Annotated in this window: 54 protein-coding genes, 2 pseudogenes and 1 other annotated feature; of the genes and pseudogenes, 11 read left to right on the forward strand and 45 right to left on the reverse strand. The window is 41.3% G+C overall.

Going from position 1 to position 48,790, the window contains the following annotated elements; all coding sequences use genetic code 11:
• Positions 1-203: 203 nt before the first annotated feature.
• Positions 204-719, forward strand: coding sequence for a hypothetical protein (locus tag ACEQ1T_RS17075; protein ID WP_206845051.1), 516 nt, complete (start codon positions 204-206; stop codon positions 717-719).
• 295 nt (positions 720-1,014) lie between these two features.
• On the opposite strand, the gene ACEQ1T_RS17080 is transcribed toward ACEQ1T_RS17075, so the two are convergent.
• The 17 genes from ACEQ1T_RS17080 to ACEQ1T_RS17160 form a co-directional block, all read right to left on the reverse strand.
• Positions 1,015-1,944 (reverse strand): GNAT family N-acetyltransferase, encoded by a 930-nt coding sequence (locus tag ACEQ1T_RS17080; RefSeq protein WP_370223952.1) that lies wholly within the window; start codon positions 1,942-1,944, stop codon positions 1,015-1,017.
• A 166-nt stretch (positions 1,945-2,110) separates the two neighbouring features.
• Positions 2,111-2,320: a hypothetical protein gene (locus tag ACEQ1T_RS17085; protein WP_206845053.1), complete on the reverse strand. Its 210-nt coding sequence runs from the start codon at positions 2,318-2,320 to the stop codon at positions 2,111-2,113.
• A 122-nt stretch (positions 2,321-2,442) separates the two neighbouring features.
• Complete coding sequence (locus ACEQ1T_RS17090) at positions 2,443-3,222, reverse strand: PhzF family phenazine biosynthesis protein (RefSeq protein ID WP_206845057.1); 780 nt, start codon at positions 3,220-3,222, stop codon at positions 2,443-2,445.
• 113 nt (positions 3,223-3,335) lie between these two features.
• Entirely contained in the window at positions 3,336-4,043 is a 708-nt protein-coding gene (locus ACEQ1T_RS17095; protein ID WP_370223896.1) for a DNA alkylation repair protein, read from the reverse strand.
• A gap of 54 nt (positions 4,044-4,097) precedes the next feature.
• On the reverse strand, positions 4,098-4,793 hold the full coding sequence (locus ACEQ1T_RS17100) for a Type 1 glutamine amidotransferase-like domain-containing protein (protein WP_370223897.1): 696 nt from the start codon (positions 4,791-4,793) through the stop codon (positions 4,098-4,100).
• A gap of 132 nt (positions 4,794-4,925) precedes the next feature.
• Positions 4,926-5,588 carry an HAD family hydrolase gene (locus ACEQ1T_RS17105; RefSeq protein WP_370223898.1) on the reverse strand — a complete coding sequence of 221 codons (663 nt, stop codon included), beginning with the start codon at positions 5,586-5,588 and terminating at the stop codon, positions 4,926-4,928.
• A 155-nt stretch (positions 5,589-5,743) separates the two neighbouring features.
• Positions 5,744-6,988 carry an MFS transporter gene (locus ACEQ1T_RS17110; protein ID WP_370223899.1) on the reverse strand — a complete coding sequence of 415 codons (1,245 nt, stop codon included), beginning with the start codon at positions 6,986-6,988 and terminating at the stop codon, positions 5,744-5,746.
• A 386-nt stretch (positions 6,989-7,374) separates the two neighbouring features.
• Positions 7,375-8,478, reverse strand: coding sequence for a D-xylose ABC transporter substrate-binding protein (gene xylF, locus ACEQ1T_RS17115; RefSeq protein WP_370223900.1), 1,104 nt, complete (start codon positions 8,476-8,478; stop codon positions 7,375-7,377).
• The gene (locus tag ACEQ1T_RS17120; protein ID WP_370223901.1) at positions 8,475-10,016 is read right to left on the reverse strand and encodes a response regulator; all 1,542 of its coding nucleotides are present in this window, start codon (positions 10,014-10,016) and stop codon (positions 8,475-8,477) included. Before ACEQ1T_RS17120 ends, xylF begins: the two co-directional genes overlap by 4 nt.
• Complete coding sequence (locus ACEQ1T_RS17125; protein WP_370223903.1) at positions 10,013-11,452, reverse strand: sensor histidine kinase; 1,440 nt, start codon at positions 11,450-11,452, stop codon at positions 10,013-10,015. Before ACEQ1T_RS17125 ends, ACEQ1T_RS17120 begins: the two co-directional genes overlap by 4 nt.
• The gene (locus tag ACEQ1T_RS17130) at positions 11,449-12,426 is read right to left on the reverse strand and encodes a sugar ABC transporter substrate-binding protein (protein WP_370223905.1); all 978 of its coding nucleotides are present in this window, start codon (positions 12,424-12,426) and stop codon (positions 11,449-11,451) included. Before ACEQ1T_RS17130 ends, ACEQ1T_RS17125 begins: the two co-directional genes overlap by 4 nt.
• Positions 12,427-12,636: 210 nt before the next feature.
• Complete coding sequence (locus ACEQ1T_RS17135; protein WP_370223906.1) at positions 12,637-13,812, reverse strand: sugar ABC transporter permease; 1,176 nt, start codon at positions 13,810-13,812, stop codon at positions 12,637-12,639.
• Between the two features lie 12 nt (positions 13,813-13,824).
• Positions 13,825-15,345, reverse strand: coding sequence for an ATP-binding cassette domain-containing protein (locus ACEQ1T_RS17140; RefSeq protein ID WP_370223907.1), 1,521 nt, complete (start codon positions 15,343-15,345; stop codon positions 13,825-13,827).
• 84 nt (positions 15,346-15,429) lie between these two features.
• Positions 15,430-16,536, reverse strand: a complete 1,107-nt coding sequence (locus tag ACEQ1T_RS17145; protein WP_370223908.1) for a sugar ABC transporter substrate-binding protein — start codon at positions 16,534-16,536, stop codon at positions 15,430-15,432.
• Positions 16,537-16,781: 245 nt separating this feature from the next.
• Positions 16,782-17,555 carry a TerC family protein gene (locus ACEQ1T_RS17150; protein WP_206845076.1) on the reverse strand — a complete coding sequence of 258 codons (774 nt, stop codon included), beginning with the start codon at positions 17,553-17,555 and terminating at the stop codon, positions 16,782-16,784.
• Positions 17,556-17,688: 133 nt separating this feature from the next.
• Positions 17,689-18,546 carry a manganese catalase family protein gene (locus ACEQ1T_RS17155; RefSeq protein ID WP_206845077.1) on the reverse strand — a complete coding sequence of 286 codons (858 nt, stop codon included), beginning with the start codon at positions 18,544-18,546 and terminating at the stop codon, positions 17,689-17,691.
• A 46-nt stretch (positions 18,547-18,592) separates the two neighbouring features.
• The gene (locus ACEQ1T_RS17160) at positions 18,593-19,801 is read right to left on the reverse strand and encodes an erythromycin esterase family protein (protein WP_370223910.1); all 1,209 of its coding nucleotides are present in this window, start codon (positions 19,799-19,801) and stop codon (positions 18,593-18,595) included.
• 173 nt (positions 19,802-19,974) lie between these two features.
• Here ACEQ1T_RS17160 and ACEQ1T_RS17165 point away from each other — a divergent pair, with 173 nt between their 5' ends.
• Both ACEQ1T_RS17165 and ACEQ1T_RS17170 read left to right on the forward strand, forming a co-directional pair.
• Positions 19,975-20,298, forward strand: a complete 324-nt coding sequence (locus ACEQ1T_RS17165; RefSeq protein ID WP_370223911.1) for a multidrug efflux SMR transporter — start codon at positions 19,975-19,977, stop codon at positions 20,296-20,298.
• Position 20,299: 1 nt separating this feature from the next.
• Entirely contained in the window at positions 20,300-20,647 is a 348-nt protein-coding gene (locus tag ACEQ1T_RS17170; RefSeq protein WP_370223912.1) for a multidrug efflux SMR transporter, read from the forward strand.
• Between the two features lie 58 nt (positions 20,648-20,705).
• Here ACEQ1T_RS17170 and ACEQ1T_RS17175 read toward each other — a convergent pair whose 3' ends face one another.
• From ACEQ1T_RS17175 to ACEQ1T_RS17200, 6 genes and pseudogenes are all read right to left on the reverse strand, one after another.
• Entirely contained in the window at positions 20,706-21,545 is an 840-nt protein-coding gene (locus tag ACEQ1T_RS17175; protein ID WP_370223913.1) for a MurR/RpiR family transcriptional regulator, read from the reverse strand.
• A gap of 164 nt (positions 21,546-21,709) precedes the next feature.
• Positions 21,710-22,402 (reverse strand): N-acetylmannosamine-6-phosphate 2-epimerase, encoded by a 693-nt coding sequence (locus ACEQ1T_RS17180; RefSeq protein ID WP_370223914.1) that lies wholly within the window; start codon positions 22,400-22,402, stop codon positions 21,710-21,712.
• A 24-nt stretch (positions 22,403-22,426) separates the two neighbouring features.
• Positions 22,427-23,959, reverse strand: coding sequence for a maltose/glucose-specific PTS transporter subunit IIC (locus ACEQ1T_RS17185; protein ID WP_206845083.1), 1,533 nt, complete (start codon positions 23,957-23,959; stop codon positions 22,427-22,429).
• A gap of 249 nt (positions 23,960-24,208) precedes the next feature.
• The gene (locus ACEQ1T_RS17190; RefSeq protein WP_206845237.1) at positions 24,209-24,751 is read right to left on the reverse strand and encodes a GNAT family N-acetyltransferase; all 543 of its coding nucleotides are present in this window, start codon (positions 24,749-24,751) and stop codon (positions 24,209-24,211) included.
• A gap of 191 nt (positions 24,752-24,942) precedes the next feature.
• A pseudogene (locus tag ACEQ1T_RS17195) lies at positions 24,943-25,486 on the reverse strand (TerD family protein).
• Positions 25,487-25,631: 145 nt separating this feature from the next.
• Positions 25,632-25,835, reverse strand: a complete 204-nt coding sequence (locus tag ACEQ1T_RS17200) for a hypothetical protein (protein WP_370223915.1) — start codon at positions 25,833-25,835, stop codon at positions 25,632-25,634.
• Positions 25,836-25,994: 159 nt separating this feature from the next.
• Here ACEQ1T_RS17200 and ACEQ1T_RS17205 point away from each other — a divergent pair, with 159 nt between their 5' ends.
• A complete protein-coding gene (locus ACEQ1T_RS17205; protein WP_370223917.1) occupies positions 25,995-26,465 on the forward strand; it encodes an SRPBCC domain-containing protein in 471 nt (156 codons plus the stop codon).
• A 47-nt stretch (positions 26,466-26,512) separates the two neighbouring features.
• Here ACEQ1T_RS17205 and ACEQ1T_RS17210 read toward each other — a convergent pair whose 3' ends face one another.
• The 4 genes and pseudogenes from ACEQ1T_RS17210 to ACEQ1T_RS17225 all read right to left on the reverse strand — a co-directional run.
• Complete coding sequence (locus ACEQ1T_RS17210) at positions 26,513-26,713, reverse strand: ChaB family protein (protein ID WP_206845090.1); 201 nt, start codon at positions 26,711-26,713, stop codon at positions 26,513-26,515.
• Between the two features lie 118 nt (positions 26,714-26,831).
• On the reverse strand, positions 26,832-27,155 hold the full coding sequence (locus ACEQ1T_RS17215) for a hypothetical protein (RefSeq protein WP_206845091.1): 324 nt from the start codon (positions 27,153-27,155) through the stop codon (positions 26,832-26,834).
• Positions 27,156-27,167: 12 nt separating this feature from the next.
• On the reverse strand, positions 27,168-28,016 hold the full coding sequence (locus ACEQ1T_RS17220; protein WP_370223918.1) for a hypothetical protein: 849 nt from the start codon (positions 28,014-28,016) through the stop codon (positions 27,168-27,170).
• 183 nt (positions 28,017-28,199) lie between these two features.
• Positions 28,200-28,496: pseudogene (locus ACEQ1T_RS17225) on the reverse strand (Lrp/AsnC family transcriptional regulator); the annotation flags it as partial.
• A gap of 113 nt (positions 28,497-28,609) precedes the next feature.
• Here ACEQ1T_RS17225 and ACEQ1T_RS17230 point away from each other — a divergent pair.
• Positions 28,610-29,539: a DMT family transporter gene (locus ACEQ1T_RS17230; protein WP_206845095.1), complete on the forward strand. Its 930-nt coding sequence runs from the start codon at positions 28,610-28,612 to the stop codon at positions 29,537-29,539.
• A gap of 669 nt (positions 29,540-30,208) precedes the next feature.
• Complete coding sequence (locus tag ACEQ1T_RS17235; RefSeq protein WP_009335446.1) at positions 30,209-30,646, forward strand: cell wall hydrolase; 438 nt, start codon at positions 30,209-30,211, stop codon at positions 30,644-30,646.
• Between the two features lie 69 nt (positions 30,647-30,715).
• On the opposite strand, the gene ACEQ1T_RS17240 is transcribed toward ACEQ1T_RS17235, so the two are convergent.
• The 5 genes from ACEQ1T_RS17240 to spxA form a co-directional block, all read right to left on the reverse strand.
• On the reverse strand, positions 30,716-31,309 hold the full coding sequence (locus ACEQ1T_RS17240) for a hypothetical protein (RefSeq protein ID WP_370223920.1): 594 nt from the start codon (positions 31,307-31,309) through the stop codon (positions 30,716-30,718).
• 329 nt (positions 31,310-31,638) lie between these two features.
• Entirely contained in the window at positions 31,639-32,124 is a 486-nt protein-coding gene (locus tag ACEQ1T_RS17245; protein WP_370223921.1) for a hypothetical protein, read from the reverse strand.
• A 417-nt stretch (positions 32,125-32,541) separates the two neighbouring features.
• Positions 32,542-32,871: an IDEAL domain-containing protein gene (locus tag ACEQ1T_RS17250; protein ID WP_370223923.1), complete on the reverse strand. Its 330-nt coding sequence runs from the start codon at positions 32,869-32,871 to the stop codon at positions 32,542-32,544.
• Positions 32,872-32,954: 83 nt separating this feature from the next.
• Entirely contained in the window at positions 32,955-33,368 is a 414-nt protein-coding gene (locus ACEQ1T_RS17255; protein WP_370223924.1) for an Rrf2 family transcriptional regulator, read from the reverse strand.
• A gap of 85 nt (positions 33,369-33,453) precedes the next feature.
• Positions 33,454-33,849 carry a transcriptional regulator SpxA gene (gene spxA, locus ACEQ1T_RS17260; RefSeq protein ID WP_370223926.1) on the reverse strand — a complete coding sequence of 132 codons (396 nt, stop codon included), beginning with the start codon at positions 33,847-33,849 and terminating at the stop codon, positions 33,454-33,456.
• A 226-nt stretch (positions 33,850-34,075) separates the two neighbouring features.
• On the opposite strand from spxA, the gene ACEQ1T_RS17265 reads away from it, so the two are divergent.
• Both ACEQ1T_RS17265 and ACEQ1T_RS17270 read left to right on the forward strand, forming a co-directional pair.
• A complete protein-coding gene (locus tag ACEQ1T_RS17265; RefSeq protein WP_370223927.1) occupies positions 34,076-35,509 on the forward strand; it encodes a PLP-dependent aminotransferase family protein in 1,434 nt (477 codons plus the stop codon).
• A gap of 180 nt (positions 35,510-35,689) precedes the next feature.
• Positions 35,690-36,343 carry a cupin domain-containing protein gene (locus ACEQ1T_RS17270; RefSeq protein WP_370223928.1) on the forward strand — a complete coding sequence of 218 codons (654 nt, stop codon included), beginning with the start codon at positions 35,690-35,692 and terminating at the stop codon, positions 36,341-36,343.
• A 76-nt stretch (positions 36,344-36,419) separates the two neighbouring features.
• Here the strand turns inward: ACEQ1T_RS17270 and ACEQ1T_RS17275 are convergent, their stop codons facing one another.
• The 8 genes from ACEQ1T_RS17275 to ACEQ1T_RS17310 all read right to left on the reverse strand — a co-directional run bounded on the left by ACEQ1T_RS17275 (position 36,420) and on the right by ACEQ1T_RS17310 (position 41,440).
• Positions 36,420-36,860 carry an N-acetyltransferase family protein gene (locus tag ACEQ1T_RS17275; protein ID WP_370223930.1) on the reverse strand — a complete coding sequence of 147 codons (441 nt, stop codon included), beginning with the start codon at positions 36,858-36,860 and terminating at the stop codon, positions 36,420-36,422.
• A gap of 107 nt (positions 36,861-36,967) precedes the next feature.
• The gene (locus tag ACEQ1T_RS17280; RefSeq protein ID WP_370223932.1) at positions 36,968-37,708 is read right to left on the reverse strand and encodes an ABC transporter permease; all 741 of its coding nucleotides are present in this window, start codon (positions 37,706-37,708) and stop codon (positions 36,968-36,970) included.
• On the reverse strand, positions 37,705-38,616 hold the full coding sequence (locus tag ACEQ1T_RS17285) for an ABC transporter ATP-binding protein (RefSeq protein ID WP_370223934.1): 912 nt from the start codon (positions 38,614-38,616) through the stop codon (positions 37,705-37,707). Before ACEQ1T_RS17285 ends, ACEQ1T_RS17280 begins: the two co-directional genes overlap by 4 nt.
• Positions 38,617-38,815: 199 nt before the next feature.
• Entirely contained in the window at positions 38,816-39,613 is a 798-nt protein-coding gene (locus ACEQ1T_RS17290) for a hypothetical protein (RefSeq protein ID WP_370223936.1), read from the reverse strand.
• A 123-nt stretch (positions 39,614-39,736) separates the two neighbouring features.
• Positions 39,737-40,150 (reverse strand): DUF3021 domain-containing protein, encoded by a 414-nt coding sequence (locus tag ACEQ1T_RS17295; protein ID WP_061791884.1) that lies wholly within the window; start codon positions 40,148-40,150, stop codon positions 39,737-39,739.
• Positions 40,147-40,605, reverse strand: coding sequence for a LytTR family DNA-binding domain-containing protein (locus ACEQ1T_RS17300; protein ID WP_370223938.1), 459 nt, complete (start codon positions 40,603-40,605; stop codon positions 40,147-40,149). Before ACEQ1T_RS17300 ends, ACEQ1T_RS17295 begins: the two co-directional genes overlap by 4 nt.
• A 183-nt stretch (positions 40,606-40,788) precedes the next feature.
• A complete protein-coding gene (locus ACEQ1T_RS17305) occupies positions 40,789-41,226 on the reverse strand; it encodes a YfmQ family protein (protein WP_370223940.1) in 438 nt (145 codons plus the stop codon).
• Between the two features lie 22 nt (positions 41,227-41,248).
• Entirely contained in the window at positions 41,249-41,440 is a 192-nt protein-coding gene (locus tag ACEQ1T_RS17310) for a hypothetical protein (protein WP_206845126.1), read from the reverse strand.
• Positions 41,441-41,740: 300 nt separating this feature from the next.
• Here ACEQ1T_RS17310 and ACEQ1T_RS17315 point away from each other — a divergent pair, with 300 nt between their 5' ends.
• Entirely contained in the window at positions 41,741-42,217 is a 477-nt protein-coding gene (locus ACEQ1T_RS17315) for a VanZ family protein (protein ID WP_370223942.1), read from the forward strand.
• A 37-nt stretch (positions 42,218-42,254) separates the two neighbouring features.
• On the opposite strand, the gene ACEQ1T_RS17320 is transcribed toward ACEQ1T_RS17315, so the two are convergent.
• On the reverse strand, positions 42,255-43,706 hold the full coding sequence (locus tag ACEQ1T_RS17320) for a serine hydrolase domain-containing protein (RefSeq protein WP_370223944.1): 1,452 nt from the start codon (positions 43,704-43,706) through the stop codon (positions 42,255-42,257).
• 475 nt (positions 43,707-44,181) lie between these two features.
• On the opposite strand from ACEQ1T_RS17320, the gene ACEQ1T_RS17325 reads away from it, so the two are divergent.
• Positions 44,182-44,793 (forward strand): cupin domain-containing protein, encoded by a 612-nt coding sequence (locus ACEQ1T_RS17325; RefSeq protein ID WP_370223946.1) that lies wholly within the window; start codon positions 44,182-44,184, stop codon positions 44,791-44,793.
• A 47-nt stretch (positions 44,794-44,840) separates the two neighbouring features.
• Here ACEQ1T_RS17325 and ACEQ1T_RS17330 read toward each other — a convergent pair whose 3' ends face one another.
• The 4 genes from ACEQ1T_RS17330 to ACEQ1T_RS17345 form a co-directional block, all read right to left on the reverse strand.
• Positions 44,841-45,548, reverse strand: coding sequence for a DNA alkylation repair protein (locus tag ACEQ1T_RS17330; RefSeq protein ID WP_370223948.1), 708 nt, complete (start codon positions 45,546-45,548; stop codon positions 44,841-44,843).
• A 212-nt stretch (positions 45,549-45,760) separates the two neighbouring features.
• A complete protein-coding gene (locus tag ACEQ1T_RS17335) occupies positions 45,761-46,360 on the reverse strand; it encodes a hypothetical protein (RefSeq protein ID WP_206845132.1) in 600 nt (199 codons plus the stop codon).
• 18 nt (positions 46,361-46,378) lie between these two features.
• Positions 46,379-47,341: a DUF2268 domain-containing putative Zn-dependent protease gene (locus ACEQ1T_RS17340; RefSeq protein ID WP_370223950.1), complete on the reverse strand. Its 963-nt coding sequence runs from the start codon at positions 47,339-47,341 to the stop codon at positions 46,379-46,381.
• Between the two features lie 325 nt (positions 47,342-47,666).
• A complete protein-coding gene (locus ACEQ1T_RS17345; RefSeq protein ID WP_370223951.1) occupies positions 47,667-47,870 on the reverse strand; it encodes a hypothetical protein in 204 nt (67 codons plus the stop codon).
• Between the two features lie 303 nt (positions 47,871-48,173).
• On the opposite strand from ACEQ1T_RS17345, the gene ACEQ1T_RS17350 reads away from it, so the two are divergent.
• On the forward strand, positions 48,174-48,428 hold the full coding sequence (locus ACEQ1T_RS17350) for a YiaA/YiaB family inner membrane protein (RefSeq protein ID WP_009335475.1): 255 nt from the start codon (positions 48,174-48,176) through the stop codon (positions 48,426-48,428).
• A gap of 100 nt (positions 48,429-48,528) precedes the next feature.
• Positions 48,529-48,736: a binding site (T-box leader), on the forward strand.
• The last annotated feature ends 54 nt before the right edge of the window (positions 48,737-48,790 follow it).

A 48,790-nucleotide genomic window follows, 5' to 3' on the forward strand; every position in this document is an offset into this window, starting at 1 on the left:
CCGAAAACAACCTTCCCTTTATCAGAGATGTATTGTTTCAGCAGGCTGTCTTTACAAGGTTCCTCATTTAACTTAAATACTAAATTTATTGTACGTTTCTAGGCTTCCCTGAGAATCAAGGAGCTCAGTTATTCCTTCCAATATATGACTCCCGACTATATAATAATACTAAGAACGAATCTATTAAAGGAGCAGATTCAGGCATGCAAAAACTTACACTGGCTGAAGCAGTAAAATTAAAAAGTGTTCTGGCTAAACGAATTCACGAGTTAGAAGAAGAAATGGACCGTGTAGCATTTGCCGATATTGAAAAAGGCAGCAAGCTTCCTGAAATGCCGCGCGCTCTCTCCATGGTGGAAAAAGAGATGGATGAAGTCCGCAAAGACATGAGACTGCTTGATAAGCTAGTATATAAAGCCAATATTGAAAATGACATCACCTTTAACAATGAATCATTGCCAATCGTAGAAGCAATTGAGCTTGCCACCCAATATCGGGCAAAGGCCCGCAAATTCAAGGAATATGGCACAGCAGCAAGGGAGGAATTCCTTTATACCTTGTCGGAAAACGTGTCGATGGTGAAAATGGCGCTTTTCGATCCCGAGCAGTACCGATTAAAGGGCCTGGAAGCCGAACGCCAGGCGAATCGTCTGTCCAACTTAATTAATAACAAGAACTATTTGATAGAATTAGAGTTTGACAGCGAAAAGTATTTCTAAACCTTGAAGCAGTGAGACTCTGCTTCAGGGCATAGAAGGAACATCCTCCTATTGTGTACAAAGGTACCTTGTAATGGAAATGGCCCAACCGATTATCCATGACCAATTACAACTTCACCTGTAACCAATAACCAACCATGGCACCGGAGGCCGACGGCCATTCATCCGTAATCCCGTTCCTTCTATGAGCCTCCATTCAATTTTGAGTGGAGGCTTTTGGTTAATCTATTAATCTGAGGGGCACATTTTCTCTGAAAAAACAGCAATAGGGACAGTGTACCTGTCCCCGTGTCCCTTAAAGCAGCAGTTCCCACGATTCGCCAACTAAATCGTGTCCAAAACTATGATGTTTTTCTTCATTAACAAGCTGAAATCCCTTTTTCTGATAGATATGCCGCGCTTCTTTAAGAACACTGTTTGTCCATAGAACGAGCTTTTTATATCCTGCTTGTCTGGAAAAGTTTATGCATTCCTCAACCAATTGTGAACCAAGGCCCAACCCTCTCGCCTTTGGATCTACTATTAATAGACGCAGTTTAGCCGTATCCTCACTTCCTTCAACAACAAAAATAGAACCCACTATTTCTCCGTTCATTTCGGCAATCCAGCAGCGTTCCCGCTTAGGATTATAGTTATTTATAAAATCTGCTGCAATTTGAGAGACAAGAGCTTCAAATCTCTCATCCCATCCATATTCTTGTGAATACAAAAGACCATGCTTGTGTACAACCCACCCCATATCACCAGGTTCATGCTGACGAAGAAAATATGGACCTGAAAATTTTAGGCTTTCATTCTTGCTGATCAGTCCTTCAACGGTTTGCATAGCGTTAATTAATTGCTGCTGTTCACTTTCCGGCAATTCCCCAAGAAGGTCCGCGATTTCATTGTATGAACGTTCATTTAGTTTAGAAAAAGCTTTTTCTCCCTCTGGCGTAAGCTTTAGTATGCGCTGCCTGGCATCTTTAGGAGAACGTTCTTTCTTTATAAGGCCTCTCTCTTCAAAACGGGCTAATATGCGACTTAAATAGCCTGCATCTAAACCCAGCTCTTGAATTAAATTTGATGCTGCAGGGTCCTCATTAGTGGCAATTTCATACAGGACTCTGGATTCTGTCAGTGAGTAGGGGCTATGCAGTAACCCCTCCCGCAAAGCCCCTATTTGTCTTGTCATAAAGCGATTAAAATGGCGAACAGCACTGATTCTTTCTTCAAACGAGATCATTGACAAAGAAATCACTCCTTAGAATATATTTGCCTTTGTCAAATATAATAATTATATTACTTGCTTAAGTCAACTTCTTTTCAGAACAAAGAGAAAGCTTGCTAAAAGAAAAAGCGCCCATTTCTTTAAATTGAAATCGGCACTTCGTTTATTTTCTGATATTCGATTAGCGTGAAGCTTTAGGCGGCTGGCACACATCACATTTGCGCTGGTGATTATTTTTAAATTTCGTAAATGTTTTTTCAAACTCACTGCCGCACGCACATTTAAAAAGCAGTTTCTGAGAAAAACCATGATATTCTGTCGTTAACAGCTTACTATCTGAATTTTTCTCAACAAATTCTTTAATTTTACTGATTGTCCACCGTTTATTCATTACTTAACACCTCCAAATTCAATCACTAGGCGGAGGCTTTTCTGGGCATCCGTTGCATTTTGAAATCATAATTCCTAAGTTCCTCATTATAACATGCGCTGGCACGCAAAGAAACAGATCGTCTAAACATGAATATATCCTTCCAAATATGCAACAGCCTCTCCAGATAGTTTCACCTTATCGCCTAATTCTTCACAATAAAGCATTCCGCCCCTTTCTGATAATTGCAGTGCCGTAAATTCACTCTTATTTAATACCTTTTTCCAGTATGGAACCAATGTGCAATGAGCTGATCCGGTAACAGGGTCTTCATCAACACCTGCCTTTGGAGCAAAAAATCTTGATGCGAAGTCAGATTCTTTACCTTTGGCAGTGGCGATAACACCGAAAGCATCCAGCTTTTTAAGTTCTTCCATATTTAATTCCAGGTCAAGTAAATCCTGTTCTGATTCAAAGACGGCCAGATAATCCCTTGATAGATAAGTCTCTATTGGTTCCTTGCCCAGTCCTCTAATGAGCGCCTCCGGAGCTTCACATTTTTCCCCTTCCCGGGCAGGGAACGTCATGGTTAATAGTTCACGGTCCCTGGATACTTCTAAAATTCCGCTTTTTGTATGGAATTTTACATTCATCTGGCTTTCATCGAGATAAGTAAAAATGACATAAGCAGCTGCCAATGTCGCGTGCCCGCATAAATCAATTTCTGCTTTTGGTGTGAACCATTTTAACTCATAATCCTTTCCCTTTTTCACAAAAAAGGCTGTTTCAGCCAGATTATTTTCGGCAGCAATGCTTTGCATCAGGTCATTATCAATCCATTTTTCCAATGGACATACCGCCGCAGGATTCCCTTTGAATTTCTCGTCTGTGAAAGCATCAATTTGATAGATAGGTATTCTCATTTGCAGCAGCTCCCTTTTTTATTTCGTCCAGTGTGCCGTTCTAAGAATGGAGACAACGGGGCAGGTCCCTGTCCCTCCAGCTCTGTATCAATATTCATTCATCACGCGAGGTTTTAACATCTTACATATCTCCTTTTAAAACCGAGCTTCCCTCTATCTACTTCCTTCTGGATATTTTCTGCGGCATGCAGGAAACTGCTTTTTTTATTGTCCCGCTTCATTTCTACCGGCCCGATGGCTTTTGCTGTTTCAACCGCTTTTTCATGGAGCGGCAAATATGATACACCTACTGTATAGACAAAATTATTCATGGCTGATTTCGTACGCTCCGGAGAATCGTGGATGGTATCTTTCACTTTATCAAGCATTTTGGCCAGCTTCTCCTCTGAAAATTCAGCGTCCGGACGATTCCCCAAAAGCCAGCAATAGCAGCTCCAGCCCCCTGACATCCGCAGCTCTTCCCCGCTTTCGATCCATTTATCGGCAACGTCCTGTGCAATATCTGCCTCAGCTAATGTAACGGCTACCACATAATCGGACAGCATATAAAAATAAGCGGCATCCATCCAGCGGTCAAAATCCTCTGCTGTCATGGCTTCTGGATCTGCAATGATGCCTGCAAAGTACATGGCATCGTAGTTCCCTGTAGCGTATAGCTCCTCTGCCAAAGGCTGATTTCTATTAATTTTTTTGGCGATTGGCTTCATTGCTCCTGTTGCAGCGCCAAAAAGCGGCTCGTGTGCACCGTTTGATATGTACATTTTCTTGGTCCGTTCCTTGCCGAGAGCCTCGAGCTCCTGCATAACCATCTGTAAATCCATCTTTAAGCACTTCCTTCTATTTTAATAAAGTTAACAGCAAAACACTGATTCGCCTCAAGAACCCAAATATTCGGTTTTCAGTTCAATCTCTTTTACTTCTTTATCGAAATAGACCTTATAGGCCCTGGCATTCGGTCTTGAGCTTACGATTCGGCTGACCTCCTCCTCAATGAAGTGGATAGCCACTCCATCATCCGCTGCAATTCCAGGCTTTATTTTATCAAAAGCCAAAAGCTCATGATAGGCAGGCCTTCTTTCCGCTTCCCCGTCATAATGAGGGCAATTGCTTCCTTGTAAAAAGCCGGGGCATGTTAAGGGCTCCAGTTTATCACCATAAGAATCCGTGACCCCTTCTTCAAACCAGCAAATGGAGCCCGCGCTGATGCCGGCTAATACGATCCCTTGGTTCCATGCTTTTCTTAAAATCTTATCTAATCCCCATTCTTTCCATAAAGCCAATAAATTCTTCGTATTTCCGCCTCCAACATAAATGATATCTTTATCCAGTATAAATCCCTCTATATCTCTTGCTGGCGGTTTAAATAAAGATAAATGGGAAGGCTGGCACTTCTGCTTTTCAAAAAAGTCATAAAACCATTTAATACAAATATCGGAATCTCCTGTTGCAGTAGGCACATAACAGACTTTAGGATTTTCTTTACCTGACTGACGTAAAATGTATTCATCTAATAATGGATTCTCCGGCTCCATGGAGAACCCGCCTCCTCCAAGTGCGATAATTTGCCTCATAACTTATTCCCCCTAAAAGAAATGCTAAATATTATTATTCTCCTTAAATTCCAGCTGTTCCTTGTTACTCAGACTTTATTCAAAAATTGATTATGCATAACAAAACGCTTAGGATTTAGCCTAAGCGTTTTGTTATTTAAAAATAAATTTATTAAATTCGTCTACTGTTTCAAAATAATACTTTGATTCTAATTTCATTTGTTCCTTGATTTCAGGGATGCTGTGAGACCATCCGGCAGCCGCAAAATCCACATTGCAGCTTCTGGCCATGTCCATTCCCGGCTTCATGTCATCCACCATTAATGCATCAGCCTCTTGAAGTTCATAGCGCCTTAATATTTCTTTAATTGGATATGGATGTGGTTTTCTTTGATGCTCAGGAAGGTCCCAGCCAAAGATGGCATCTGGCACAAATCCACAATGAATGGAATAATCTCTTTCAATTCGACTAGTCTCGGAATGCGAAACAACCGTCACAATTCCACCTTGCTTTTTAAATTCTTGAACGGTCTCAGCGAACAGCTCATAGAAGTCCGGTACAGTTGACTCGGTATACTTTTTCCATACCATCTGCTGGTGATTTTGTTCCTCATCTGTAAATTTAATAATATCCCTACATAATGCAGCAAATCCCGAATGATAACAATATCTGACGAAATCTTCAAAAGAAATAGGTTTATCATTTGGCCGCAAGTATTTAAGAGCCTCTGCAAATGATGGAAAGTGTATACCAGGTGTGCTTTTTACCCCTGTATCATCATGATCTAAGATTAAACATTTATATTTTAAACCCATAATAGCCTCCTGCTAACCTTTACTCCCTGTACATTAAAACATAATTAAAATCTAACATTCAAATAAAAATATATTAGCAAAAGCCCAATTCAATTTGCGAATTGGGCTTTACCTTAACTGCTGTTTTGTTTCTCTTAATTTAATTAGAAGGGTTTTTACGATTCACTCAGCGCAGGCTTCCCCGCTTCCAGAAGCACCTGATCACGGCCTAAAATGACCGCTAATAGAATAATGAATGCCCCAGTTCCCACAAGAAGCCATTCGATGGCAATAATGTCTGCGATTGGGCCAAATATCAGCATGCCAATCGGCATCATGGAGGTGGAGATCATTCCCATGACACCAAACACTCTGCCTAAATAATTCTCTTCAATTTTTTCCTGCAGCAATACTGTCGTCGGTGTATTGAATATTGGCATGGCAACCCCGAATAACGCCATGAACACTAAATAGATCCAGAAAACCGGTACGATGCCAAGAGCCAGGGTACAAATCCCCATGATGAGACTGGCAAGGGTCATGGTTTTAATTTTATTTGGATATCCTCCCCAGGAAGCAATGATTCCTCCCCCAGCCATCATACCGACTGAAAAAGCAATTTCAATCGCTGTCAGCTTCCACACATCCCCGCCAAAGGTGCGGGTAACCTGCAGGGGCGTCAAAAAGGCCGCAGGGGCCATCAGCACAAAGAAAACTGCAAAGAACAGGAAGAATTTCTTCAGGAAAGGAGTACTGTTTACATATTGCAGCCCTTGTTTAAAGTCACTGAAGTAGCTCGTTGTCTGTTTGGCTGCTGCTTTTTCGTGCACAGCGATTTTGACAAATGTCATCAGTGTAAAAATGGCAATCGCTGCTGTGATGACATCGATGAAGAAGATGACTTCAAGTGATGCCATTGCCAGCAGCGCGGCGCTGACCATTGGCGAGACAAACATAATAACCGCTTGTATGCTCCCGTTTGCTCCATTTACCTTTGTGAGCTTATCCTTAGGGACTATCTGCGGCAGAATCGCTCCGACGGCAGGAGTCTGAACCCCTGTTCCAAGGGCACGAATCGCCGCCATGACAAACAGCAGCCAGATGGATTCATATCCCATTAAAAAGAGGATAGCGAGAATCAGCGTTGAAAATGCGATAAGACCATCCGCTAAAATAATCAGCATTTTCCGATTGTACCGGTCTGCCCAAACACCGGCAACCGGTGATAAAAAGAAGGTTGGAATAAACCCGCAAATAATGTAGAGCGTCATCATCAAACCGGATTCTGTCGTTAACGTAATATGCCACATAATCGCATATTGAACGAGGGACGATCCAAAAAGCGAGATCGTCTGACTGCTTAAAAAGAGAATAATATTCTTTAGCCAATTCTCCTGCAGATTAGGATTTACTGTACTCATTGTCTAATCACTCATTTCTATATTTAATTAATTATAAAAACAAGCTTTGCCTATATTCAGTTGATCAATCCGCTCTGTACATTCTATATCTATAGACAGCAAAAAAGAGGCGAAATTCATCCCCTCTTTAAAAATAACCGTTAAATTTAGGTTTCCTTAAATAGACAGACCAATCCCGTTGCTCTGAACATAGGCAGAGCTTTCAAACGTATTCAATTAACGCTTGAAAAGCGGGTTTCTTAGTCTCATTGATGCAGTCAAAAGGAAAACCTCCATTTCATTATAATTACATTTATCATACCAGTGCAGACCCGTTCATGCAATAGGGACATAGGGACAGATTCCATGTCCCAGGCGGCGGGAGGTAGTGTGTATCTCTCTCGTCCCTACTTATAAACTTCTTCTCTGGAATGAAATCCATCTGCAATAATGGTACGATCCATATTGTGTTTATCGACAGCAATTGGCGAAAGAAGGACGGAAGGCACCTCTATTTTGCCATTGTTAATTTTTCGGTTCGCTTCTATCTGTTCTCCTTTTGCCATTCTGACCGCTAGTTCAGCAGCTTCTTTAGTGAGCGTGCCGATAGGTTTGTATACCGTCATCGTCTGCGTGCCTCTGATGATCCGCTGGGCAGCGGCAAGCTCGGCATCCTGCCCGGCTACAGGGATTTTCCCTGCCAGCCCTTGCACTGCCAGTGCCTGGATGGCGCCGCCTGCGGTTGCATCATTTGCTGCGATTACGGCATCAATTTGATTTTGATTAGCTTTAAGAGCCTCTTCCATATTCACAAATGCATTCGCCGGCGTCCAATCTCTGGACCACTGATCATATACAATCTGTATATCTCCTTTTTCAATTAAAGGCTGAAGCACGTTAAAGACTCCTCGTTTGAATAAATGGGCGTTATGGTCAGTGATGGCTCCGCCAATATACACATACTTCCCTTTAGGAACCAGTTTGGTGATAGCCCTTGCCTGCAGCTCGCCAACCTTTTCATTATCAAAGGATATGTATAAGTCGATATCAGCATTTTTCACAAGCCGGTCATATGAGATGACCTTAATGCCTGCCTCATGTGCCTTTTTGACGATCGAAGCGGTGGCTTCAGCATTATGGGGAACGACAACCAGAAGGTCAACTCTTTGTTTTATCAATGTTTCTGCCTGAGATATTTGAACCGCATCATCCCCATTCGCAGCCATGATCTTCACTTCGGCTCCAAGCTCTTCGACAGCCTCTTTGAACAGATCTCTATCCTTCAGCCAGCGCTCTTCCAATAAAGTATCCATTGAAAAGCCGATCTTAATGGGGTTCTCCCCACCCTCTTCTCCTTCCGCTTCGCCGGCAGCAGGAATTGGTTTCCCGGGATTTTTTTCGAATACTGTATTCGTTTGGCAGGCTGACAGGAGGCAAACCAGAATCAGCGCAGCCAGAATCAGCTTCATTTGAATTCTATCCATCTGTCTTGCCCCTTTTCCTTCCATCAATCCTTTTTGCCCAGAAGGGTTTTGCGGAAATCCGTCGGCGACTGGCCGCACATCTTTTTGAAAACCTTGCTGAAATAGTTCGGTTCATGATAGCCCACCTCAAAGGTAATTTCTTTCAGACTTTTTCCGTGATCCGCCATCAGCTTCTTTGCTTTTTCAATACGGCATTCAGTCAGGAAGTCGATATAGTTTATCCCTAGTTTCTCCTTAAACATTTTACTGATATAGATTGGGCTTAACCCCACTTTCCTTCCCAATGCTTCAAGGGAAATATCTTCATGGGAATGTTCGGTTATATATTGTTTCAGCTGGTGAATAGTATCAGCTTCCAGCCTGGCGTAATGCTCCATATACGATTTCTTCATTTGATTTAGCATTTGTACCGATTCAGTACGCAGCTGCCGGAAATCCTGGGCTGAATACGCAAAAAATGGCGCAGGGGCTTCTACCCCAATCTCACTCATTACACGTGAAGCAATCCAAAGCAGCTGCAGCACCCGCTGCTGCGCTTGAATCACCCCGGCCCTTTCCGTTTCACACCGCTGAATCATCTCCATTACACGCAACCTGATTTGCTTCCACTTGCCAAGCCTGACTTGATCGAAAAACTGCTTTTCCCGCTCTTTGGTCAGCTGTAAATCTTCCCCTGCGCTAAGCACTGGCACATCGGAATAAAATCGGTATTTAACGGGGAGAGTTGAATCCAGGGTGGCTATAAGAGATTCCTGATAAGATTGACGGATGGATTGCAGCGAACCGCAAGCGTTTCCAATCCCGACGAACCAGCCTTCTGATGAGCCTTTTTTTGCAAGGGAAAGAATTTCGCCGGCTATAGATATAGCCTGTGAACGGAATGAATGCTGCTTTTCCCGAAAAACGATGATGGGAAGCTGGCGGCCATATAGTGCACCTACCCATGCACTGCCTGCTTGCCTGACTTTCTCTTTGACTGAGGTATAGAGGTGTTCTTGTCCATCAGGAAGCAGGATGCTCATGACGAACTGTTCATCTGTTGAGCGAATATCGAGCATTTCAACCAGCATATCCAGATGAACTTCATGGACATGATCGAACAGCAGCTGTGTCACGACATCGGTCTCAATGACAGGAAGAGCCTTTTGCAGTGCATCCTGCTGAAGTTTCGTCATTTCACGGAACCTCCGCTCTTCCTCAATCTGTTCAAGCACCTTCCCAATTGTTGCTTCTATTTCCGTGATCTTGCTTGGCTTCAGTAAATAATCCTTGACCCCTAGCTTTATGGCCTGCCGTGCATAATCGAATGTATCGAATGCTGTAATCATAATAAATTTAATATGCGGATCAGCCTCACTGATTAGCTTAATAGCTTCCAGGCCATTCAGCCCTGGCATTTGAATGTCCATCAGGATTAAATCAGGGTTAAACTCTTTAGCCGCTTGAACGGCCATTTTCCCATTTTTCGCCTGGCTGATTTCAACACCAGGAAAGGCTTTCTGCAGAATCACTTCCAGCCCTTCCCGTTCAATTTGTTCATCATCCGCGATCAGGAGTTTTGTCATGCTGCCCCCCTCCTATCTTTCGGTATTGTCACCACTACTTTTGTGCCGGCAGCACTGCTCTCAATGTTCATGACATCTTCATAGCCGTAAAAAAGACGCAAACGCCTGACAACATTGGTAAACCCGATGCCTGTTGAATTTCCATCTTTCTGAATGAATTGCCCTTGAAGAATCTGTTTAATTTTAAATTCCTCAATACCTGGACCGTTGTCTTCCACTTCTATAATCACACAGTCATTTCCATCCTGAATGCGAAACCAGATGATCCCGCCATCTTCTCTTGGCTCCACTGCATAGTTGACGGCATTCTCGATGATCGGCTGCAGCGTAAGACCCGGAATGTCCACATTCAGACACGTTTCATCTATTGACATTTTCAAATGCAGGCGATCTGTAAATCTGGCTTTTTGGATATCCATGTATTGCTGCAGGACCATCACTTCTTCTCTAAGTGTTACAGGCCTATCAAGCCTTTTTAAGTTATAGCGCAGCAGGCCGGCAACACTTACTAGAAGGTCACTGGTTTCATGAGAACCTTCCAGATAGGCTTTCTTGGAAAGGGTATTTAATGTGTTAAATAAAAAATGAGGGTTAATCTGGCTTTGCAGGTTCAAGAGCTGGCTTTCCTTCAGCAATAACTTGCTTTCCTGCAGCTCATGCTCCAGCTGTGCCTTATGCTGGATTTCTGAAATCAGGTTATTGATATTAATCCGCATCCGGTCAAAGGTCTGGGCAAGAAAAGCAATTTCATCATTCGAATCAACCTTTATCGGCAAATGAAATCTCCCCCTTGATAAATCATTTGCTGCCTTGGTCAGCTTCTGTACAGGCTTCGTAATGCTTAAGGAAAATCCATAGGTCAAGAACATTAAGAGGCAGGTGATCATCAGCATCAGCCAAATCCCCAGTTTTTTGATTTCTTCGGACTGTTCAATGATCCCCCGGTAAAACCGTTCATACGTATTCAGTTCACTATCGATCAGCGTCAGCGTCATCTCGGAGATATACATGGAGATGCGCGTCGCTTCCGAGAATTCTTTCGCAGAATCCTCTGTTTCCTTTTCATTAAAGAAAAGAAGGGAGCGGTCCGTCGTCTCAACCAGGCTATCAATCAGATTCATATAATTTGTCAGTGCAAAATCATTTTCTGAATTTCGAAGATATGAAACATCCCTTTTAACCTTTATCATTTTTTCCTTGCTATTGTTCAATTTCTCCAGATTTTCCGGTATAGGAGTAATAAAGTAGTTATTCAAGTCTGCAATCATCTGCTGGCTTGTCCTTGTAACCTCATTCATCCGAAGATACCGCTGAAGGATGTCGTTATATTGATTCTGAGTTTTCTGATTATAATAGGTAAGTGTGATCCATATGGCTGCCATAATTAATAGAATGACAGTAGTGAGTGTCCAGATTTTCTTATGAATCTTGTTCATTGCTTTTCCATCGCCTTTAATATCCTGATATCGGTAAGATAGCCATCAGATTTCAGCGGCACTTCTTCATCCCTAAGCCATTTTAAAATCAGCTCTACACTGAGGCTTCCCATTTTCTCAGGAGATTGTTCAATGATTCCATCAAGTTTTCCCTGAGTAAGCAGAGATATTGAATCCGGACCATCGTCAAAAGAATAGATATAATAAGGTTTTACCTGTGATCGCCTGCCAATTTCCTGAATCATCGCTCCGGCTATATTCGCCTTGATAGCTATGAAACTGTCAGCATCCGGGTTTTGATTCAGCATATTCTGAGTGGCAGCGATAATTTCCTCCCTAACATCAGTTGTTTCCGCATAGACTGTCTGGATATTTGGATAATCCTTCAGTACTTCATGAATGCCATCGAGTCGCTGCTGCTGATAAAACTCTTTATGCTTGTCGCCCATGAGAATAACTTTTCCCTCATGGCCCATATCGTCAAGAAGCTGTTCTGCAATTAACCGCCCTGCCAGATATTGATCCGAGCCGACGTACGTTTTTCTCAAGCTTTCAGATTTGGGCACGTCATTGGCAATTGTAATAATTGGGATTCCATAAAAAGCAGCCTTAATCTTTGCTAAATCTTTGAATTCCTGTGTGTCCAGACCCTGAACAATGATGCCGTCCACTTTTGATTGAATGGCTACCTCCAATTTTTTTAAAAATTCCTCTTGAGTCTTCCCATAGCTTCCCCAGACTTCCAGGCTTGCCCCATCCTTCCGTGCTTGTTCCTGCGCAGCAATACCTGCCTTATCCCAGAAGGGGGTTTCTAATTCCTGCGTTATCAGGACCAGGCGATATTTCACTTCCTGGCCATCTGATCCAGCTGGGAGATCCCACTCGGATGTAAACGCTTTCTTTGATAGCGTAAATGTAAAATAGCCAAGGACGATACATGTAAGACAAAATACAAAAATACCCGTTTTACGCAAGGCTGTATCTCCGTTTCCTAAGTATGAATAGTTAAATAATTTTAATCATATCACCTTTTTACGGCTTATAGAAGAGTTAGAAAGAGAGAGGATTGTCTGTTGTTAGCAGGAGGATAATCGGTGATTTAAGGAATGCTGCCTATCTTCATCATAAGGGCACCCTCTTGCCGGATGCCCATTTCAAAACTGCTAATCCAGGAAACTGGTAATCTATCCTCTCTTCTTACGGGTCATGACATCAAAGATCACAGCACCCGCCAATACGCCTCCGCGGATCATATACTGGAGGGAAACCCCCACACCGAGCAGATTCATGCCGCTTGATAAAGAGGCCATGACTACTGCACCGATAATGGCACCAGTGATTTTGCCCACGCCCCCTGCAGAAGAAACCCCGCCTACATAAGCAGCTGCAATGGCATCGAGTTCAAATAATGTCCCAGCTGTAGTGGTCGCTGACTGAAGGCGCGAGGTGAATAATATGCCGGAAAGGGCTGCCAGCATCCCCATTGAACCGAATACTATATACGTAATTTTATTTACATTGATTCCGCTCAAATGTGCCGCTTCCGGATTGCTTCCGACAGCATATATATGTCTTCCAAGCACGGTTTTCGTTGTCAGGAAGTGATAGATGACAACCACTAAAAGCATAATGACAACCGTCCAGGAAAACCCGTTGTAGCCTGCCAGGATCCAGGTAATATAGGAAATGATAGCAGAAATAAAAACTAATTTAATAATAAAAATCCCTTTTGACACTACCTCGAATTGATAGTTCATCTTGTTTTTCCGCGTGGTAATTTCACTGTATACATACAGCAATATGGCCAGTACACCGAGAATCAGTGTAAGGAGATGCAGTCCATTCACTTGCATAATCGAAGGAATGAATCCGTTTCCGATTGCGTTAAATCCGTCATCCTTGATGATAATGGTCCCTGTTTTCTCTGTTACCTGAAGAAGTGCACCTCTAAAGATCAGCATTCCTGCTAGAGTAGCTACAAAGGAGGGGATGCCGAACTTTGCAACTAGCAGGCCATTGAATAATCCGACAAAAATACCCAGCACGAGGATAATCGGAATGGTGATATAAAAAGGCACTCCCATTCCCGTCAGGAGAATCGCAGCAATGGCTCCCAAAAAGCCGGCAACAAACCCGACTGAGAGGTCGATATGGCGAATCACGATAACCAGAGTCATCCCCACTGCCAGGACAGCGATGTACCCCGTTGAATCAAGCAAATTACTTATATTTCGTGAAGACATAAACAGCCCGTCAGTCATAATGGTGAAGGTGAGCATAATAACGAATAAGGCAATGTACATGCCGTAGTCACGGATATTATCCTTAAATAGCGATTTCGCTTCGTTTAAAAATTCCATATATTTTACCTCCTATTGCGTAGCAAGCTGCATAATACTTTCCTGACTTGCTTCTTCAATCGACAGCTCGCCTTTCATTTGGCCTTCCGCCATTACATAGACACGATCGCTCATCCCAAGGACTTCACCCAGTTCTGAAGAAATCATAATGATGCTCATGCCTTCCTCAATCAATTGATTCATTATCGTATAAATTTCGAATTTTGCCCCAACATCAATGCCCCGCGTCGGCTCGTCCAGGATCAGCAATTTTGGCCCGACAAATAACCATTTGCCCAGGGACACTTTTTGCTGGTTCCCCCCGCTCAAATTGCCGACAATCTGTTCAAGGGAGGATGCTTTGATATACATGGACTTTTTATATTCCGTTGTTTCCTTCACTTCTTCGTTATCATTAATCACTCCATTTACAGCAACCCGTTTGAGGTTTGCTGCAGAAATGTTGTTTTTAATATCCTGTATTAAAAACAGGCCGTCCCCTTTTCGGTCTTCCGTTACGTACGCAATCCCTGACCTGATGGCGTCACTCGGATGCTTCAGCGTTTTTGGAACGCCATCCACCAATAGTTCGCCTTGTAATTTATAAGATTTTGGATTTCCGAAAATACTCAGGGCAAGTTCTGTCCTGCCTGACCCCATCAAGCCCGCAATCCCGACAATTTCTCCTTTCTTAACATGAAAATTAACATCTTTTACAACCTGCCTGCCCAAATGCACAGCATACGCAGACCAGCTGCGGAGCTCAAGTACAGGATCGCCAAATGTTTTGTTCATCCTCTTCGGATAAATATCTTCAATTTCCCTGCCAACCATGTTTTTAATAATGACATTTTCAGAGATTTCGCCTTTTGCTGCGTCCAGAGTACAAATGGTTTGGCCGTCACGAAGCACCGTAGCCTTATCTGCAATCAAGATGACTTCTTTCAGCTTATGGGAGATCATGATGCACGTAATTCCCTGCTCTTTCAGCTCATCTAACAGATTCAGCAGATTTTCGCTGTCATCCTCATTAAGTGCTGCAGTCGGCTCATCCAGGATAAGCAGTTTCACATCCTTGCTTAAAGCTTTGGCAATTTCGACTAATTGCTGTTTTCCAACGCTCAGATCTTTTACGAGTGTTTCAGGGTTCACATCGAGCTTAACCTTATCCAGCATTTTTTTAGCTTCAGCAATAGTCCGGTTCCAATCGACGATTCCGCCTTGCCTCATTTCATTGCCCGCAAATATATTTTCATAGACTGTGAGATCAGGAAACAATGCAAGCTCCTGGTATATAATGACGATTCCTGCTTTTACACTGTCACTGATCTTGTTGAATTGCTGCACACTGCCCTCAAATACAATATCCCCCTGGTAGGTGCCATAAGGATACACGCCACTGAGTACCTTCATCAGAGTGGATTTACCCGCTCCGTTTTCACCGATCAAGCAGTGGATCTCACCTTTTTCCACCTTGAAATTGACATTGCTGAGCGCTTTGACACCTGTAAATTCCTTGGAAATCCCGTGCATTTCCAAAATACTTTCGCTCATTATAACTCCCCCCTTAGCCATACAGCTAATCAGAAGGAGAAATAGTGATAGACGCATCTATCACTATTTCTCGTCCTTTATTGATTAAAGTCCTGTAAATTCATCAGCTTTATAGTATTCAGAATCAATCAGTTCTTTTTTCACGTTATCTTTGTCGACAACGATTACATCTGTTTGCTTTGCTTTAACTTCAACCTTGCCGTTATCGTAAGATCCGGTTGTCTCAGGGTCCTTGTCTTCAAGGATATCAATCGCCATACCCATTGCATCTTTAACGAGAGTACGAACATCCTTGAATACTGTCATGGATTGCTTTTCATCAATAACATACTGAATGGAAGCTTTCTCTGCATCCTGGCCTGTTACAAGATAGCTGGATACTGCGCTGTCAGTTCCAAAGACATCTGCAATGGAACGGGCAGTTCCGTCGTTCGGAGCAAGAATGGCCACATCGCCTTTCATATCATCAGAAGCTGCTGTCAAATGCGTTTGTGCTTTGTTCTTCGCTTCGTTCGGATCCCAGTTCGTTGTCACCTGTCCAATAATTTTGCTTAGCTGATCACGGGACAGATCAGCTGTATCTTTCAAAGCTTCAGCTTCGCTTGAGTTAGCAATCTTGAATGTCCCATCTGCAATTTTAGGCTGTAGCACACTCCATGCTCCCTGGAAGAACAAGAAGGCATTATTATCAGAAGCAGCTCCGGCGTACAGGTACAGAGGCACGTCCTTGCCCTTTGCGTTGTCAACTAAATATTGCGCCTGTGCAGCTCCTACCGCAAGGCTGTCAAATGTTACGTAGTAATCAATAGCATCTGTATTGGTAATTAAACGGTCATAGGAAATGACTTTTACGCCATCTTTCTTTGCAGCCTCCACCGCTGCAGCAGCTGCATCTCCATCTTGCGGACAGATAATCAGCACATCAATCCCTTTGTTCAGCAATGTTTCTACATTTTCTTTTTCCTTAGCCGAAGAGCCCTGGCTAAACAAAATCTCAGTTGTATATTCCGTTCCTTTTAACGCATCTTTAAATCTTTGCTCATCCTGAACCCATCTAGGCTCATCTTTCGTTGGCAAAACGATTCCGACACTCACTTCACTGCTGCTGCCGCCAGTGCCCTGGCTGCATCCTGCTGCAATAAACGCAAACATCATCAGCATAAGAGAAATGACTTTCCACTTTCTTTTCATTTCTTTTTCCCCCTTTATAATGGATAAAAATTACCTGCCTACAGGAAAAATTATAACTTTATTACCAGTCCGTGAAAGCGTTATCACTAGCACTCTTTTAATATCACCTGTAATTTTTTATACTTATTCCAATCTCAAATCTCTACTTTTGCTTCAGCATTTTATTATTTTCTCAATTAAAAAAGACAGCCTGCAAAAGCTGCCCATAAAAAAATGCGTTAATCCAAAGATCAACGCAAATCTCTTTATAAAGCTTCACCCTCAGTTTGCTTTTTACCCGGCGCAAACCAGCCAAACAGAGCAATGGCCACCAATACGCCATAAAAGACCAGTGTCCATCCTGTACTATGAGGAAAATGATGGTCAAGGACACCGATATCCTCATGGGCAAGTGTGATAACAGCAAGTTTGACACCCACCCAGGCAACAATCGCATAAGCTGTTGTTTCCAATGCCGGGCGTTTGGCAAGGAGCTTCACAAACCAGGTTGCAGCAAACTTAATCAGAATCAGTCCGGCAATCCCGCCAAGCACCACTACAATAAACTGGCCGCCATCCATGCCGCCGAAATCATCAAGCGGTGAATCCGGCAGACCAAGTGCCAGCGCCACAGCAGCAAGAATCGAATCGATGGCAAAGGCAAGATCGGCTAATGCAATCTTCCCCACAGTAGGCCAAAATCCTTTCCCGGCTGCTTCTTCCTTCACATCCTCACGAATATTTTCATTTTCTTTCCCGAACTTAGCCTTAATCACATGTTTTAAGCCAAGGTACAATAGATAGGCAGCCCCAATCGCCTGGATCTGCCAGACGTTTGCAATAAATGATATGGCAAATAGCGCACCAAACCGGAAAACGAAAGCCATAATTATTCCGTAATTTATCGCCCTTTTCTTCTGATCTTCCGGTAAATGCTTCGCTATGACTGCTAAGACAAGAGCATTGTCAGCCGACAGCAATCCTTCCAGTCCAATTAATATCAATAATGCCCAGGCATACTCGAGCCAAATAGACTCCATCCGCGACACTCCTTTCAGGAACAAAAATGTTCTTCATTGATTCGATAACTATAGATTCCCCAAAAATGCTGGAGGAAACCTTAAAAATATATAAACAAATGGCGTCCTATATTCAGGACACCAGAAGAAAAAACTAATTATTTAAATCAAAAAGCCCCGGCGCATGCTCATTTGGCATATCAGGCATTTCAGGAACAGGATAGCCTTTTGGCGGTTCTACCACGGCAAGGTCTCCGCCATTTCTGCTTGGAGTGGTCCCCTGAAAAACTTCACCGATCCGGGTATCATCAAGCCTGAAATTAAACTGGGCATTGTGGAAGCCCATTTCCACATATTTTCGGCATTCAGGGTATTTATTTAAATCGTAATTAGGAATCGGGAATATTTTGCCCCAATTCACTCCTAGCGTTTCCAGTGCTTTTGCAAAAGCATTTTGATGGGCATTATCCCGGACAATCAGGAAGGCAATCGTCTCTCTTAGCGTCTTATTGCTGCTCATCTCGTAAATTCTTGATTTCTGGAGAACACCCGTCGATTCAAGAACCACATTATTCAGGAGGTTGGCCACCAGGTTGCCATGGTCATATACCCATGAGCCGTTCCACGGGTTGCCGCCAGCATCGACAGGAAGAGATGCCTTTGCCCCCATAATGAAATGATGCGGATTCGCTCCACCCTGGATCACATCATCCAATGGAGCTCCATCTGCAGCCTGATTGCCGGGCATATTCCCTCCCGCTTCATTCAGGAGCTGATTAATCGTAGTTTGAACGAGTTCGACATGGCTTAGCTCTTCCAAAAACACACCTCTGATCAGATCACGATATTGCTTCGCTTTTCCTCTGAAATTTGCGCTCTGGAATGAAAACTGCATCAGCGTCCTCATTTCGCCAAACTGTCCGCCCAATGCCTCCTGCAGCACTCTCGCCGCATGAGGATCCGGTTTATCAGGTACTATCATATTAATTAAATCTTCTTTATAAAAGTACATGTTCATCAATCTCCTTATTCCAGCATTCTTAATTAGAATGCCTGGCCTAAGGCAGGCTATTCATAAAATAAACAGGCGGCTTAACCTTTCTGCAAAACATGATACCGTCATAGTGCTCTTGCGGATAGATGGCAATGGGCAGCAGCCCCATCATGCCGGCTTCGAGGAGCCGCCATCTCCGATTCAGCCAGTTCCGTTTAGGAAGCCCCTTTTCACATAAAGGTACAAAACTGTCATGTCCACAGGCATCCATAAACAAACTTTCCAACTGCCTTTTAGATACAACAATAGGAAAGTTCACTCGAAGCAAGGAGGCAAACTCACCCTCTCCAGCATAAAAACCTATGGAATATACCTGATCCCCATAGCATTTTGTAAGCAGCTGCCCGACATTCGTGATACCAAACAGCTTAGAGGCCACGGTTTTGCTTTTTCTAATATGAAAATTATGAGCCCATACAATGACCTTTTCTCCATTGTAATACTCTTCTAATAACCATTGCAGGTTTCTGAACATATACGTTCCCCGCATGACGCCGGAAGAAATCCAGCTTTTTGTATTGATTTCCAGCCACTTCAGCCGATTTTCGAGTCCCTTCCTAATAATGTGAAAGATCTTTTCTTTTTTCCAATCGGCTTCTTCCAATCTGTACTCAAAAAGTTCCAGACTTGAATGATATAGATCCATACACATTTGTATCTTTGCTTTAATCTTCTTAGGTATTTTCGTTTGTCCCCCTATCTCCTTATCAATGTTGAAAAATACTGTTTCTGCCTGATGAATGGAAGCATATAGTTCTTCCTCTGTATGAATCTTGAGCCATTCCAGCATGTTTTGCGAGATCAGCGGGTATGCAGGCTGAATATCCATTCCAGCGAGATGCATCTCATTGGCCCATGTTTCCTGAAATAAAGGAAGCATTTCTTCATTATGATAAATATCCAGCAGTCCGTGCTGGATTTGTTCCCTGGCAGGCAGGCCATTCAATGTTCTTCTGCAAAATACCGCTTCAAGCAGACCGCTCTCGAGAATAACTACATTAAATCCATGGACACTATGCAAATACTTAATCATATTGATTTTGGCTGTGTAAAAGTCACCGACTCCATGGCTGCTCTCTCCCAGCAGTACAATCCTTTTCCCCTCAACATATGGATCCATACAGGCGAAATCAGATGGATCAGATATTTCACAGCTCTTGCTGGCTATCTGATCTATCCAAAGTAATTTTGTTTTTTGTGTTATGTAATTCATAACAAGGCCTCCATCATAATGCCGGGGGAAATTCCCCTATTAAGAATATATCTATGTTTACGAATTGGAAATAAATTGGTTTCATTTATTCTTTTATTCATATACTTGGCAAAAGGAACCTTCGAAAAGGTAAAATAAACTGAATCCATTCGGAGAAGAAACGGGGAGACTTTATGAATGCCTATTTACTTTTAGCATTAGCCATTGTAAGTGAAGTGTTTGGCAGCTCCTTGCTTAAAGCAGCAGACGGATTTAAAAAGCTCCTGCCATCCATTGGTGTAATCATTGGATACGGTGTCGCTTTTTATGCGCTATCTTTATCGTTAAAAACGCTGCCTCTCGGCGTAGCCTATGCGATTTGGGCTGGCCTCGGGACTGTGCTGACAGCCTTAGTCGGAGTCACCATCTATAAAGAAAATGTAAATGGCAAAAAATTTCTGGGACTGGCTTTAATAGTTGGAGGAGGCATTTTATTGAATAGCGGTGGAGGCCATTAATATGAGGGGATATTTTTATTTAACAGTCTCAATCGCAGGAGAGATTTTTGCCACCACCATGCTCAAGCTGTCGGATGGATTTACTGTGCCGCTGCCAACTTCGGGAGTCTTGTTTGGCTATACACTTTCATTTTATTGCTTATCATTATGTCTTAAAACGGTTCCATTAAGTCTGGCTTATGCCATTTGGTCAGGTGCAGGAACAGCGTTAACAGCGTTGATTGGGTCCATTATATGGGGAGAAGCATTTAGCAGCCTCAAGATACTCGGAATCATTTTGATTATTGGAGGAATAGTCGTATTGAATTCTGACAGCAGTGCAGAAACGGTAAAAGAGCCTTCACGCTAGGGCTCTTTTTTTGTTCCCTCATGCAGGGAAGAGATTGAGCAGATCCATACTCCCTTTATTAAATATCTTTTAAAGCCCTCAGCGTCTTATCCCTAATCTGAACACGGTTGATATAATCCTTTGCAACAAGTTCTGTGTACAATAAATCAAATAGCAGAAACAGAGGGAGTGTTGGAGAAATGTTCTGCCCCATATGCATACTGCTTTTACTCATAACCAGAAGGGATAAATCTGCTAACTGGGAAAGTTCAGATGTTTTATCACTTGTTATGGCAAGAACTGATGCCCCTTGTTGCTTGGCAATCTTAACAGCATCAATGACTTCTTTTGTTTTCCCTGAAACTGAAATGCCTAGGACAAGACTGCCGCCAGAGCTTAACGCAGCATCCATCACCGCCTGATGAGGGTCTGTAATAGACTCAACCTGGATACCAATCCTGAAAAACTTCCATTTGAACTCCTGTGCTGCAATTCCTGAGTTGCCGATGCCGTATACATGCACTTTTTTTGCATCAGTTAAAAGTGAAACGGCTTGCTGAATATCTAAATAAGTCATTTTCCGAAAAGTCGTTTCGATAATCTCCAAATGATTCTGATAGAGATTGGAAAAATAATCAATCTCCTTGATATCACTGGATATAGTCGGTTTGTTCCTTAAATCAATATATCTTTTTAATTCATGCTTAAATTCATTAAAACCTGAAAAAGAGATTTTCTGACAAAAACGGGTGATTGTAGCTGGGGAAATATGAATTTTTTTGGCAATTTGACTAATCGACAATTGGCTGATTTCATCCGGATTTTCGATTATATACTTTGCCAAGTCCGACTCAGAGCTTGTGAATTTTTCCATGGTGCAGGCTATGCCATGCAGAAGATTCTCACCGAGATATTCCATACTCTTTTCTCCTCTATTAGATAGTCCCTAGGTACATTATACAAGATACTATCCTTATTTTTAGATCATTTGCTAAAAACTATGAAATCCCCCTTATCTTGCCGAACAAAAGCAAAAAGCTGAAAACAGCCCAGTCGGCAGCCTGAGCTATTTTCAGCTATTCTTTATTTTTGCATAGCGTCTACAAATCTTTTCGTAATGATCTGCGGTCTTGTAATTGCACCGCCCACCACAACTGAGTGAACATGAATATTCAGCACAGAGCGTGCAATTTCCGGGGTTGAAACATTTCCTTCAGCTATTACCTTTGCATGCTTCACATCTTTGACGATCTGTTTGATCACAGCGTAGTCATGATCATCAATTTTCAATCCTTTTGTTTCTTCTGTATATCCGTATAATGTTGGTGCCACTATATCAAATCCCAGCTTGTCGGCAAAAACGGCTTCCTCCACTGAAGAAACATCTGCCATCAGCAAAATCTGTGGATACTTCGATCTTACTTCCTGATAAAACGATTCTAAATCACTGCCATCCGGCCGGATCCGATTAGTTGCATCTGTTGCAATGATTTCGGCTCCCGTCTCAGCTAAGGCATCGATTTCTTTCATGGTTGGTGTAATAAAGACAGGATGATCCTTGTATACCTGTTTGATGATACCGATAACAGGAAGATCGACTAGTTCTTTAATTTCCCTAATATCAGGAACGGAGTTTGCCCGAATGCCAGAAGCTCCTCCCTCCTTTGCAGCCAATGCCATGCGCCCCATAATGAATGGACTATGAAGCGGTTCTCCTTCTAAAGCCTGACAGGATACGATTAGTCCATTTTTGATCTGTTCCAGCACTTGATGCATTTAAAAACACGTCCTTATTATTTATTACTGACCTAAATACTCTTCTACTTCGTTTTTAACAATGGTGACTTGAGGTCCATAAATAATTTGAACACCCGTTCCTTTTTTCACAATTCCTTTTGATCCAGTCTGTTTAATGACATCATCTTTTACGAGGGAATCATCTTTAACAGTTACCCGGAGACGAGTCGCACAGCAATCAACAATTTCAATATTATTTGTTCCGCCCAATCCTTCTACAATTGTTTTGGCACGGTCTGTAGCTGAAACTTGCTCTGCTGCCTGTTCTTCGTCTTCACGTCCAAGAACTTTGAAGTTCTTTTTTCTGATTAAGAATTTAAACGTAAAGTAGTAAAGGAAGAACCATGGAATACCTACCATCAATACATATGGCCAATTTGTTTTATCGGCACCTTGAAGAATTCCAAATAAGATGAAATCAATAAATCCGCCTGAGAAGGTTTGCCCAACAGTAATATTGAAAATGTCTGCCATCATAAAAGCAAAACCATCGAAAATAGCATGCACTAAATAAAGAAGAGGTGCCACGAATAAGAAGCTAAATTCAAGCGGTTCTGTGATACCGGTCAGGAATGATGTTAACGCTGCTGAAAGCAAAATACCTGCTACCACTTTTCTGTTTTTCTTTTTAGAGCAATGGTAGATGGCCAATGCAGCTCCCGGCAGGCCAAACATCATTGTAATAAAACGGCCTGACATGAATCTGGATACCCCTTCGTAATATTGTTCAGTCGATGGGTCACCCAATTGCGCAAAAAAGATATTTTGTGTACCGCTGACTAATTTTCCGCCAATCTCCAGTGTTCCGCCAAGAGCAGTTTGCCAGAAAGGAAGGTAGAAAATATGGTGCAGGCCAAGCGGTCCAAGCATACGCAGAATAAATCCATAGAAAAGGGTTCCGATTTCCCCTGTGCCTGTAACCACTGATCCAAGCCCATTGATTAATGCCTGGAAATATGGCCATATCACAAATAGAATCGCTCCTACAAAAATCGAAGCAAATGAAACGACTATAGGAATAAAACGAGATCCCCCAAAGAATCCTAACACTTGAGGCAGCTGAATTTTATTGTATTTATTATGCAGGGCAGCTGCTGCAATCCCGACGATAATTCCGCCAAATACACCTGTTTCTAAAGTCTGAATCCCGACAGCCAGCCCTTGACCGGCTCCTGCAAGGTTATCCTTGGCCAGGTCTCCGGTTAATGAAAGCAGCGCACTGATGGTACTGTTCATAACAAAATAACCGATCATGGCTGCTAAACCAGCCGTTGCTTTATCTGAACGTGCTAAACCAATCGCTACCCCTACCGCAAATATGATCGGCAAGTTGGCAAATACGATTGAACCCGCCGCACTCATGATCGTAAAAATGGCCTGCAGCCAGCTGATATCTAAAAATGGATAAGCTGAAACCGTATTCGGGTTAGACAGCGCTCCGCCAATTCCTAATAATAAACCTGCTGCCGGCAAAACGGCTATTGGCAGCATAAACGATTTACCAAATTGCTGTGCCTTTTCAAAAGCTTTTTTCATTGATACTGACCCCCTTTACCTTGATGAGAAGCTTTTCTGCTTTAACCTTCTATCCGTATCATATATTCACAGCTTCAGCAGTTCAATGGGATTGAAACCGTTTTCAATCCTTTTCATCATTCTGCCGTCAACGCTGAAAATACGTTCAATTGCTAAATTGCCTAAAAACATAATTCGAAATTTGGAGGACAGTAAAAGAAAATATAAAATGGGGTTGATTATTTACGGTTAAATCTTCATTCAGCAAGATTATAAAATAGAATTAACCTTGATTCGCCAAATCATATGATGAGCCCCTTCCCCCCAATAATCCTTTAACAAATAATCAGGTTCCCCAAACTTTTTTCTCCAGACCTTTTGTGAATGTTTATATCCTGAATCTAAGCAGAATTCTTCTATTCCTTTATTCCTTAAGGTCAAATAAATTGCTGCCACTAATTGATTGCCTATGCCTTTTTTCTGATAGTCAGGATGCACGAATACTGTGCCCACTTCATAAAGATCTTTAAGTGCCTGATCTGTACATTTTTTTATTAGGTCACTAGCTGGACCGTATTCTATTGATCCAATGATTTTTTCTCCATGTAAAGCAATTAAAAAATACCGTTCTTTACCGCCGCTTTTCATATCACTATTCAGACAGCTTTTCTTGGCTTTAATTTCTTCTTCCATGTCTTTCAGCAAATCTCCAATACCTTCTTTGTGAAACGTATCGGTTACAACCAATCTAAAGAAATTGTTTAGATCTTTTACATCCTCTTCTAATGGTCTTCTTATCATGACACTATTCATTATTAACTTCCTTTCGCGAATCTGACTTACCTGTCCTGTTAGCCCAATAAACTGCAATCCTGTACTTTTGATCAAAAATGCCCCCTGACCAGGGGGCATTTTTATCCAAATCGAAACCTATGGCTATGTATTCATTTTAAGCTGGAGCAGGAAAATTTGTGTTGTTTCCGGCCTGTAAAAATCCCTCTGTTTTACTTTTTACCGAACAGCTCGCCATGGAATCCTCTTGCAACCGGATTGAACTTCCACTCCCCGTTATGCCGGTAAAGATCTGCTGCCACAATCGCTGTTTCAGCAGTAAAATCTTTTCCCAGATCAAATCGAAGGATTTCTTCACCGGTAACTCGGTTCAGGATGTGATATAGGCTTTATTTAATTGCCCGAAATGCTGTCCCTTTTGCTCGGCATCGTTAATCGTCACAGTAAAACTGAGCCTTTCCACATGGGGAGGAACTTTAGAAAGGCGGACCTCAATCTGTTCACTATCGCCGTGATCACTTCCAATCCGACTGTCTCCATGGTAAAGAACACTGCCTTCACCGGCAATCGGATTGTTGTAAAAAACAAAATCCCCTTCTGATTTCACTTTTCCACTTCCTCCAAGCAGGAACACACTCGCATCGAGGTCAAAATCGGTCCCTGATATATCCCAGCCAAGTCCAACCGTAACTCCTGAAGGTCAGGGTGCTTCTTCGTTAAATCGGTCTTTTGCCCCTTTAATAGTGTTACACTCATTTGGATACTTCCTTCCATTTTTGTTTCTTTCAGTCTAGCATATCTCGTATGCGCAAACAGTTAAGAGAAAAATAATAACCCGCCATGAATGACGGGTTCTGGTTTTATGGAATTTAACACAAATTGCTGGCTAAGAGAATGAGATTTAGTCCCCTCCTCCACCGCAGCCTCCACCATTTCCTCCAAAGCCGCCTTCAAAACTATCACAGTTATACGAACTGCTATAGTCTCCAGTATGATGATAGGAAGTATGATTTTTCCCGCTGGCATAAGAACGATTGGATGGTCTGGAACCACCAATAGCGATCATGATAATAAAAAGTAACCCAATTATAATGAATCCTGACATTTCCATCACCCCTTATTTTTATATACGAAAGATGGCTCGTTAGGTTTCAGAAAATTAAATTAAATTAAATGATACATTTATGAGTGTAATAACAGGCAGGTTCTACCGAAAAAACTATTATGATGACTTTGAATAACTAGAAAGAAAGAGGATTTTAAGATGAAAGAAATACTGGTATACAGATATGAAGATGTTATCCATGCCCCGATTGATTTGGTTTTCAAATACGTGGATGATGATGAAAAAATAAAGCTCTGGAATACAATGCTTATCGAAAACATTTACGACAATGAGGAAAATAATCCGGTCCCAGAGCCTGGCACCAAGTTTGTCGCCGTTCAGAAACTGGATAAAAAAATCATCAAAATTGATTCCGAATTGATTGAATATGAAGCTCCCCATAAAGTTGTTATGCACTCTCATTCCAAAGAAGGATTAAGCATTTCAAAGTATCACTTATCAAGAGAACATAACGGAACGCGTCTGATTGTGGAAGCAAGCCTTGTTCCAAGCAACTTCTTCTATAAGCTGACAACCAAACTTTTAGGATGGACAGCTAAATTTGTGTTTGAAGAACAATACCAGAACTTGAAGAGATATGTGGAGAATGAAGTGGATGATGATGAATAAAAAAGGTGTCCTGGAACAGGACACCTTTTACTGTAAAAGCCTATTTACTATTCCTTCTTCACCCATTTATCATCATCATTCTTCTCATATTTCTTCTTCACTGCACTCCAGGCAACCTTAAAGGCCGTTTCTTCCTCGTCATACTCTTCGCTTGCAGAATTAAACGCTTCCTTAAAGATTTCCTGTGCGTGGTGCGGAAGATTATCTTTGACGGAATCAGGCAGATCGCTTAGTTTATCATATGGCATTTTTGCTTCCTCCCCTGCACATGTTCTTATATGTATTTTTCCTGATTATAAGTGTTTTAAACATAGTCTCAGGAATACCTCATGTACAGATATAGCTACTCAGCCGCCTGTCATCCAACTACTCGGGAAGATTAATCAGTTCATCATAATACTCCTGGGGATTGGAAATATGGTTATCAATGAAAAACTTTGCCTGTTCTTTGAACATATCAATGTAAGACTCTCTGCTAATGGCTAAATCCCCTAAATCGGCAGTGTCTCCTTGAACTTGTACTGTACCTGCCTTTACGTCAACAACAACGGTCATATGTATCTTATCCTTGTAAAGAACAGTTCCCGTCACTTGTTGTTTCACTAAATCGACAAAAGAAAATTCATGGCGTACACCTGTTGGTTTAAACAGCGTATAGCCTGCATTTGCTTGATCTTTATAATCACTCATACTTCCACCTCATCATTTCACAATACCCTTGCCATTCAGCCAATTTTCTGCAGTGTCAATAAAGTCAGGTCTCTTCCAGGCAGTAATGGCATGTCTTTCTCCCATCCGTTCAACAAGACTTTGAAAAAACAAATCCCCCAAATAATATCCCAATCGGCTATACCCAAATCTTTCACCGCCGCGGATAGAAAACCATTCAAGAAATATCGCATCTGCTGTTTTTGAAGCATAATCTTCAGCAAATTTCAGCTTGATATCATGATGGTTGGATACTGCGAATTCCAGCCAACCACCACCTTCATTATCGAAGGAAAAATAGACAGACCGGCTTAAACCGGATTCCGTCATTCTGGAAAAATGGGTAGCCGTCCCTTCCTGATACAGCCAGGTAAGAGGGTTTGCCCACCTTATTTTTGCCCAGTCCATCCCCGATTCATTTGAAATAATATTGTGGCAGGCATGTCCAAACTCATGCGCAACTATAGCTTTTAGATGATCGGTTTCTGGCGACAACTTCTCTAAAGCAAAGGTAATATTAGGGATGATCATCCGATGTGTAAAGGCATTCGAACCAAATCCGCCCACGATCAGATTAATTTCAATCGGAAATGAAACCTGATACCCGGCTGAATACTTATCAGCCACTTCTTCGATTACAGGAATAATCTTTCCATGAACGGCATCAATTGCAGGCAGCAAATACTTTGCAATCGATTGCCGGTGCCTTTCTTCGGAGTCGTTACAATGATAGGCAAAATACTCCATAAATACTTCAGGATATTTATCATAGTAGCTTCTTAAGAAATCTACCGAAGGCTGATAGCTGCGCATAAAAAACGGAATGGTATCAATGATTTTCATAGATTAGATCCAATCTTTCACATAAGCCACTAAACCGATCACAGAACCAATTACAGCGCCAAAAAGCACATAATAACGTGTTTCGAGCTGAGCGAGCTTTTTTGTCAAACTAACCCCTCCTGACCTTTGTTCCTATTTTCTACGCTTATTTTTGGAAAAGGTTTCAAGTTTTTGTTAAAGACCCTACTCCTGGATCGGCAGCACCGTCGAATCCTTAATTTCCCTCAGTGCCAGGCTGGTCTGAATCTTCGTAATTCCCAATTCATTCAGCTTCCTGATAAACATCTCCAGCCCCTTGCGATCCTTGCAGGCAACTTTCAATAGATAATCATACTCCCCTGTTAAACAATGACACTCTAAAACTTCCTTCATGGATTCCAGCGTTTTTTCAAGAGATTCCAGTTTTTCAGCCTGGTGCATATTGGTGCTCATGAACACGAAGCATAATAAATCAAAGCCCAGCTTCTCATGGCTTAGAATATCGAATTAATATCATTATACAAAATTATCTTTTGTTTGATTTAAAAAATGTTAAAATTATTCATATAAACAATGTCATTGTGCACAATGGCTCTGAAAAGGAGCTAAATGACGTGAAATATTACCTCCTCCTTCTATTAACAAGTTTTCTTTGGGGCGGAAATTTTATTGTAGGAAAAACGCTTGTTGATCACGGATCCCCTATTACCTTAACCATTTTAAGATGGGCCATCGCCATCATTTGTCTTGTTCCTCTTGTATGGCATAAAGAGAAACGGCTGCTGCCACCCAAAAATGCCATCCTGCCATTATTGCTGATGGGCATCACGGGAGTAGCTTTGTTTCAGGCACTGCAATTCATGGCACTGGAAAAAACATCGGCCACCAGTGTTGGCTTAATCTCTACATTAAATATGTTTTCCATTGCTGCCTTTTCTTTCATTTTTCTAAAAGAAAAAATAAACACACTGCAGTTCATGTCCATGTTCGTTTCATTGTTTGGCGTACTGCTGGTCCTTTCAAAAGGAAGCCTGGAGATGCTGGTTTCGCTGCAGTTTAATAACGGGGACCTTTTTATGATGGCCGCGGTGGGCATGTGGGGAATTTATTCGGTCTGCAGCAAATGGGCCATGTCTTTCGTTACACCTATGATGTCCATCTTATACTCAGGCATATTTGGCCTACTCGTGCTTTTGCCGTTCAACACTGCTGATTTCACCATTACAGATGTCAGTACTTCATTTCTTTTATCCATTCTGTATACGGGTCTGATTTCAACAGTCCTATGCATGGTGCTCTGGAACATCGGGGTCAACCAGCTGGGACCAAGCACTTCCGGCCTGTTCCTAAACTTTAATCCAATTTTCACAGCCATCTTAGCTTTTATCTTCTTAGGAGAGGTTATGAACTGGATACAAGCCATCGGAAGCATCATTGTCATTGCAGGGTGTTTCTTATTCTCGGCACTTAAAACCAGGCCTGGAAAAACAACAATGGGGATTCCCGCAACAGTGTTCATAAGGGAGCCGGTTAAGGAGAGATAAGAGAGCGGGACAGAGGGACAGGTCCCTCGTCCCAGCTGAAAGTTGGGGACAGAATACCTGTCCCCTTGTCCCTTTATCTCCACCCTTCTAAATATTAGTGCGGTATTGAATGTGTTATCAAATAAAAAACCATTAATATACTAAACCCGCATAGCAAAATTAACATCGCATAAAAAACTTTCCTCCATAATCCGCCTATGAAGTAGACACTTACTAAAAAATAATAGATTAGTACACACCCAAAAATAAACAAAAGAAATTCTTTGGTTGATTCCTTTAAAGGCAGCGGCGCCGTCACATTTGTTAAAGCCAATCCCCCGAAAATAAATAGGCCTATACCATATAAAAATTTTTTCAGGCTTACTGCACTTTTATCATTTTGAGTTTTCAAGATCTCCACCCCTCATAAGTAATGGTACGAATTTCCATAGAAAAGGTTTCATTCCCCCCCCCTTTTTTTGCATATTTCAAACGGAGGCAGCATATAAATTAGGTAGCTTATTTAAATAGAGCTCGAAGCAGTTAAGCCACACTAACTGTTTATATATCCGTAATAAGGGGGTGCTGAACACGCAATGCGGTTTGCACCCCCAATTAATATTTCTTCCTTTGAACCCGTTAGCATGTTTACAGGATTTCTTAATACAATTCTTTTAGAGGTGATAAAAAGTGCCAAGAGTACAATATACCGACAGTGACGTGGCTTTAATGGCAAGGATGATGAGGGCAGAAGCCGAAGGTGAAGGAAAACTGGGGATGCTTATGGTCGGAAATGTTATAGTCAATCGAAGAGCGGCTGATTGCCTCGATTTTGTAGGTCTCCGGACAATACCTCAAGTCATATTTCAAGTGCAGGGAGGAAATTACTCTTTTGAAGCCGTACAGAAAGGAAATGTTTTTTACAACAGGGCCAGAGGTGTAGAGAAACGATTGGCTAAACAAACCTTAGACTATTGGAGGCAGCATCCTTCCAAGTTTGCTCTCTGGTATTTCAATCCATATGCTCCATGTCCGCCAACATGGTACGATCAGCCTTTTTCAGGACAATTCAAACAGCATTGCTATTATGAACCCCAAGCTAATACATGTGAAAGTGTTTATAGGTGATCATACCCCCACGTTTAGTGGGGGATAATTTGCCTTCCTTTAGTGTATGTAAATCCCAAAAGAAAGCTCTTAGTTACTATCCACTTTCTCAAGGGCATCCGCATAATAATCATCTATTACCAGCATCGGTTCCTTTATAGCTTCCAGGAGTTTTTCTACATTGACAGATTCCTTTTCCAGTTCTTCGCTAACACTTCTATAAACTGTAATAACCGCTTCTATTCTTTCTGTTTCTTCCTTACTCATACGATATGATTGATTTTCAAGAAACTTATCCGTCATGCCATTTATAAACCCATCAACACGAAATAAGCTATATTGAAGCAAGTTCCAATCAGGTGCATCCTCTCCCATATCAAAAACAGACATGGCAGACAAATAGGAATTGATACTTCTGCTCTCTCCGTTCACAACCCTCCATGAACTATATAACTCGTCTTTAAATTCATCCTCTTTCTCAATAGGTATCTGAACAAATTCCTCAAGCCAGTGGGCCGAATTATCGCCTACTGCAGCTATAAACCTCAAATGTGCATAATTCCTTTCCTGGCTTTGTTTTATATAGTGCCTGTATCCGAGATTTATATAAATGCTATAAACAAAAGCTGACACCATTAATATAAAGAACATTCTCTTAAAATACTTTTTCATTGTCTTCTTCATCAAATCCCCCTCTGCATCTATCGTTCCAAAAAATAAAAAGCCGCCCTCCTGGCAGCTGACTAACTAGCAAAATTGATTAACACTGCTCCCCAATAAAGAAAACTCATAGTAAGAAATACAAATGCAAATGTGGATATAGCTTTTGGCAATTTACCGTATGTATAAATGAATGTACACCCAATTAAAATGTGGATAATAGCAAAAAGGATTAGGTTCATTTTTCCACCTCTTTACTAAATGGTATTAAAAAAAATGGAAAGCAACCCCTGATGGAATAAAACTAGCCGCCATTTTCACGAAAAACTACTTATCAATACAATCGCTTATTCTTACCATTTCAATAAGGAAGCATCCAAAACATACACGCCACCCATAAACACAATCCAAACAAGAACAGGCAACCCTAAAGATTTCAAAGCATTTCTCCAGCCGCCGAATTGCTTGCGCTGCAAAATATAATCCGTAATAAAAAATAACACAGCCGCTGCTAAACTTAATCCAAGCAATATTGATCCAAAAAGCAAGTGCAGGATTAATGAAATATATATTTCCATTACCCTGTTAGTACGATTCGAAATAAAAAAGGCTAATAAGTCACTAACGGCAGAAGTTAATGTGCCATAAACCAAAATGACCGGGAAGCTGTATATAAGATAAAAGGGAATGGATATCATAGCACCCTGAAAGTATTCACCAGCAGAACCAGCTTCTCCAACAAAAGGATCCGTTACAATCAGACCTAACACAATTGCGAACAGAGACCCTGAAATCGATGCAGCTATTACTTTTCTTGCAAACATTTGATTGATGCTCATCTTATTGCCGCTCCTTTTTAGACATACCATCCCTGTTCATTCTATCAACATTTATGTAAAGCGGAAAAATAGTTAAATCCGAAGCACCGTTCCAAAAACCTGCTGTTAACTAGATTTTTTTATTAATTCCTTCCTGTACATATTCGAAACCAATATCCCTCTTCCTCCAAACAAATTGGAATTTTTATAGATTTTTATATCACTTTCTAATATATTACTTTTAGATTCACTTCTTTATGAAGTGGCGAGAGAGTGTAGACAAGGAAGCACCCAATACGGTTATTTTCATGCAGAACTAATGCTGACAGGAAAGAAATCATATGGACAGCCGCAGTGCACAAGACTGTCAGGCAATATAAAACAAAGTGCCTGCACCTGCCTGCTTATATGCAGACCGACACAGGCACTTCCCCGTTTTTATTTAATACCCTTCACAAGCTCTCTCATCGAGTTAAGCTTCGAGGTCAATTCAAAAAACCATTCTTCATCTCCAGTGGAAAGGGCCAGATCGATCAGGAAATGAATCTGTTCTTTGTTGGCTACTTTTGCTGCCGGTATTTTCTTGACCTGTTTGCTCAGCAGCGGAATGATTCTGCCTTCAATGGTTTTATTATCACTTGAAATTACTTTTGTCTTTATAATGCCTTCTTCTAAGGTCTCTATATAGCCAATGATCAGTTCCCCTTCACGGGATTTTCCTTTAATCCAATCTCCCGCTTTTAAAATGGCATTATTGTTGGACATCATTTTTTTCACCTTCTTTAAAGAGATTTTTAAACTGTAATATTTTTTGTTACATTTTAACAAATGGAAAGCATGTTAGCTCCCAATTAATTTTCTCTATAGATCAAATCAACAATATCCTTTAATGTATAGTGCTTTAAATATTCACCTAAATGTTCCTCTGCACCTAAAAAAATGCTAATCAGAACTCTTTGCATATTTGCCCCTACTACACAGGCTTCATTTGATTCCGGACACTTTGGCTGCAGTGCGCCTTCAGAAGTAATCTTATAAATATCCCAAAGATTCACTTCGCTTAAATCCCGGGCAAAAATAAATCCGCCGCCCGTTCCCTCTTTTGATTTAATAAATCCATGTTTTTTTAATAAACTCAGGACTTTTCGGATGCGGACCGGATGGACACCTGCACTTTCAGAAATCGCATCGCTCGTTGACATGCGATCCAGCTGCAGGGCGAGATAAGTTAGACTGTGAATGGCAAGAGTAAAATCGCTATTCATGGCCGGCCTCCTATGTTTTCTGGTGCTGTACTGTAAGACTAAGTGTTACAGATTGACTTGTCAAGAATTTACAGGCTGGTGCTGTCTAGTTAGCCAATCTTTGCAGTTCATTGTATGAAAACGTACGAAACTTCCGTGGAAGGAAGCTGCGAATTTCGTCCTCGTTAAAGCCGACCTGAAGTCTTTTTTCATCCAGAATAATCGGTCTGCGAAGCATTTGCGGATTATCAATAATCAATTGATATAACTCTTTTAGCGGCATGGAATCAATATTCACGTTTAACTCCTGGTAAGCTTTTGATTTATTTGAAATAATCTCCTCAGTCCCATTTTCTGTAAGACGAAGAATTGATTTAATTTCATCCACTGTAAGCGGATCTGTAACAATATTCCGCTCAACATACTCTATTTGATGCTCCTCAAGCCATGCACGGGCCTTCCGGCAGGAACCGCAGCTTGATGATAAGAATAAATTCACCATTAAAAACACTCCCTCTATTGATTTCGTCTTTATAAAAATGTAATAATAAAAATTACAGTTAGCACAAAAATAAAGCTGCATTTATTAATACTGCAGGATATACTGTAATAATAATATTTACAGTTGCAAAAGTCAATATGCACTTTTACTAAATCCTGCAGCCGATAATATTCTAAAGAGCTGATATAATATTACATATCTCATTTTTACTAAAAGGATGTTTCAATTGGATTGGAAACCTGATAGAAAATCAAAAACACCTATTTATAAGCAGCTGGCGATTTATATAGAAAACGGAATAGCAGATGGCACCTTCCCCCCAGACAAACAGCTGCCCTCAGAAAGAGGATTAGCAAAACAGTTTGATATCAATAGAAGCACAGTTGTTGCTGCATATGATGAACTGGAGTCAAACGGGATCGTTGAACGAAATCGGGGAAGCGGTACGATGGTCAGCAAGGATATCTGGGGAATGGCCAAAAGACGTATTCCAAGCTGGAACCGATATATTGAAGCAGGCTCCTTTTTGCCCAACTTACCAGTCACACAAAGGATCCATAAAGAACTGACAGAGACAAAACTGATCAACCTGGCCAGCGGGGAACTCTCTCAGGACCTCTTTCCTTTGGCTTCGCTAAGAAAGATTACTTCCAATCGCTCTTTTATCGGGACACTGGGGTACGATCACCCACAGGGAAATGAAATTCTGAGAAAAGCACTGGCTGAACATGTAAAAGAGTTCCGGGACATCGAGACCAGCCCTTCTTCCATACTTATTACATCCGGTGCCCAGCAGGCCCTGCATCTAGTCGTCCAATGCCTCTTAAAACCCGGGGACTCTGTTGCCATCGAGGATCCCTCTTATCACTACAGCCTGCCAATCTTTAAATCAGCCGGAGTCAAAACTTATTATTTAAAGACAGGCAAGGATGGAATAAATCCTGATGATATCATAGCCTTATATAAAAAGCATCGAATTAAGATGATCTTTTTAAATCCTATTTTTCAGAACCCAACAGGAACATTGCTTCCTGAAGACAGGCGCAGAAAAATCCTTGAATTATCCTCTGAATACGGGATTCCGGTGGTGGAAGATGATCCTTACAGCCTAACACCCTTTACCGGTGAAAAAATGAATACACTCAAATCCCTGGACCGCAACGGCATTGTTTTATATATAAGCTCTCTGACCAAAGTTGTCGCTTCCGGGCTTAGAATCGGCTGGATCATTGGCCCCAGACCGGTAATTGAGCGGCTATCAGACGCCAAGCAGCAGGTGGATTTCGGCCATGGAAGCTATTCTCAATGGATTGCGAATGATTTTATTGAGTCCGCAGGCTTTGAGTCACATTTAAAATTTCTGACCAGGCAATTGGAACAGCGGAGAAATCAAATTGTTTCGAGCCTGGATTTTTTCCTGAAAAACAAAGTGGAATTCAGCATACCGCAGGGTGGAATTCATCTTTGGTGCCGGATCAAAAAAGAGCACAATGAAAATCAGCTGCTTGAAGAATCAATTAAACGGGGTGTCATCTACGTTCCTGGAACAACCATGGGATCTGAAAAAGGATTTGTGCGTTTTACGTTTGGCAGGGAAAATGAAGAAAACATCCATGAAGGGATTAAGCGGTTTGCTGAGGCTCTGAAAAATCTCGAATAATGAAAGAACGCCTGATTTTCAGGCGTTCTTTCATTATAAATAGAAATCTTCCATTCATTTAATCCACATATCTGCTTATCCAATTCACACCTCCACAGAGTCACACATAAAATTATGATGTCACAGTTCTGCAGGACTCAAAAAGTGTTTATTTTATTCTGAATGAATGGAGGAGCTGTCATGACGAAATCTGGTTTTGTTCCCGATAATACAAACATAAAGAAAACAAGCGGAACCCCTAATCTTTTTTTTGACTCAAGGGATAATGTTTTTTTCGAGAGAGACCCTGACAATATTGCTTATGAGGTTACTTCCACGCAAATGCCGGCCATGGTGGGCGGAGCTTTTGTAGACCTCTACCTTACAAAAGGACATATTCGGGAACCGCATTGGCACCCCAATGCCTGGGAACTGGATGTGGTGGTTTCAGGTGAAGCGATTATTTCAATTGTTGATCCTGATACGAAAAAACTGCACAATTATCGAGCTAAGCAGGGCCAAGTCGTCTTCATCCCAATGGCTTGGTGGCATTGGATTAGACCTGCATCAGAGAAATTGCATCTCCACCTCTTTTTTAACAATGATCAATTTGAAACGGCAGAAGGGTCTGATACACTGCGCCTGACTCCGCCAGAAGTTTTCCAGATGGCCTATGGTGTGGATTCCATTAAAATAGCAGATGCCCTCACACCAATTAAAGAATCTGTGGTAATTGGGCCCCCTGCAAAGAGAGAGCCTTCAGAACCTATTACAAAATACTTAAATCCAGATTGTACAAACAGAAAAAATGATAAAATATCCATAAATATCAATCATAAATCTATTGATTTTTAAAAGGATCCAAGGGTATGGAAAATCCATGCCTTTTTTAATGATTAGTGCATCTCCTAATCCGATTTCTATGATTACATTAAATACTTAATTCATAATGGTAAAATTGCTCATCTCGCTTAAACCCGATTTTTTCATAGAGTCTTTGTGCAGAGAAATTATCAGGAGCCGTACTCAGGCTGAGACTTACCGCCCCTGTTTCAGCAGCGAGTTCTTTTGCCTTGTCTATAAGCATTTCCCCTATTCCCTGTTTTCTTGCCTCTGCATCCACATACAAGTCATTCAGGATCCAGGCCCTTTTCATAGATATAGATGAAAAAGTTGGGTAAAGCTGAGTAAATCCAAGATAATTTCCTTCCTTCTTTACTACATATATGACAGAGTCTTTCTTTTCTAAGCGCTCTTTTATATACTCGGCTGCTGCTTCCATATCCGGTGCTTGCTTATAAAACACACGGTATAAATTAAATAAAGCGGAAACCCCTTCTAAATCGTTCATTGAAGCTTGGTAAATTTCCATATTCATAACCACCTTTATAGCATTAATTAAGTAATTATATAAATATTAACAAATATTTGTAAACTCAATATGTTCATAAAATGAAAAAAGCCCCAATCTCTTAGGGCTTACTTCCCGCTCCACCGAAAGAACCGCACAGCAAGTACAACAGACACAATCCCAATCCCTATCAAAACAGCAGCTTCAAACCCATATTCCGTAATAGGCGCTTCCGTCCAGGTTCCCCTGAGCAATTGAATCACATAATAAAGCGGAAGGATTTTAGCTGCATATTGCAGGACTGTCGGCATCATCTCAAGAGGAAAGGTCGCTCCTGAAAGGAACAGCATCAGATTCAGGAATAAGGAGCTGATGGCTGCTGCAGACTGTGCATTTTTAGCTAAGGATGTAAGGAATAAAGCAAACGGAAAAAAAGCCAGAATGCTGATCAGCAGTGAGAGCAGCGTACTTCCGATAAAAGCTGGCAGGGTCAAATCATAGAGAAGCATGCCAAAGACCATTAGCAGCAATGCGGATATGGCAAAGATGACGGTCCCTTGAAAGGTATGGGCGGCGAGGATTTTCCAAGGCTGAAGCGGAGTCGACTGATATCTTCTCAATACGCCTGTTTCCCGGTAATTGGTTAAGACAGTTCCCAGTGTAAAAAAGGAAGTGGTCACAATATTGACGCCAATCCATGAAGGAACAAAGTATTCCGCAAAAGCCTTTTGGCTCATGTTGTCTCCCACAAACATGGAACCGAACAGCCAAATCATGACTACTGGAAACAGGAACGTCCAGAACATACTTAGCCGGTCCCTAAAGAACATTTTCGTTTCAAGGCTGGCGAGCTTTACAATTGCATTCATCCGATTTTCTCCTTTTCTAAGTACTGGACAAATAAATCATCGAGTGAGCCCTTCTCAAACTTAAAGCCAGCCAGACGTATCCCCTTTTCCTGACAGTGAGTGAAAATGTGATAAGCTGTTGTCTGCTGATCATCGCAGTACACTTTGAATTCGTCCAGATTATTTTCCACTCGTTCAACACCAGGAAGGGAATTTAAATATTCCCGGCTAAGGCCGGCACTCGTAAAAGCCAGGCAGCCACCAGCCCCTTCATTTAGCAGCTCACGTGGTGCATCCAGTGCTTTCAATTGGCCGCTGTAGATCATTGCCACCCGATCACAAAGCTGCTCAGCTTCTTCCATATAGTGTGTGGTCACGACAATGGTGCTTCCCCGTTCCCTTAACAGCCGGATTAATGACCACATTTCCCTCCTTGCTGAAGGATCCAGCCCCATGCTCGGTTCATCAAGAAAAAGAATCTCTGGTTCGTGCAGGGTGGCTAAGGCGAGCGTTACCCGCTGTTTCCAGCCGCCGGACAGGTCATCAAACTTTACGTTCATTTTTTCTCTCAAACCAAGCAAGTCTATTAAATAATCTTTTTGCGTCGGGCCTTCATAAAAGGAAGAAAAGAGATCCAGCGCTTCTTTTACTTTCATTTTCTTCTGAATGGATGTGGCTTGAAACTGCACGCCGATTTTTTTGTTTAATTCACGCAGCTGCTTGCTTGGCACAAGACCAAGCACTTCGACTTCCCCCCCGCTCGGAACTGAAATCCCCTCAAGTATTTCAAGTGTTGTCGTTTTTCCTGCTCCGTTCGGTCCTATAATTCCGAAGATTTCCCCTTTATAAACGGTAAAAGAAAGATTCTTTATCGCCCGGGTGGCACCAAAATTTTTAGATAAATTTTTTACAGAAATGACACTTTCCATCCGGATCCTCCTTTAATCTTTATATAATCAGTATAGGGCTGTCATTTCCAAAATTCACCAATTGCAATGCGACACGCAGGATGAGTATGATAAGATGCACATATTAGCCTCCGACTTGCAAATTTCATTATCAGTCAGTGAAGGCTGTTTTAAAAAATAATGCCTGCACCACTTATGTTAAAGTGAACAGGCATTTTTTCTATTTGATAGAAGCTGCAATTTCCAATGTCCTTAGTGCTCCCTCGGCTTTCTCAATCTTATAGACGGTTCGTTCCTCCTGCCAGACGAGCATTTGATTCCGGGAATGCTCACTGATTGTGTCAAATTTGCCGGTTCCATACATCTTAGGAGGCGGCAGCGTACTGCTTTCTAAGAATTCAACTACTTTTTTGGAGTCAGTCAGGAGATTATCAGGATCTTCTGTTCGTGCCCGTGATGTAAATGCCCATCTTCCCTCATTCCAGCTAAGGTATACGGAACCGGCACCTGCATCCTGGTAGCCTATGATGGAATATCCAAGATCAACCGGATTTCCGCCGATCTCCTCAAAATTCTGGTATGAAATTTGTTCAGATGCAGCTTCATTGCTGTCAAAATTCTGTCCAGACAGAACGGCTAGAATAGAGTCGTCACTCAACTGATCCAATTTAGCATTGTTTATAGGAATTACATCTTCTGTCTGAAAGAAAATAACTTGGTAAGAATCTCGATCAGAGACGGTCTTGGCTGTTAAATGATATCCCTGGTTCACGTTCAGCGTATCAGGCATCTTAATTGGAACATCCGTGCTCAATTGCTTTTCCGTTTCAGCTATTACTTCCTCAGGAGTTAATGCTCGCTCGTGAGCTTCTTCGTGATTTTCAGTCTCCGTGTTTCCAGTTTCCTGATTGCTGCTCTGGACTTTTCCATCGTCTGTTTGTTCCGTCATGGCAGGTTCACTGGTGCAGGCTGAAAGAATAATCAGGAAAGCGGCAATACTAATTGCCTTAATCTTCATGAATCCTCACCTCAAAAACTGTTTTCCCTTATGTCTATTTGCGAAACGCCCATGATATTCTTCTCGTATGGCATAGCCGCCTGTATGACCGTTTTTGCACTTACAATTCGTAATTGCACACCCTCATTCGAGGCACTCCAGATCCTTATTCAGCTTCTTCGATTCGTTTTTAAAGTATAGATAAAATCCGATCCAGCCAATCGCGTAAACCAATAGTGAGATTGCAAGATAAATGAAAAAGTTCTTTACTCCGATCGGAATCCAGCCAATCCAAAGCCCTAATGTGAAATAAACAATCGTGACGGTAAGATAATGCAGGGCAGTCTGCATGGGCAGGCGAAGTGAGCGGATTTCAAAATAAAGCGGAGTAACCGTAAACAGCCAGCCGCTGATAATAAAGCCCAATGCATTTATGATAAACTTTTGCCCATCTAACGTGGGTTGACCGCCGAAATAAATTAAGGCTATAGCTGCCGCTGTAGAAATGAATCCCCCAAAGAATATGCCGATCATGCTTCTGTACAAAAATGCCCTCACTTCGTATCCCTCCTGTTCATTCTTAAAATTTCCTTTATCCGTCCCACATAATGGCGTGAAGCATACTCCTTCTCCCCCGATTTAAAGTGAACACAGAGTGTTCCGTTAAAGGATGGCTCAAAATGGCTCATGGCGTAAAGGTTCGCTATGACTGACTTGGATATCCTGATAAAACGGTGGGAAGGGAGGGATTGTTCAAGTTCATAAAGTTTTTCCTTTACTTTAAAAGTTCCTTCTGAGGTGGCGGCTGTTACTGTGTCTCCTTCTGAACGGAAATAATGAACTTCATCAGGCTTTATTAAGTGCTGATTCTCTCCATCCTTTCCGACAATCAGTCCGGTTTCATTCTTTTTGAGGTACTCGAGGATTTCCTGGATAGCCGGGGTGATTTCTTTGCAATGGATTGTCACCGAGGTTTCTTCGTTGCGCGGGTCGATGTCGAGTACGATTTTCATGAAGGACGCTCCTCCTTTCCATCAGCTTTATAAATTTAGTATAGATGGCTAATTTCCAATTGTCACCAGAATTAAGGCAGCATGCAAGATCAGCATGGTAAGCAGCAGTTAATTACATCCCTCCTGCAGACATAAAAAAGCCTAAATCACTCTGGATCTAGGCGTCAATTTAATGTTCTTATTTTAACCGGCCTTAATTGCCAGTGAACTGCTTTGAAGGCTATCAGAAATCAGGCTGTATGCTATGACCTTTTTTCCGCGCTGTTTCACCACATCAATTCGGTCCTTATAGCTATATACGAACAGCGTGTCCTCTTTTTCCAGAAACTCGATAACTATAGGTGTTCCACTGATCTCCGGCCGTAAAAAAAGCTGTTCCCTGCCAGGGTGGATATAATGTTTCTTAATAAATATTCCTTCATTGAACTGATTGATAAACTGAAGTTTCTCCTCATCTTCCAGCCTACTATCACCAATTGTGACTGTAACCTCTTTTTCATCAAGCCTGGAATGAGTTTCAAATTTCCGAATCAGCCAATTAACCGTGCCTGTCGGCATACAGGTCAGCACGATTTTCAGCAGACTAACGAGAATAATAGGAACCACTACTGCCCATGTCATCTTTTTTCATCTCCATCTGTATTTAGATCAGCCAAATATAAATTCCTAGAGAAGCTAATCCGATAAAAATAATTACCACATATATTAAGGTTAAATTGGTTGTGTTCCGTTTTGTTGAACTTCCATAGTTCTCGTCAGCCTTGCCTGTCAGCAGCAAAGTCGAAACCACAGCAAAAATTAAAATAATTAGAACCAGCCCAAGCATTATTCCCATGCTGCGCACCTCTTCTTTTACATATTAATAAACTTCTATAAGTAAATAATATCGCATACTAGCCAATAATTAACCATCCACTTAGATCTAAATTTAACCATCCACTTTAACCATATAAAAATGCCGCTCACAGCTTATAATGGGTACAGCATACTATTCTTGGATTCTGCTTATCAGGCATAGCATCTGGCAGCTCGTTCACGGCTAGTACTTTAAAATAGCTGACAGTATAGTTTTTTGAGTAGAATATGGAAAAATTATGTTATTATTATCAAAGACTATTTTTAAGCGGGGATAATAATGAAAAAGATAATAAGGTTGATCATGGGAATTAGCTTTCTTTCTTACTTATGTGCCTTAACCGTATTACTGTTCTTTATATCGAGAGGATATTGGTCAGACATGCCTTTAATGGAATATATGAAGCATTCCTCAAACTTTGTGCCCTTTAAAACAATTAATGGGTATGTGATGGCAATTCCCAATGGAAGCATGAATTTAATCATTCCTATAAAAAACCTAGCCGGTAATGTGGCTGCATTTTTGCCAATGGGAATTTTTCTGCCCTATTATATTAGAAGGCTAAACAGACTTAAGTCATTTACAATTACCATGACTGTCATGATCCTTAGTGTGGAAATTATTCAGCTGGTCTCAAGAAGAGGCAGTTTGGATATTGATGACTTTATTCTAAATATCATTGGAGCTTTAATAGGGTTTGGATTATGGAAAGCCATGACAGCCCGGAAAGCAAGGAAAAATGCAGTGAACGTATAATAAATGCCTGTCTAACTGATATAGACAGGCATTTCCATTATCTTGCTTTATTAAAAATTAATCTAATCAGCTGCAGCCCATTTATTGCTAGCATAATTACAGCCAAAATTGTTAAAAGCGAGATATCCGGTGCAAAGACAGAGACAGAATGCCAAGGAGAAGATGTGCTGGATGTGAAAAGAGGGATTAGTGCAGCTGACAGGCCAATAAAAATCAGCCCTAAGAAAAGTCCCGTCCCCTTTTTTAAAAACTTCCGGGTTCGGAATCTTTTCCATAAATAGATTGCAAGAATTACTAGCAGCAATACACATCCCAGCAAAATGTATTGTATGGTCAAACTATGATTAGGTACTTTTTCAGGCTCATCGCCATTTAATAGACTAATAATATGATCCTTCAGATAGTAAAGTCCATCTTCCTCTAAAATATGATTCTTATTTGTCAGAATCACGCCGCCCCAGCCGGTATCCGGAATATAAAAGACTTCTGCATGCGAATCAGGGGTAGAACCAGAATGCCAGATCATTTCTTTGGGAGTATCAGGGCCTGATATGCGTATTCCTAAGCCATAATATCGGTCCTCTCCTGTTTGTACCTGAGGAGTCATAAATAAATCCAGTGTTTTTTCACTGATAAAATGATCTGGCCCTTTCCCGCTCAATAATTTTACAAATTGGGCCATATCTGCAGAGCTGGCCGTAATGTAACCGTAAGGCGCCCCGGCATTATCATAGGCTACGGAACTTTTCACCGGCATCCCAATCCAGGATTGATAACCGCTAAAGTATCCTCTCTTATAAGCTCCCTCTTTATTGGCTGCAGCATTTTTCATCCCTAAAGGCTGAAAGATCTGCTGTTCCATATACTCTGCATAGGACATTCCTGTTAGTTCTTCAAGAATCGCACCCAAAATTAAGAAATTGGCATTGCTGTATTGATGCTTCTCACCAGGCTCAGCAGTCAGTTCAACTTCTGACAATTTCTTGACTTGATTCTTAATATCATTCCTGCCTGTAAACTCTTTATCTGATAGTGCAAGCCCGTCATAGGTACTCAACCCGCTTGTTTGCGCGAGCAATTGCTCCACTGTTATTTCGGCAGCTTTCCCATTTTTCAGTTTAAACCAGGGAAGATATTCTTGAATGCTGGCATCCAGACGGATGGTTCCATTATCAGCTAATTTCATAATGGCCATTCCCGTTAATGATTTGCTTATGGAGCCAATCGTAAAAGGAGTTTGTTCTGTAACATCCTCCTCTGATTCTCCAGTAACGCCCCATGAATGTGAAAAAAACAGCTCATTATTATGAACGATGGCAACTGAAGCTCCTGGAACTTGATATTCTACCAGGTAATCCTTAATTGCCTTCTCAATTTTTGCTTCGATGCCTTCTTCAGCTGAAGCCGAGTTTACAAGCAAATAACTAAATGAAGTGAACAAGAAAAGAACCAATAATATCTTTAATAAACTGGACGGCAAGACTGCCATATAACCTCTCCCTCTGCCAGTGTTCTTGATTAACGGTTTGTCCCGTTGCTGGGATGCTAAAAAATATCTATAGGCACATTCCCTTTCTTGATTTCATCTTACCTGTATTTGGAAATCTATATAATGAGCGTCAGCTTTATTTTCAAATAGGACTTGAGACGCAGTAGAAGATCGGACTCTTTTCATCAAAATAGATAACATGGAAAATAATGCAGGTTAATGTGGAATGATGGAGGATACACATGGGGCAGGGAAACAAATAACGAGACTGCAGTGCTTAGATTTCTTTTGCCTATAGAACTGATGGAATGATGATTTTACTATTCCATACCAGCTGCGAACCTTACTGCCTTTTTTTTCATTTATTGCTCTCCTTCTTTTTCAAACACAACCACGTTATTTAGTACATGCACTGATTGGGTGCCTATGCATACTTTATCTGAGAAATTCAATTTCACAAAAGGACTGAGCAGCAATGGTTAAATATTTGGATTACACCTCTCCGTCTTTAAATTACTTTTTTGATGTAAACAAAAGCAATCTGATGAAAAAAGATAACCGGAATTTAATAAATGTTTTGGGCATTCAGCAATTAAACACGCTGGAAGATGTCTCGCTTCTGGACATCTATCTTAGCAAAAATAATGTAATAGAACCTCATTATCACCAAAACGCTGCTGAATTGGTTTATTGCATATCCGGAGCTGCAACGGTTTCATTACTTAATCCATTTACAAAACAAATCCTGAACTATTACATTACACCCGGGCAAGTAGCCAATGTCCCTCAGGGCTGGTGGCATTATGAGGTAGCTAATACCGACAGCACTCATCTGCTGGCCATTTTTAATGCTCCTTCTCCTGAAGTCATCCTGGGATCTGACATTCTAAAATTAACACCTTCAAATATAATGGCGCACACTTATTGTATGGATGCAAAGCAATGGAAGAAGACCGTAGCACCTGTCCAGCCTTCAACCTTTATCGGACCGGCAAAAGACTGCAGCAGAAATGCTAATAGCCCTGAACCAAACCAGCAATATCAATACACCCAGCAATATTTCCCTCAGCACATGTATTATTATTGATGGTTTCACAGGCATGGAAATTACCATGCCTGCCTTCTTAGATTCTCTTAGCATATACAAGTCTTTCGCTTAACCCCAACCCGGTCCTTCGACTCCACCTTCTCAATATATTCCTTTGCCAAAGGAACTTTACAGGCAGAGTTTCCGACGTCTACATGCACTTTTCCGATATGTTCAGCGACATTCTTCGCTTCCGCATTCAGGTCCGGTACATAAGAGCCCACTGAGATGACAAAGCCATTCATCACATACCGTACTCGGTTTTTTTCCTCATGAATGGTATTTTTAACTTTACTCAATAATGCTTTTATTTCGCTGACATCCAGCTGATTATCAGATGTGATTGATACATAATTGGAATAAGTGCTCCAGCCGCAGACCGAAACCATTTCATCCTCTGATTTGATCCACTCCCGGGCCAGTTCAAGAGCATAATCACTTTCCGCTGCCACCTGGGCAACTGTATACTCCGCAGCCATGTACCAATATGCCTTTTCAGCCCATTCCTGTAAAGTCTCCTTTGTCATAAGCCTCGGATTGACAGATAGTCCTGCCAAATACATCGCATCATGATTTCCTGATTCATATAATTGCAGTGCCAGGCCATGATCCTTCTTTGCAAACTTCACAAGCTTTTTTAAATCTCCAACCTTCACGCCAAAAAAGGGCTCCTTCGCCCCGTGATTCATAAAGATCCGCTTCGTCTTCTCTGTACCAAGCTCCTCAAGCTTTTGCATGATTTCTTCGTAAGTCATATTCTCTCTCCCTTTCAAATAGCCACCTCTTCATTATGGACCTTGATCATTAATATTAAGCAGGAACTTTGAGTGATTCTCAGATTAGCCTCCTATTTACTCAATTAATTCCTCTACAAAGCTGAATTGAACTATATACAAAATAAAATAGGCTACAACCGAAGAGCTGATGCCCATTAAGTTCATTAACGAGGTGACATCATTCTTTTGGTTCATAGATCCATCCTTATCTCCAGGTCTGTGGGCTGCTTCTTAAAAGGAGTTTTATACTCTTTGAAAATAAACTCCAGCCCGGATATATCATCTGGCAGAGGAGGAGATACAACGAAATTGTGATTGATATGTCCGCTTGAACCTCCTCCGCCCGTTTCTCTTGTATCATATTCACCACTTATTTCAAGACTCCAGAAACTATGACGAAAAAACCGATCTCTTTCATCTTCTGCGTCAGCTTCCCAATCAATATTAAAATTCACAACACTCGAATTCTCATATTGACGAATAAAGTTGACTGAGTATATAGACTTTTCTTTCTCAACTGACCTCGAAATCGGGATATACTTCTGGAAATTTACAGGCTCGACCTGCGGGCGGAAATGCTCATCATTTTCAAGCAGTCCGAATAATGACCTTAGATAATCCTCATAAAGGCCATACTTTTCTGCCCAATCCGAAATCACTTCAAGCCGCGGATACCCAGGGTTATCAGATAATTCCTTCCGCTGCTTCAGCAAAGAACAGATCTTCTCGTCAATGGATAACAGTCTTTCATCATAATGCTCTGCAGGTCTTTCAAACGGCATTCTTTTCACCCTAACTCCTCCTTCGTGCTACTGATAATTTTTTAAATACTGCCCCTCTTGAAAAATCCTTTCCGCATTCAAGGCTGTCCACTCTTCCGGAGTAGTAGCCGGATGCAGTTTGAGATAAGATTCTATCATCTTATAGCCTTCACTGTAGCCATAATGACGGGGAAGGGCCTGACCGCCCATTAAGATCTCCAGAGAGCGATTTAGATCATATGTATCCAGATCCCCTTCAATTTTGGCCCAAAAAGTTTTATTAAACATTGGGTCCACATGAGAAAAGGTGATATCTGGATAAACGAGTTTTTCAAACATCACAGCTTTCCCTTCAAAAATGAGAGTATCCAGCACAGAAAAAGACATACCCATCTTTAAGTGTTTCTCAGTCCAGATACTGTGATGATATTCATGCGCTATGCCTGCTCTAATCATATCTTCTGTGTAAAATTCATTGTAAAAGACAGTAATCTTTCCAGCTCCTGCCGCGACCATTGTATTGGCATCTCCGGGATGTGAAGGAAAAACGCAAACTGCTGTTTCATTCTCCGAAGGTAAATAATCTGAGGATTTAAAAAGTGCTTCCATAATGACAGCATTTGTTTTTTCTTCATCGATTTCGTTCAGAACTTTCGTAATTGAATCAGGGTTTTCAGGAGTCCAATTCAGCAGGCTATCTACCATGTGGAGGTGTTCTCCGTCCTTAAAGCAGGTGCTGTAGACATTATTTATTATATTATTCTGATAAACTTCACCGGCAGCTTCAGGATTTTTTTCGAGCTGATCAATCAGAGAAGTATATAGCTTATAAGCGTGTACGACTTTGTATTTCTGTTTTGTCTCCGGATGTTCAAATGAATAAACAATCTGTTCTTCAACTTGGTTTTCATCAGGTACATTGCTCGATTTATCCTTTTCGGAACAGGAAGCCAATGTGAACAGTATCGTCAGCATCACTATAAATCTTGAAAAACACAAAACTCTTTTCAAACCAACCCCTCCTGATCAAATATTCCTAAATTAATTTTACCATAATATGGACATTCACTAGGTGACTCTCATAAAAAAACCTGCCCTCATTTACGGAGGCAGGCAGCATAAATCCCTGGACTTCACTCATCTTTATGCAAACATAAACCATTCCATAGCTATCAGATGTGACAGGTGTCTCCATCCAATCGCTAAATACATGGACAATCCCCATTCCGTTATTCAATAGAAGCCGTTCCATTCTCTAGGTAAAACATACCGCAGGGCTCTTTATCATATAAAATTGGATCATTATATACTTCTGTATTATTCATAGTATCCCGATTTATTTCTCCTTTCTATCTTCAAATGAAGTTTCACTTCTGGCTTCAATTTTATAGGGTTCCTTGCTGCTTTTCCCCACCAGCCCATAATCCAAGTCATCAATTGGGGTATAGTTACTGCCTGATATGTCTCTTCTGGACTTAAACATCCGAAAAAGAATATATATCAGCAAACCTATTACTGCAGTTAATAAAATATAGCGCACTCTGCCACCTCCTAACCGTTATTTCTTATATATCGATAGAAACAGTTTTTCACCCCAACACCATCCAAATACTGTAAATTAAATACTAACCTATCTAAACCCACTTTTCTTCTAAAATTTAAGTGGATTTTCAATAAACTAAAAAACTCACACCAAAAATAGTAAAAACACTTAGATTATTTTGTTGCATTTTTTACAAAAAAGGATAATTTTAAGTCATAAAGAATAATATGTTACATCTGCTGAATTGATGGCAGACCTTATAGCGAGAGAATATGTTATGGAAAAAGGGGATTGAAACATATGCAAAAGTATAGAAGGAGAAACACGCCAGCTTTTACATTTTTAGCATACTTTACACTGATTGCCGGTGTTGGTCTGTTTCTTATCGGACTTTACAATGCTGATATGGAGCTTAATGAAAAAGGGTACTACATTGCCGTCATGCTTCTGGTGGCGGTCGGGTCCATTTTGACTCAGAAAGTGACACGGGACAATGCCGAAGATGCGGAAATCATGGCAGAGCAGGAGCGCAGATCAGCTAAAATTGAACAATAATACACAAGCTCAGAAATGCTTCTGGGCTTTTTCTTTTTATTAAATAAAATGTGTTGACTTTAACACTTAAAAGCGTTTAAGATATAAAGCATCCTAATACTTAAATGCTTTGAAGGAATTGAAGTAGTGGTATCCTCCCTGTTACAGAGAGCTGGTGGTGCTGAAAACCAGTACAAAGGAGATCATGAATTACGTTTCTGGAGCTTCTTATTTCTTTTCTGAAATAAGACGGTTTAGCCGTTATTCTGTGAAGTGGTAAGTTATATACTTACAATCAGGGTGGTACCGCGAATAAATTCGTCCCTGCTGAATGAAAATTCAGCAGGGACTTTTTATATCCATTAGATCGGAAGAGCGTCGTG

The sequence above is a fragment of the Cytobacillus sp. genome (assembly GCF_964223445.1).
In the GTDB taxonomy this organism is placed as follows: Bacteria; Bacillota; Bacilli; order Bacillales; family Cytobacillaceae; genus Cytobacillus.

What these genes read in the sequence shown, in the direction of transcription:
- ACEQ1T_RS17075 (WP_206845051.1), top strand. Translation starts at nt 204, where the DNA reads ATGCAAAAACTTACACTGGCTGAAGCAGTAAAATTAAAAAGTGTTCTG.
- ACEQ1T_RS17080 (WP_370223952.1), bottom strand. Translation starts at nt 1,944, where the DNA reads ATGATCTCGTTTGAAGAAAGAATCAGTGCTGTTCGCCATTTTAATCGC.
- ACEQ1T_RS17085 (WP_206845053.1), bottom strand. Translation starts at nt 2,320, where the DNA reads ATGAATAAACGGTGGACAATCAGTAAAATTAAAGAATTTGTTGAGAAA.
- ACEQ1T_RS17090 (WP_206845057.1), bottom strand. Translation starts at nt 3,222, where the DNA reads ATGAGAATACCTATCTATCAAATTGATGCTTTCACAGACGAGAAATTC.
- ACEQ1T_RS17095 (WP_370223896.1), bottom strand. Translation starts at nt 4,043, where the DNA reads ATGGATTTACAGATGGTTATGCAGGAGCTCGAGGCTCTCGGCAAGGAA.
- ACEQ1T_RS17100 (WP_370223897.1), bottom strand. Translation starts at nt 4,793, where the DNA reads ATGAGGCAAATTATCGCACTTGGAGGAGGCGGGTTCTCCATGGAGCCG.
- ACEQ1T_RS17105 (WP_370223898.1), bottom strand. Translation starts at nt 5,588, where the DNA reads ATGGGTTTAAAATATAAATGTTTAATCTTAGATCATGATGATACAGGG.
- ACEQ1T_RS17110 (WP_370223899.1), bottom strand. Translation starts at nt 6,988, where the DNA reads ATGAGTACAGTAAATCCTAATCTGCAGGAGAATTGGCTAAAGAATATT.
- ACEQ1T_RS17120 (WP_370223901.1), bottom strand. Translation starts at nt 10,016, where the DNA reads ATGACAAAACTCCTGATCGCGGATGATGAACAAATTGAACGGGAAGGG.
- ACEQ1T_RS17125 (WP_370223903.1), bottom strand. Translation starts at nt 11,452, where the DNA reads ATGAACAAGATTCATAAGAAAATCTGGACACTCACTACTGTCATTCTA.
- ACEQ1T_RS17135 (WP_370223906.1), bottom strand. Translation starts at nt 13,812, where the DNA reads ATGGAATTTTTAAACGAAGCGAAATCGCTATTTAAGGATAATATCCGT.
- ACEQ1T_RS17140 (WP_370223907.1), bottom strand. Translation starts at nt 15,345, where the DNA reads ATGAGCGAAAGTATTTTGGAAATGCACGGGATTTCCAAGGAATTTACA.
- ACEQ1T_RS17145 (WP_370223908.1), bottom strand. Translation starts at nt 16,536, where the DNA reads ATGAAAAGAAAGTGGAAAGTCATTTCTCTTATGCTGATGATGTTTGCG.
- ACEQ1T_RS17150 (WP_206845076.1), bottom strand. Translation starts at nt 17,555, where the DNA reads ATGGAGTCTATTTGGCTCGAGTATGCCTGGGCATTATTGATATTAATT.
- ACEQ1T_RS17155 (WP_206845077.1), bottom strand. Translation starts at nt 18,546, where the DNA reads ATGTACTTTTATAAAGAAGATTTAATTAATATGATAGTACCTGATAAA.
- ACEQ1T_RS17160 (WP_370223910.1), bottom strand. Translation starts at nt 19,801, where the DNA reads ATGAATTACATAACACAAAAAACAAAATTACTTTGGATAGATCAGATA.
- ACEQ1T_RS17165 (WP_370223911.1), top strand. Translation starts at nt 19,975, where the DNA reads ATGAATGCCTATTTACTTTTAGCATTAGCCATTGTAAGTGAAGTGTTT.
- ACEQ1T_RS17170 (WP_370223912.1), top strand. Translation starts at nt 20,300, where the DNA reads ATGAGGGGATATTTTTATTTAACAGTCTCAATCGCAGGAGAGATTTTT.
- ACEQ1T_RS17175 (WP_370223913.1), bottom strand. Translation starts at nt 21,545, where the DNA reads ATGGAATATCTCGGTGAGAATCTTCTGCATGGCATAGCCTGCACCATG.
- ACEQ1T_RS17180 (WP_370223914.1), bottom strand. Translation starts at nt 22,402, where the DNA reads ATGCATCAAGTGCTGGAACAGATCAAAAATGGACTAATCGTATCCTGT.
- ACEQ1T_RS17185 (WP_206845083.1), bottom strand. Translation starts at nt 23,959, where the DNA reads ATGAAAAAAGCTTTTGAAAAGGCACAGCAATTTGGTAAATCGTTTATG.
- ACEQ1T_RS17190 (WP_206845237.1), bottom strand. Translation starts at nt 24,751, where the DNA reads ATGAATAGTGTCATGATAAGAAGACCATTAGAAGAGGATGTAAAAGAT.
- ACEQ1T_RS17200 (WP_370223915.1), bottom strand. Translation starts at nt 25,835, where the DNA reads ATGTCAGGATTCATTATAATTGGGTTACTTTTTATTATCATGATCGCT.
- ACEQ1T_RS17205 (WP_370223917.1), top strand. Translation starts at nt 25,995, where the DNA reads ATGAAAGAAATACTGGTATACAGATATGAAGATGTTATCCATGCCCCG.
- ACEQ1T_RS17210 (WP_206845090.1), bottom strand. Translation starts at nt 26,713, where the DNA reads ATGCCATATGATAAACTAAGCGATCTGCCTGATTCCGTCAAAGATAAT.
- ACEQ1T_RS17215 (WP_206845091.1), bottom strand. Translation starts at nt 27,155, where the DNA reads ATGAGTGATTATAAAGATCAAGCAAATGCAGGCTATACGCTGTTTAAA.
- ACEQ1T_RS17220 (WP_370223918.1), bottom strand. Translation starts at nt 28,016, where the DNA reads ATGAAAATCATTGATACCATTCCGTTTTTTATGCGCAGCTATCAGCCT.
- ACEQ1T_RS17240 (WP_370223920.1), bottom strand. Translation starts at nt 31,309, where the DNA reads ATGAAGAAGACAATGAAAAAGTATTTTAAGAGAATGTTCTTTATATTA.
- ACEQ1T_RS17245 (WP_370223921.1), bottom strand. Translation starts at nt 32,124, where the DNA reads ATGAGCATCAATCAAATGTTTGCAAGAAAAGTAATAGCTGCATCGATT.
- ACEQ1T_RS17250 (WP_370223923.1), bottom strand. Translation starts at nt 32,871, where the DNA reads ATGATGTCCAACAATAATGCCATTTTAAAAGCGGGAGATTGGATTAAA.
- ACEQ1T_RS17255 (WP_370223924.1), bottom strand. Translation starts at nt 33,368, where the DNA reads ATGAATAGCGATTTTACTCTTGCCATTCACAGTCTAACTTATCTCGCC.
- spxA (WP_370223926.1), bottom strand. Translation starts at nt 33,849, where the DNA reads ATGGTGAATTTATTCTTATCATCAAGCTGCGGTTCCTGCCGGAAGGCC.
- ACEQ1T_RS17270 (WP_370223928.1), top strand. Translation starts at nt 35,690, where the DNA reads ATGACGAAATCTGGTTTTGTTCCCGATAATACAAACATAAAGAAAACA.
- ACEQ1T_RS17275 (WP_370223930.1), bottom strand. Translation starts at nt 36,860, where the DNA reads ATGGAAATTTACCAAGCTTCAATGAACGATTTAGAAGGGGTTTCCGCT.
- ACEQ1T_RS17280 (WP_370223932.1), bottom strand. Translation starts at nt 37,708, where the DNA reads ATGAATGCAATTGTAAAGCTCGCCAGCCTTGAAACGAAAATGTTCTTT.
- ACEQ1T_RS17285 (WP_370223934.1), bottom strand. Translation starts at nt 38,616, where the DNA reads ATGGAAAGTGTCATTTCTGTAAAAAATTTATCTAAAAATTTTGGTGCC.
- ACEQ1T_RS17290 (WP_370223936.1), bottom strand. Translation starts at nt 39,613, where the DNA reads ATGAAGATTAAGGCAATTAGTATTGCCGCTTTCCTGATTATTCTTTCA.
- ACEQ1T_RS17300 (WP_370223938.1), bottom strand. Translation starts at nt 40,605, where the DNA reads ATGAAAATCGTACTCGACATCGACCCGCGCAACGAAGAAACCTCGGTG.
- ACEQ1T_RS17305 (WP_370223940.1), bottom strand. Translation starts at nt 41,226, where the DNA reads ATGACATGGGCAGTAGTGGTTCCTATTATTCTCGTTAGTCTGCTGAAA.
- ACEQ1T_RS17310 (WP_206845126.1), bottom strand. Translation starts at nt 41,440, where the DNA reads ATGGGAATAATGCTTGGGCTGGTTCTAATTATTTTAATTTTTGCTGTG.
- ACEQ1T_RS17315 (WP_370223942.1), top strand. Translation starts at nt 41,741, where the DNA reads ATGAAAAAGATAATAAGGTTGATCATGGGAATTAGCTTTCTTTCTTAC.
- ACEQ1T_RS17320 (WP_370223944.1), bottom strand. Translation starts at nt 43,706, where the DNA reads ATGGCAGTCTTGCCGTCCAGTTTATTAAAGATATTATTGGTTCTTTTC.
- ACEQ1T_RS17325 (WP_370223946.1), top strand. Translation starts at nt 44,182, where the DNA reads ATGGTTAAATATTTGGATTACACCTCTCCGTCTTTAAATTACTTTTTT.
- ACEQ1T_RS17330 (WP_370223948.1), bottom strand. Translation starts at nt 45,548, where the DNA reads ATGACTTACGAAGAAATCATGCAAAAGCTTGAGGAGCTTGGTACAGAG.
- ACEQ1T_RS17350 (WP_009335475.1), top strand. Translation starts at nt 48,174, where the DNA reads ATGCAAAAGTATAGAAGGAGAAACACGCCAGCTTTTACATTTTTAGCA.